The organism is Jiangella ureilytica (assembly GCF_004348545.1).
Lineage (GTDB): Bacteria > Actinomycetota > Actinomycetes > Jiangellales > Jiangellaceae > Jiangella > Jiangella ureilytica.
The window spans coordinates 1-57671 of sequence record NZ_SMKL01000032.1 but is presented as its reverse complement, the minus strand read 5'-3'; the positions used below and the strand labels follow the sequence as shown (position 1 = coordinate 57671).

General features: G+C 72.4%; 45 protein-coding genes and 1 pseudogene (1 of these 46 running past the window's edge). 30 read left to right on the top strand and 16 right to left on the bottom strand.

Features of this window, described 5'->3' with window-relative positions; translation table 11 throughout:
- The 6 genes in view from E1212_RS15585 to E1212_RS15560 are tightly spaced (each overlapping or abutting the next) and all read left to right on the top strand, a layout consistent with a single transcriptional unit that may run on beyond the window.
- On the top strand, positions 1-13 hold the end of the coding sequence (locus tag E1212_RS15585) for an ABC transporter ATP-binding protein (RefSeq protein ID WP_131984030.1). 1001 nt of this gene lie to the left of the window's left edge; only the last 13 of its 1014 coding nucleotides appear in the window; its start codon lies off the left edge, out of view; the stop codon is at positions 11-13.
- Complete coding sequence (locus E1212_RS15580) at positions 10-1122, top strand: ATP-binding cassette domain-containing protein (RefSeq protein WP_131984028.1); 1113 nt, start codon at positions 10-12, stop codon at positions 1120-1122. The genes E1212_RS15585 and E1212_RS15580 overlap by 4 nt, the downstream gene beginning before the upstream one ends.
- Positions 1119-2018 (top strand): NAD(P)-dependent oxidoreductase, encoded by a 900-nt coding sequence (locus E1212_RS15575; protein WP_131984026.1) that lies wholly within the window; start codon positions 1119-1121, stop codon positions 2016-2018. Before E1212_RS15580 ends, E1212_RS15575 begins: the two co-directional genes overlap by 4 nt.
- Entirely contained in the window at positions 2015-2746 is a 732-nt protein-coding gene (locus E1212_RS15570; RefSeq protein WP_131984024.1) for a cysteine hydrolase family protein, read from the top strand. The genes E1212_RS15575 and E1212_RS15570 overlap by 4 nt, the downstream gene beginning before the upstream one ends.
- The gene (locus tag E1212_RS15565) at positions 2746-3537 is read left to right on the top strand and encodes an amidohydrolase family protein (protein ID WP_238992358.1); all 792 of its coding nucleotides are present in this window, start codon (positions 2746-2748) and stop codon (positions 3535-3537) included. The genes E1212_RS15570 and E1212_RS15565 overlap by 1 nt, the downstream gene beginning before the upstream one ends.
- On the top strand, positions 3534-4499 hold the full coding sequence (locus E1212_RS15560; protein WP_131984020.1) for a Gfo/Idh/MocA family protein: 966 nt from the start codon (positions 3534-3536) through the stop codon (positions 4497-4499). Before E1212_RS15565 ends, E1212_RS15560 begins: the two co-directional genes overlap by 4 nt.
- Before the next feature lie 87 nt (positions 4500-4586).
- On the opposite strand, the gene E1212_RS15555 is transcribed toward E1212_RS15560, so the two are convergent.
- The 4 genes from E1212_RS15555 to E1212_RS15540 all read right to left on the bottom strand — a co-directional run bounded on the left by E1212_RS15555 (position 4587) and on the right by E1212_RS15540 (position 12377).
- Positions 4587-7394: an FG-GAP-like repeat-containing protein gene (locus tag E1212_RS15555; RefSeq protein ID WP_131984018.1), complete on the bottom strand. Its 2808-nt coding sequence runs from the start codon at positions 7392-7394 to the stop codon at positions 4587-4589.
- Positions 7395-7430: 36 nt separating this feature from the next.
- A complete protein-coding gene (locus tag E1212_RS15550; RefSeq protein ID WP_131984016.1) occupies positions 7431-8990 on the bottom strand; it encodes a hypothetical protein in 1560 nt (519 codons plus the stop codon).
- Between the two features lie 155 nt (positions 8991-9145).
- Positions 9146-11605: an outer membrane protein assembly factor BamB family protein gene (locus tag E1212_RS15545; protein ID WP_131984015.1), complete on the bottom strand. Its 2460-nt coding sequence runs from the start codon at positions 11603-11605 to the stop codon at positions 9146-9148.
- The gene (locus tag E1212_RS15540) at positions 11592-12377 is read right to left on the bottom strand and encodes a FadR/GntR family transcriptional regulator (protein WP_131984013.1); all 786 of its coding nucleotides are present in this window, start codon (positions 12375-12377) and stop codon (positions 11592-11594) included. The genes E1212_RS15545 and E1212_RS15540 overlap by 14 nt, the downstream gene beginning before the upstream one ends.
- 106 nt (positions 12378-12483) lie before the next feature.
- Here E1212_RS15540 and E1212_RS15535 point away from each other — a divergent pair, with 106 nt between their 5' ends.
- A complete protein-coding gene (locus tag E1212_RS15535; RefSeq protein ID WP_131984011.1) occupies positions 12484-13659 on the top strand; it encodes a mandelate racemase/muconate lactonizing enzyme family protein in 1176 nt (391 codons plus the stop codon).
- Positions 13656-15374 (top strand): N-acyl-D-amino-acid deacylase family protein, encoded by a 1719-nt coding sequence (locus tag E1212_RS15530; RefSeq protein WP_162605491.1) that lies wholly within the window; start codon positions 13656-13658, stop codon positions 15372-15374. The genes E1212_RS15535 and E1212_RS15530 overlap by 4 nt, the downstream gene beginning before the upstream one ends.
- A 5-nt stretch (positions 15375-15379) precedes the next feature.
- Here the strand turns inward: E1212_RS15530 and E1212_RS15525 are convergent, their stop codons facing one another.
- Together E1212_RS15525 and E1212_RS15520 are read right to left on the bottom strand one after the other, a co-directional pair.
- Positions 15380-15685 (bottom strand): YciI family protein, encoded by a 306-nt coding sequence (locus E1212_RS15525; RefSeq protein WP_131984007.1) that lies wholly within the window; start codon positions 15683-15685, stop codon positions 15380-15382.
- Positions 15686-15698: 13 nt separating this feature from the next.
- Entirely contained in the window at positions 15699-16163 is a 465-nt protein-coding gene (locus E1212_RS15520) for a hypothetical protein (protein ID WP_131984005.1), read from the bottom strand.
- A gap of 79 nt (positions 16164-16242) precedes the next feature.
- Here E1212_RS15520 and E1212_RS15515 point away from each other — a divergent pair, with 79 nt between their 5' ends.
- Entirely contained in the window at positions 16243-16926 is a 684-nt protein-coding gene (locus tag E1212_RS15515) for a TetR/AcrR family transcriptional regulator C-terminal domain-containing protein (RefSeq protein ID WP_131984003.1), read from the top strand.
- A gap of 77 nt (positions 16927-17003) precedes the next feature.
- Entirely contained in the window at positions 17004-17330 is a 327-nt protein-coding gene (locus E1212_RS15510) for an STAS domain-containing protein (protein WP_162605490.1), read from the top strand.
- Positions 17331-17464: 134 nt separating this feature from the next.
- On the opposite strand, the gene E1212_RS15505 is transcribed toward E1212_RS15510, so the two are convergent.
- Positions 17465-18154 (bottom strand): PepSY domain-containing protein, encoded by a 690-nt coding sequence (locus E1212_RS15505; protein WP_131983999.1) that lies wholly within the window; start codon positions 18152-18154, stop codon positions 17465-17467.
- A gap of 159 nt (positions 18155-18313) precedes the next feature.
- Here E1212_RS15505 and E1212_RS15500 point away from each other — a divergent pair, with 159 nt between their 5' ends.
- Both E1212_RS15500 and E1212_RS15495 read left to right on the top strand, forming a co-directional pair.
- Complete coding sequence (locus E1212_RS15500) at positions 18314-18985, top strand: response regulator transcription factor (RefSeq protein ID WP_131983997.1); 672 nt, start codon at positions 18314-18316, stop codon at positions 18983-18985.
- Positions 18982-20358 carry a sensor histidine kinase gene (locus E1212_RS15495; RefSeq protein ID WP_131983995.1) on the top strand — a complete coding sequence of 459 codons (1377 nt, stop codon included), beginning with the start codon at positions 18982-18984 and terminating at the stop codon, positions 20356-20358. The genes E1212_RS15500 and E1212_RS15495 overlap by 4 nt, the downstream gene beginning before the upstream one ends.
- Here the strand turns inward: E1212_RS15495 and E1212_RS15490 are convergent.
- Entirely contained in the window at positions 20333-21538 is a 1206-nt protein-coding gene (locus E1212_RS15490) for an epoxide hydrolase family protein (RefSeq protein WP_131983993.1), read from the bottom strand. The genes E1212_RS15495 and E1212_RS15490 overlap by 26 nt on opposite strands.
- Before the next feature lie 163 nt (positions 21539-21701).
- Here E1212_RS15490 and E1212_RS15485 point away from each other — a divergent pair, with 163 nt between their 5' ends.
- The 3 genes from E1212_RS15485 (at position 21702) to E1212_RS15475 (ending at position 27852) form a co-directional block, all read left to right on the top strand.
- Entirely contained in the window at positions 21702-22208 is a 507-nt protein-coding gene (locus E1212_RS15485; RefSeq protein ID WP_162605489.1) for an enoyl-CoA hydratase-related protein, read from the top strand.
- A gap of 72 nt (positions 22209-22280) precedes the next feature.
- Positions 22281-25049: an AAA family ATPase gene (locus tag E1212_RS30780; RefSeq protein ID WP_275296176.1), complete on the top strand. Its 2769-nt coding sequence runs from the start codon at positions 22281-22283 to the stop codon at positions 25047-25049.
- A 13-nt stretch (positions 25050-25062) separates the two neighbouring features.
- The gene (locus E1212_RS15475; RefSeq protein WP_131983989.1) at positions 25063-27852 is read left to right on the top strand and encodes an AAA family ATPase; all 2790 of its coding nucleotides are present in this window, start codon (positions 25063-25065) and stop codon (positions 27850-27852) included.
- Here the strand turns inward: E1212_RS15475 and E1212_RS15470 are convergent.
- From E1212_RS15470 to E1212_RS15460, 3 genes are all read right to left on the bottom strand, one after another.
- Complete coding sequence (locus tag E1212_RS15470) at positions 27836-28750, bottom strand: NADP-dependent oxidoreductase (RefSeq protein ID WP_131983987.1); 915 nt, start codon at positions 28748-28750, stop codon at positions 27836-27838. The genes E1212_RS15475 and E1212_RS15470 overlap by 17 nt on opposite strands.
- Before the next feature lie 11 nt (positions 28751-28761).
- Positions 28762-29475 (bottom strand): DJ-1/PfpI family protein, encoded by a 714-nt coding sequence (locus E1212_RS15465; RefSeq protein ID WP_131983985.1) that lies wholly within the window; start codon positions 29473-29475, stop codon positions 28762-28764.
- Between the two features lie 106 nt (positions 29476-29581).
- Positions 29582-32314, bottom strand: coding sequence for a helix-turn-helix transcriptional regulator (locus E1212_RS15460; RefSeq protein WP_131983983.1), 2733 nt, complete (start codon positions 32312-32314; stop codon positions 29582-29584).
- A 197-nt stretch (positions 32315-32511) separates the two neighbouring features.
- Here E1212_RS15460 and E1212_RS15455 point away from each other — a divergent pair, with 197 nt between their 5' ends.
- The 4 genes from E1212_RS15455 to E1212_RS15440 all read left to right on the top strand — a co-directional run bounded on the left by E1212_RS15455 (position 32512) and on the right by E1212_RS15440 (position 37559).
- Positions 32512-34014, top strand: coding sequence for a hypothetical protein (locus E1212_RS15455; protein WP_131983981.1), 1503 nt, complete (start codon positions 32512-32514; stop codon positions 34012-34014).
- Positions 34015-34118: 104 nt separating this feature from the next.
- Positions 34119-35294, top strand: coding sequence for a VOC family protein (locus E1212_RS15450; RefSeq protein ID WP_131983979.1), 1176 nt, complete (start codon positions 34119-34121; stop codon positions 35292-35294).
- A 40-nt stretch (positions 35295-35334) separates the two neighbouring features.
- On the top strand, positions 35335-36108 hold the full coding sequence (locus E1212_RS15445) for a DinB family protein (RefSeq protein ID WP_131983977.1): 774 nt from the start codon (positions 35335-35337) through the stop codon (positions 36106-36108).
- 197 nt (positions 36109-36305) lie between these two features.
- Positions 36306-37559: an MFS transporter gene (locus E1212_RS15440; RefSeq protein ID WP_131983975.1), complete on the top strand. Its 1254-nt coding sequence runs from the start codon at positions 36306-36308 to the stop codon at positions 37557-37559.
- Here E1212_RS15440 and E1212_RS15435 read toward each other — a convergent pair.
- The 3 genes and pseudogenes from E1212_RS15435 to E1212_RS15425 form a co-directional block, all read right to left on the bottom strand.
- A pseudogene (locus E1212_RS15435) lies at positions 37546-37821 on the bottom strand (hypothetical protein); the annotation flags it as partial. The gene E1212_RS15440 and the pseudogene E1212_RS15435 sit on opposite strands and share 14 nt — an antisense overlap.
- A gap of 147 nt (positions 37822-37968) precedes the next feature.
- A complete protein-coding gene (locus E1212_RS15430) occupies positions 37969-39870 on the bottom strand; it encodes a CheR family methyltransferase (RefSeq protein WP_131983971.1) in 1902 nt (633 codons plus the stop codon).
- Between the two features lie 17 nt (positions 39871-39887).
- A complete protein-coding gene (locus E1212_RS15425; RefSeq protein ID WP_131983969.1) occupies positions 39888-40916 on the bottom strand; it encodes a chemotaxis protein CheB in 1029 nt (342 codons plus the stop codon).
- Between E1212_RS15425 and E1212_RS15420 the strand changes: the two genes are divergently transcribed.
- On the top strand, positions 40800-42335 hold the full coding sequence (locus E1212_RS15420) for an ANTAR domain-containing protein (protein ID WP_238992356.1): 1536 nt from the start codon (positions 40800-40802) through the stop codon (positions 42333-42335). The genes E1212_RS15425 and E1212_RS15420 overlap by 117 nt on opposite strands.
- Before the next feature lie 65 nt (positions 42336-42400).
- Positions 42401-42886 carry a deaminase gene (locus E1212_RS15415; protein ID WP_162605488.1) on the top strand — a complete coding sequence of 162 codons (486 nt, stop codon included), beginning with the start codon at positions 42401-42403 and terminating at the stop codon, positions 42884-42886.
- Positions 42887-42903: 17 nt separating this feature from the next.
- On the opposite strand, the gene E1212_RS15410 is transcribed toward E1212_RS15415, so the two are convergent.
- Positions 42904-43179: a hypothetical protein gene (locus E1212_RS15410; protein ID WP_131983963.1), complete on the bottom strand. Its 276-nt coding sequence runs from the start codon at positions 43177-43179 to the stop codon at positions 42904-42906.
- Between the two features lie 275 nt (positions 43180-43454).
- Here E1212_RS15410 and E1212_RS15405 point away from each other — a divergent pair, with 275 nt between their 5' ends.
- Both E1212_RS15405 and E1212_RS15400 read left to right on the top strand, forming a co-directional pair.
- Positions 43455-43838, top strand: coding sequence for a DUF6766 family protein (locus tag E1212_RS15405; RefSeq protein ID WP_420814384.1), 384 nt, complete (start codon positions 43455-43457; stop codon positions 43836-43838).
- Positions 43839-43884: 46 nt separating this feature from the next.
- Positions 43885-44280 carry a low affinity iron permease family protein gene (locus E1212_RS15400; protein WP_162605487.1) on the top strand — a complete coding sequence of 132 codons (396 nt, stop codon included), beginning with the start codon at positions 43885-43887 and terminating at the stop codon, positions 44278-44280.
- A 39-nt stretch (positions 44281-44319) separates the two neighbouring features.
- On the opposite strand, the gene E1212_RS15395 is transcribed toward E1212_RS15400, so the two are convergent.
- Positions 44320-45033 carry a FadR/GntR family transcriptional regulator gene (locus tag E1212_RS15395; protein WP_203416890.1) on the bottom strand — a complete coding sequence of 238 codons (714 nt, stop codon included), beginning with the start codon at positions 45031-45033 and terminating at the stop codon, positions 44320-44322.
- A gap of 163 nt (positions 45034-45196) precedes the next feature.
- On the opposite strand from E1212_RS15395, the gene E1212_RS15390 reads away from it, so the two are divergent.
- The 7 genes from E1212_RS15390 to E1212_RS15360 form a co-directional block, all read left to right on the top strand.
- Positions 45197-46468, top strand: coding sequence for an ABC transporter substrate-binding protein (locus tag E1212_RS15390; RefSeq protein WP_131983959.1), 1272 nt, complete (start codon positions 45197-45199; stop codon positions 46466-46468).
- Entirely contained in the window at positions 46465-47421 is a 957-nt protein-coding gene (locus E1212_RS15385) for a carbohydrate ABC transporter permease (RefSeq protein ID WP_131983957.1), read from the top strand. The genes E1212_RS15390 and E1212_RS15385 overlap by 4 nt, the downstream gene beginning before the upstream one ends.
- Positions 47418-48272, top strand: a complete 855-nt coding sequence (locus tag E1212_RS15380) for a carbohydrate ABC transporter permease (RefSeq protein WP_131983955.1) — start codon at positions 47418-47420, stop codon at positions 48270-48272. The genes E1212_RS15385 and E1212_RS15380 overlap by 4 nt, the downstream gene beginning before the upstream one ends.
- A 139-nt stretch (positions 48273-48411) precedes the next feature.
- Positions 48412-49314, top strand: a complete 903-nt coding sequence (locus tag E1212_RS15375; RefSeq protein ID WP_203416889.1) for a dihydrodipicolinate synthase family protein — start codon at positions 48412-48414, stop codon at positions 49312-49314.
- Positions 49311-50810 (top strand): sulfatase-like hydrolase/transferase, encoded by a 1500-nt coding sequence (locus tag E1212_RS15370; protein WP_131983951.1) that lies wholly within the window; start codon positions 49311-49313, stop codon positions 50808-50810. The genes E1212_RS15375 and E1212_RS15370 overlap by 4 nt, the downstream gene beginning before the upstream one ends.
- Before the next feature lie 34 nt (positions 50811-50844).
- Entirely contained in the window at positions 50845-52782 is a 1938-nt protein-coding gene (locus tag E1212_RS15365) for a sialidase family protein (RefSeq protein ID WP_203416888.1), read from the top strand.
- 1261 nt (positions 52783-54043) lie between these two features.
- Positions 54044-57671: DUF7927 domain-containing protein (locus E1212_RS15360; protein ID WP_162605486.1), on the top strand; the 3628-nt coding region annotated here is incomplete at its 3' end.

Below are 57671 nucleotides of genomic sequence, written 5' to 3'. Positions count from 1 at the left end.
GGCGGGGCGATGAGCGAGCCGCTGCTGTCGATCGAGTCGGTGTCGCACGAGTTCGGCGCCCGCCGCGCGCTGCTGCCCGGCCGCCGCAGCCACCTCGCCGTCGATGACGTGTCGCTGACCATCGCCGCGGGCGAATCGGTGGCGCTGGTGGGCGAGAGCGGCTCCGGGAAGACGACGCTCGGCCGGGTGGTGGCGAAGCTGCTGACGCCCACGGCCGGCACGGTGCGGGTGGAGGGCCGCGACATCGGCGCCCTGCGTGGCCGCGACCAGCTCGCGTATCGGCGCACCGTCCAGATGATCTTCCAGAACACCCAGCACGCGTTCAACCCGCGGCGCAGGATTCGCGACATCCTGTCCGACCCGTACGAGATCCACGGGCTGCCGACGCCGGGCGGCCGCGACGCCGCGCTCGGCGAGCTGCTCGAGCGGGTCGGCCTGCACCCGTCGATGCTGGGACGCTACCCGCACCAGTTCAGCGGCGGGCAGCGCCAGCGCATCGGCATCGCCCGGGCTCTGAGCCTGTCGCCCCGGCTGATCGTCGCCGACGAGCCGGTCTCGGCGCTGGACGTGTCGGTGCAGGCGCAGGTGCTGAACCTGTTCGCCCGGCTGCGCCGCGAGCTGGGGCTGTCGCTGCTGTTCATCAGCCACGACCTGCGCGCGGTCTACTTCCTGTGCGAGCGCATCGCGGTGCTCTACCAGGGACGGCTGGTCGAGGTCGCGCCGCGCGAGCGGCTGCTCGAGAGCCCGCTGCACCCGTACTCGCGCAGGCTCATCGCGGCGGTGCCCGGCCTGGGCGAGCGCGACAGCGCCGCGACCGGCCTGGCCGAGGCGACCGGCGACGCGCCGGAGGCTGCACCCGACCGCGGGGAGTCGACGGCGGCAGCGGTGGCGGGCGCGGAGCCGTCGCCTGCGCTGGCCACCGGGTGCCATTACGCTGCCCGCTGCCCGCTGCACGTGCGGCTGGGCCGGCCGGAGCGGTGCCTGACGGAGCGGCCCGTGCTGCGGACTGCGGCCGGAGGGTCGGCCGTCGCCTGTCACTTCGCGGAGGCGGCCGAGGGCACGGCCGGAACGCCGTCGCCGCCGGGCTCGCACGTGTCGGTCGTCTCGGAGGAGGTCGGGTGAGGATCGCAGTCGTCGGGATCGGCCTCATGGGCCGGCCCGTGGCCCAGCGGCTGGTCGACGCGGGGCACGAGGTCGCGGTGCACTCGCGGCGCAAGGAGAGCGCCGAGGCGGTGCTGGCGGCCGGCGCATCGTGGGCGGATTCCGCGGCGGCGGCGGGCGACGGCGCCGACCTCGCCATCACGGTGCTGCCGGACCCGGACACCGTCGAGGCTGCGGTCCTGGGCCCGTCCGGGCTGCTCGCCGCGGCCGCGCCGCCCGCCGTCGTCGCCGACATGTCCACCAGCCCGCCGCAGCTGGCCCGCCGGCTCGCCGCCGCGGGCTCGGAACGCGGTGTGGCCGCGCTGGACGCCCCGGTCTCCGGCGGTCCCATGGGCGCGGCGGCCGGCACCCTGACGATCATGGCCGGCGGCTCGCCCGAGGCGTTCGCGCGTGCCCGGCCGGCGTTCGAGGTGCTGGGAACTCCGGTGCTGATCGGCGGGCCCGGCACCGGGCAGAGCGTGAAGCTGGTGAACCAGCTGCTCATCGGCGGGATCGCCGGGGGCATCGCCGACGCTTGGGCCCTGGGCGAGGCGCTGGGGCTGGACCCCGAGGTCGTCGCCGGCGTCGTGGGACGCGGCCTGGGCACCGGCCCGCTGCTGGAGTTCATGTGGCCGCGGCTGATCCGGGGCGATCTCGCGCCCGGCTTCAAGGTCGACCACATGATCAAGGACCTCGCCCTGGCGCTGGCCGAGGGCGACGAGCACGGGCTCGACCTCGCCGCCGGCCGGTCCGCCCGCGAGCGCTACCGCTGGCTGTCCGGCGCCGGCGGCGGCGACCTGGGCACCCAGGCGCTGTACCGGCACGCCGTCCGCGACCGGGCGGACGCCCCCACCGTCGAGGAGGACGACCGACCATGACGCTGCGCCTGCCCGGCCGCTACTACCGGCTGTACCCGACCATCGACTCGCCGCTCGGGCACGCCGAGGACGAGCTGGAGCTGGGGCTCGACGACACCGCGCTGCTCATCGTCGACGTCTACGGCGCCGGCTTCGACGACGAGGTGCCCGAGGGGCTCGACGGCATCTACGAGGTCGACGAGGCGACCCGCGACATCGTCCGGAACAAGATCCGGCCGGTGAAGGACGCGGCGCGCGCGGTCGGGCTGCCCACCGTCTACCTGACGAACTACCTGTCGCCCGGCATCGACGAGGGCAACGAGTGGCGCAACATGTCGCAGCGGGTCTGCGACGTCGACGTGCTGACCGCGTGGAAGGCGCCGACGCCGATCCTCGAGCACTCGAAGGTCATCGCCCCGGACGACGACGACGTGCTCATCCGCAAGCAGTACTACAGCGGGTTCCACGAGACCGGGCTCGACAGCGCGCTGCGCAACCGCGGCGTCCGCAACCTGGTCGTCGTCGGGTTCGACAGCCGGGTCTGTCTCGGCACCACCGTCACCGACGCGCTGTACCGCAACTACCGCGTCGTCGTGCTGCGCGACTGCGTGTCGACGTTCGAGTTCCCCGAGACCCGCGAGGGCGGCTGGGCCAACTTCCTGGCGATCCGGCACATCGAGTGCAACGTCGGCTACACCGCGACGGCGGAGGACTTCCGGGCCGCCTGCGCCACGGTGGACGTCGCGTGATGCGCCCGCCCGTCGTCGACGCGCACGTCCACACCGGGCCGCCGAAGTACGCCCCCATCGAGGACTACCGGGCGGCCATGGCGGCGTCGGACATCGCCGGGGCCGTGCTCGTCCAGCACCTCGGCACCACCGACAACCGGTACCTGCTCGACGCGGTCCGGTCCGAGCCGGCGCGGTTCGCCGGTGTCGCGATCGCCGAGACCGCCGAGCACGCCGCGGCGCTGCTCTCCGCCGGGTTCGCCGGCCTGCGGGTGGCGCCGTCGGGCCTCCCGGACGGCAGCGGCGACGCCGTGTTCGACGTGCTCGACGACGCCGGCGCCGTCGTCAGCCTCACCGGTCCGTTCGCCGACGTCGTGTCGTCGCGGTTGCGTTCCGTGGTGGCCGAGCGGCGACGGCTGCACGTGCGGCTCGAGCACCTGGGCTGGTTCCGGTACGGTCCCGGCTCGCCGGACGTCGAGGCGTTCCCGCGGCTGCTGGAGCTGGCCGAGCTGCCGAACGTCAGCGTCATGTGGTCCGGCTTCTTCGCCAACGCCGGCACGGCGTACCCGTATCCCGACGCGCGGCCGTACCTGGACCGCCTGCTGGCCGCGTTCGGGCCGGAGCGGATCATGTGGAGCGGCGACTGGAACCGGGCCGGCCTCGCCGCGGGGGAGTACGACGCCGCCGTCGAGCTGGCGCTCTCGCACTGGGGCCTGGACGCCGAGCAGGCGGCCGGCGTGCTCGGCGGCACGGCGGCTCGGGTGTTCGGGCTGCCGGCCACCGTGTCGTCGGCGACGGAGGGAGCGCGATGAGCTTCTCGGGCGGGGTGGCGATCGTCGGCCCCGGAGCGATCGGTGACGTGCACGCGCAGGCGCTGGCCCGGCTCGGCGTCACGCCGGTCGCCGTCGCCGGGCCGAAGCCGGACGAGCTGGCGGAGTTCGCGGCGGCGCACGGGGTCCGGCGCACCTACGAGGCGCTGGACGACCTGCTCGCCGACGACGACGTCGACGCCGTCATCATCGCGACCCCGAGCCACCTGCACGCGGCGCAGTCGGTGGCGGTGCTGGAGGCCGGCCGGCCCGTGCTCTGCGAGATCCCGGCCGGCCTGTCCGCCGACGAGGCGTCGGCTGTCGCGGCGGCCGCCGCACGCGCGGGCCGCGTCGCCGCCGTCGGGCACACGCTGCGCTACTGGGAGCCGCACCGCCGGCTGCAGGACCGGCTAGAGTCGACCGGCACCCTGCCCTCGCTCGTGGTGGTGCGCCAGCTCATGCTGCGCCAGACCGACATGGGCTGGACCGGCAAGCCGCGCGACTGGACCGACAGCGCCGTCTGGCACCACGGCGGCCACGCCGTCGACGCGGCGCTCTGGCACCTGCGCCCGCCCACGCCGGTGACGGTCACCGGGACGGCCGGCCCGGCCTGGCCCGGCAGCGGCGCGCCCATGGACGTGGCCGGCGCCTTCGTGACCGACGACGGCCGGCTGGCGTCGGTGGCGATCTCGTACCACTCGCGCGAGGCGGTCAGCGACTTCCTGGTCATCGCGCCCGAGCGGACGCTGCTGGTCGACGGCCCCGTGCTGCGCGAGAACGGCGAGGTCGTCTTCGACGGCGGCGACGTCGCGACCGTGCAGTTCGACGCCGTCACCGCCCAGGACCGCGCCTTCCTCGACGCCGTCGCCGGTGGCCCGCCGCCGGCGGTGCAGGCGGCCGACGTGCTGCCGGCCGCCCGCGTCCTCGCCGCCCTCGAGTCCGGCGCCCTCCCTCCGCACTCCTGACCCACGTCGATCGTGGAGTGACCGCGGAATCGATCGGACCCTTCCGGACCGGAACCCTGCAGCCACTCCACGATCAACGAGGTGGGGTCAGGCGATCACGTAGAGGTAGCCGTCGTCGGCGGTGACGAGCAGCTCGCTGCGGCCGTCGCCGTCGACGTCGGCCGCGACCACGTCGCCGAGCTTGTGACCGAGCTCGACCGTCCACACGATCCGCGCCCGCCCGCCGTCCGAGGTGAGGCAGACGACCCGGCCGTCGACGGTGCCGACGACGAACTCGGGGTTGCCGTCGCGGTCGGCGTCGACGGTGGTGACGGCGCTGCCGGCGGCGCCCAGGTCGTGTGTCCACAGCAGCGCGCCGGTCGCGGCGTTGCGGCACTCGAAGGTCCCGTCGTTCAGCAGGACCCCGAGCTCGACCACGCCGTCGCCGTCGACGTCGGCGATGCCGGGCTGGCGGCCGAGGTGGGCGCCGGGGACGGTGGCGACCCGCCAGAGCGTGCTGCCGGACGGCGACGACGCGAACGTGACGACGTCGAGGTAGTCGAACCCGGCCGCCAGGACGACCTCCAGGGCGCCGTCGCCGTCGACGTCGACCAGGATCGGGGTGTGGTAGAGCCCGACGTGGCCCTGGACGATCCCCGGGTCAGCGACGTCGGTCCCGTTCACGTCGTAGAGCAGGTCGGCGGCCAGGAAGAACGCGTTGTCGACGCCGTCGCCGTCGGTGTCCGCGGCGGCCGGCGGGCCGACCCACGGGCCGAACTGCCCGCCCGCGTGACCGGGTCCGTCGTTGTCGCGGCCGGCCAGCAGCGTGCCGTCGCGGCCGTCGAGGAACCGCGAGACCTCGGTGTTGTAGCCGGCCTTGTTCGCCCCGACGTAGACGTCCAGGTGTCCGTCGCCGGTGAAGTCGCCGAACGTCCACAGGTACACGCCGTTGGGGCCCACGAAGGTCGGCGCGGGCAGGTCGTCGAAGACGTGGCTCCACACCTCGTGGCCGGCGCCGTCGAGCACGCGCAGCCGCGACCGGGGCCCGGCGGCGTCGACGAACACCACCTCGGCGCGGCCGTCGCCGTCGAGGTCCGCGGCCGTCGCCGACTGCAGCCCGCCCAGGTAGACGTACTCGCCGCGGCCGGGCACCCGCCAGCGCTCCCTGAACGTCTTGCCGCGCAGATCGAGTACGCGAATCTCGTCGAACGCGCTGACGATGACGCTGCTGCGGCCGCGCCCGTCGAGGTCGGCGACGATCGGGTCGCAGACCAGCGCGCCGAGCCGGGTGCTGCCGAGCACCGTGCCGGCGGCGTCCTCCGCCTGCAGCTCGCCCGACGGCAGCTGGTAGAGCACCGTCGCCGTGCCGCTGCCGTCGAGATCGCCGGCCCGGTGCAGCACGCCGCCGTCGTCGGTCCGGGTCCAGGTCTGCGTGACGGCGCCACCGGCGAACGTGAAGCCGCGCAGCTCGCCGCCGGCGCGCACGACGAACGAGCCCAGCGGGCCGGGCCGCAGCACCTCGGAGCGGCCGGTGCGCGAGTGCGGGCTGAGCGTCGCCGGGACCGGCGAGTGCGGGTCCATGACGTACTGCGCGTCGGCGAGCGACCACGTGCGGGCCCACGCGCCGGCGTCGTCGAGCGCGTACAGCTCGAGCTCGGCGACGGCGGGCGGGGTCTGGTCGGTCGTGACGGCGACCAGCAGCTCGCTGCGGCCGTCGCCGTCGAGGTCCTGGACGCCCCACAGATAGCGGTCGACGAGGTCGGCCTTGACCGGGCCGGCGAATCCCTGCAGCGCGTCGATGACGACGACGTGCCAGCGGCCGTCGCCGGTGTGGTTGAACAGCGACACCGCGATCTCGACCCGGCCGTCGCCGTCGTGGTCGCCGACGCCGTTGACGGTGGTGCGCAGCGACTTGCCGCTCTCGGGATACTCGACGAACTCGTCCCACAGCAGCGAGAGCCCGGTGGCGTCGCTGTCGACGACCGCGGCGTGCAGCGTGACGCCGTCGCACACCTCGACCAGTTCCAGCCGTCCGTCGCCGTCGAGCTCGATGAGCTGCACCTGGCCGTAGTTGCGGCCGTCGACGTTCGGTCCGGTGATCCAGTCGGCGCGGCCGCGCCAGCCGCTGCCGGTGTCGCGCAGCGCGCCCGTGGCGCCGTCGTACGCCAGGATCTGGCCGTAGCCGGCGATGACCAGCTCGGTGCGGCCGTCGCCGTCGGCGTCGCCGATGACCAGCTCGGGCGCGTAGGCGGGCTGCACGTAGTCCGGCGACGTCCGCCACAGCTCGTAGCCGCCGGCGACGCCGCGGTCGAAGGCGAACGCGATGCCGACGGGACTCAGGTACGGCCAGACGACGATCTGCTGCCCGGCGACGCCGGCGGCGACCGGCCCGATGCTCATCCAGTCGAACGCGACGACGGCGCCGAAGTCGTGCGACCACAGCAGCTCGCCGGTCGCGGCGTCGAGCGCCGCGACCGTCGTCGTGCCGATGACGACCACCTGGCGGCCGCCGTCGCCGGCGAGGTCGTAGACGCCGGCGATGTCGGCGGGGGACAGGCCGGGTGCGGACCAGCGCGGTTCCAGCCGCGGGCCGGTCGCGACGACCGAGCCCGCAGTCAGGAACAGCAGCGACGTCGACCCGTCACTGTCCAGGTCGGCCGCCATGACCCACGGCGTCGACCCGCCCAGGTAGGCGCTGGCCACCACCTTCGGTTGCCGGCGCAGGCCGCCGGGGAGCGGCTGGTGGCCGGTGTTGCGGGCGTCGGCGCGGGGGAGTGACCACTGGCCGGGGGTGATCTGGCCGCCGCCGGTGACCGCCGTGGCGGTCGCGGACAGGCCGGGGATCGCGGGGAGGCCGGCCAGGGCGGCGGTGCCGGCGGTGCCGGCGATGAACGTTCGGCGACGTACGGGGGGCATCTCGGGTCTCCGATCGTTGCGTGGGTCGCGTGCGGGTCAGAGGGTGCGGCGCTCCACGGCTCCGGCGCTGGTGCGCACCAGGAACTCGAGCCCGCCGGAGTCGGCGACGATCGGCACGCTCGCCAGGGAGCCGTCGCTGCTCGTGGTGTTCGCCGTCGTGAACGACTTCTGCAGATGCGGGATGACGCCGGGGAAGGAGGCGATGCTGGTGAGGGTCAGCGCCGTCTCGTCCCAGTGGTAGGCGCCGGTCTGCCACTTCGGGAAGTAGTAGGCCGGGCCCAGCGGGTCGGTGCCGTAACGGGTCGGGCTGATCAGCCACTCCGGCGTGCCGTCGCCGTCGAGGTCGGCGATGTCCCACAGGAAGACGTCGTCGAGCTCGTACAGCGAGGTCGTGGAGCCGGCCTGGCTGACGTGCAGGCGCCAGCGGCCGTCGCGGAACACGTTGTAGGCCAGCCGCGAGGCGCCCGCGCGCCGGACGAACGGGTGCGCGGGGTAGGAGACGCGGTTCTGGTAGCGGTGCCCGTCGTTGTTGTCGTGGGCGTAGCTGAAGAACCGGTCCTGGACGGTGTTCGCGGCGGCGTTGTAGATCGACACGTGCCGCTCGATGCCGCCCCAGACGTCGTAGGACTGGGTGCCGGTGATCGCGTCCTGGTAGAGCGAGTAGTTGCTCGTGCCGGCCAGCAGGACGATCGAGTTCGGGCTGCCGGGGTCGACGGCGACCAGACCGTAGTTGCGCCCGGCGATGTCGGTGCGCCCGCCGGTCAGGTACGGCCGGTCGGCGACCAGCTGACTGCTGCTCAGCGCGCCGATCGCGTACTGCAGCACGCGGCCGCTGGTCCAGAAGACGGCCCGGTTCTGTCCGGATACGGAGGTCACGAGGCCGTTCGCGACGTGCGCGTACTGGATGTAGTCGGTACCGGTGGGGTAGGTGTTGGGTTGTGCGTTCGTGTACGTGGCGTCGTACGACGACGTCGACGGGTAGTAGAGCGCGCCGGCCGTGGTGAACGACCCGCTCGCGAACCCGAGGTACCACGACGTCGTCGCGTAGTAGGGCGACGTGAACAGCGTGCTGGTCTCGTCACCCCACAGCGGTGCGAGCTCCGACCACTGGTGCGTCGGGTACGGGGTCGTGCCCGGGAACGACCAGCAGATGTCGCTCAGCGGGCTCAGCGGCGTGTGCTGGGTGCCGGTGGCGCCCTGGTAGAAGTGCAGCGTCGTGGTGGTGAGGGGCGAGACGCCGCAGGTACTGCCGGCGCTGGCCGAGATCACGACGGCGACGTCCGGCCAGCCGTCGGCGTCGAAGTCGTAGCCGCCGGACAACTGCGTGCCGGTGGTGGAACGCGCCCACAGCTGGACGCCGTCCTGGTCGTAGGCGCGCAACTGCCCACCGCTGACTCGGTAGCCGACGGCCTCGACGGGGGAGTGCCCGGTGACGGGCACGATCGGCAGGTAGCTTCCGTCGGAGAGCTGGATGACGGTGCCGTCCTCGGGGTCGACGGCATGGGCCGGGACGGCGGTGAGGCCGAGCCCGGCGGCGGTGGTCGCAAGGGTGCCGACCGCGGCGATGACGTTCCGGAACAGGTGACGACGTGGCATGGCGGGCTCCTTACCACAGGACCTAGGACCTTAGTTACATGACCTAGGTCCTATCATGAGGCGATTTGCGCCGTCCATACCCGTTCCACGCCCGGGCGAGGGTGTCCCCGGCCAGCGGCCCGGCGGAACCCGACCGAGGCCGGGACCGGAATGCGTCAGAACGCGATCGCGTGGACGACGCCGTCGGCGGTCCCGGCCAGCAGGCGAGGCCCGCCGAAGTCACCGACGGCGAGGGTCTCGACGGCGACGCGGAGCTCCACGGACCATTCGAGCCGCTGCCCGCTCACCGCGTCGATGGCGACCAGCGTGCCCCGGGCGGTCCCGGCCACGAAGCTCCAGCCACCCCCGAGCGTCACCGCGACCAGCGGCGCCCGATGTGCGACCGCCCCCAGCTCGACGCTCCACACCACCCGTCCGTCGCCGACTGCGAAGGCGTCCAACCGGCCGTCGCGCGTCACACACCCGAGCACGGAACCCGCGAGCGCCGCCTCGCCGGGGTGGTACGTCCACAGGGGTGCACCCCGCCGCCAGCGAACGACACCGGCCTCGTCCACCGCGTCGACGCCGTGGATCCCGCCCACCCGCAGCCAGCCGGCGGGATCATCCACCCGCACGGGTGTCGTGTAGGCGGCCGTCCAGTCGTCCTTCGCGAGCACCTCGCCCGTCAGAGCGTCGCGGACAGTGAGCTGGCCGTGATCGTCGTACGCGACCAGCCGGCGGCCGTCGGCATCCCGCGCGACGGCGGGGAGGTTCGGGTGCGGGCCCTGGTCGGGATCGGTCCAGAGTGGCTCGCCGTCCAGGCGGTGGACGCCGATGGTCGCGGTATGCACGCCGGTCCGGGCGGCCACCAGCAGCAGCCGCGCCTCGTCGAACAGCACCGCATGAGTCGGCCGGCCGGCAGTGCGGACCGCACCCGCCACGGCACCGTCGCCGAGACGGTGACAGCTCACGCCGTCGTCCTCGAGACAGGCGACGACGGCGGCACCGGACGGCTCGCGCGCGGCCGCCACGACCCGGCCCGGCAAGGCGCGCGCAACCCCGTCCAGCTCGATCGCCCTACTGGAGCGCTCGCCGTCGAGCACCAGTACCGGCCGGTCGTGGTCGGTGACGACGAGCGCCTGCGCCCGGCGCCCGGCCGGCCGCACCACGCCACCCGGAGACAGATCGGGCCTGACCCGATGCAACGCACCGTCGCCCGTCACCAGCACGACGGCGCCGCCGGCACTCGGATGAGCCGCGACCGTGTCGCCCACGGGCAGGGTCACCGTCGCGCCGGAAGCCGGCGACCACAGGGCCGCCGCACCGTCCGGACGCCGCGTCATCAGCCCGCCGGCGAGGCCGACCACGGACCGCCGCTCGGCGTGGAACGACACGTCGGCCGGCAGCTCATCCGTGCCGCACACCACCGGGTGACCGTCGTGCGACCGCACGACTCCCCAGTCGTCCAGCCGCACCGCCAGCGTCGGCTCCCGCCCGGTCAGCGTCCGCGTGGTCGCCGGGGAGACGATCGCGAGCCGGCCGCCGTCGTGCGTGCCCCAGAAGTAGTGGCCGGGCAGCGACCGCACGCGCGCGCCGGTGACGGCGTCGTCGACGACGGTGCTCCAGGTGACGCCGTCGTGGTGGCCGGTGACCAGCCACGGGTTCGCGCCCGGCCGCTCGACGAGGGAGGTGAGTTGTGGTCGGAGTTCCTGGGCGTCGTGCGGCCAGTCCTTCTCGACGAACCGCCCCCACGCCCGCGACAGCTCGCCGCCGCCGACCCGGGTGACGGCGTAGTACTCCTCGACCTGGCAGCTCACCATGACCACGACGCGCCCGCCCGGCCCAGACGCCGTTGTGAGCAGGCCGTACGGGCGGGCGCACGGGTAGTCGCCGGGGTCGGGACGGTAGGCGACCTCGGTCACCGTCGCGCCGGTCGAGATGTCGAGCACGACCTGCAGCAGCCGGCCGTCCTCGCGGCCGAGCACCAGTCGCTCGCTGCTGACGTCGTCGTCTCCGGTGCCGTAGTCCGAGCCGGTGCGGGTCGACAGCAGCAGCTGCGGCACGCCGCCGCCGAGCACGTCGGCGACCACCATGACCGGGCCGAAGCCGGTGTCGTAGTGGCCGCCGAAGTCGCGCACCCACAGTGTGTCGACAGTGCCGTCGGGCAGCAGCTCGCGGCACGTGACGGCGGTCGCGTAGGTGGGCGCGGTGAACCAGAGCGTCCGCCCGCCCACACGGGCCAGTTTCGACGACCCCGGCCCGGACAGGTTCGTCCCGTCCGGGGCCGCGTCGCGCCAGGTTTCGGCGCCGGTCGACGATGCGATCCGCCGCACCAGCCGCTCGCCCGACAACACGAGAGCGGTCCCGTCGCGCACGTGCAGGACCCGCGTCACCGCGGACGTCCCGTCCGACCACATCAGCGCCCCGTCCCACGTCCACGCCTGCAGCGTCGCGCCGGCCAGCACCAGGACACACGGCGCCCCGTCCGGCCCGGTGAACTCCGCGACCTGGCGGACGTCGGCGCCGGTGGACCACGACGCGGCGGCGCGCGGCGGCGCGCCCGTCCCGGTCAGCGGACTGGAACCGCGGTTCGCGACGGCCCGCGGCGTCAGCCAGGAGCCGTCAGGACCCGTCATGGCGGGCGGCCGCGGACCAGTAGCCCAGCGCCCGCTGGACGATCTCGACCGCGCGCCGTTCGGCGGCGTCGCCGTCGCGGGCGGCGATGGCCTCGACCAGCGCGACGTGCTGCTGGTTGGTCTCGTCGTGCCCGATGCCCTTCGACCGCGTGATCTGCGCGCCTCGTCGTCGTTCCTCGGCCAGCGTCTCGGACAGCACCTGCAGCATGCTGTCGACCAGCCGGTTGCCGCAGGACTGCGAGATCAGCTCGTGCAGGCGCAGGTCGGCCGGGACTCGCGCCTCGAGGTCGTCGCCGGTCTCGAGCACCCGGTTCAGGGCGCGCTTCATCTCGGCGATGTCGTCGTCGGAGGCGCGCTCGGCGGCCAGCCGGGCGGCGTGCCCCTCGAGCAGGGCGCGGAAGTCCATCAGCTCGTCGATGGCCGCGGGGTCGGTGTCGACGAGGAAGCGGATGTAGTTGCCCATGGCGGCCGGGCGGAGGCTGCCGACGACGGCGCGCTTGCCCTGCCGGGTCGAGATGATGCCCTCGTTGTTGAGGGTGCGCAGCGCGTCGCGGACCACGCGCTGGCTGACGTCGAAGCGCTCGCCGTACTCGGACTCCGACGGCAGCTCGTCACCGGGCTGCAGGCCGCCCTTGGAGATGTCGGCGCGGATGCGCTCGGCCACCTGGACCCCGAGGGGGACGCGGCGGCCGTGGTCGGACAGCCGACGGGTGAGGCGGTCGTCGCGCGCGGCGGGCGCGGGCCCGTCCACCTCTGTGCCGGATCGCGCCACTGTCGCGTCACATCCTCTCCACCACTACGGGGCAGGTCAGCCACGAGCATAGTGCAGTACTTGCTAAGTAAACACCTAAGTCCTAGGTTCTAGGAAGGAGGTGCCCATGAGGATCGATCGAATTCGCTCGTGGCCGGTGGACTTCGGCTTCTACAACGCCGTGTACGTCAGGGTCGAGACCGACGACGGCGCGGTCGGGGAGGCCGAGGTCGCCATGCGGCGGCGGACGCGGTCGATCGTGGCGCTGCTCGAGGAGCTCGGCGACGAGCTGCGCGGTCAGGACCCGACTCGGATCGAGCAGCTCAGCGAGCGGATGTACCGCGACGCGTTCCTCGGGGGGACGCTGCTGACCATCGGCATCAGCGCCATCGACATGGCGCTGTGGGACCTCAACGCGCGGGTGCTGGGCGTGCCCGTGCACCGACTGCTCGGCGGCGCGTTCCGCGACGAGGTGCTGGTCTACACCCACGCCAGGGCCGGCGAGTCGCCGGACGCGCTGGCGGCGACGGTGCGCGCCCGGGTCGACGCGGGGTTCCGGGCCGTCAAGACGACGCTGCCCGGGTTCTACGAGAAGGTGACCAGCGTCCACCACGAGCACGGCCAACTGGTCCCGGCCCGCCAGACCGAGACCGAGCTGCTGCCGCCATGGATCTTCGGCTACATCGCCGAGTTCTTCGAGGCCGCCCGCGAGGCCGCCGGCCCCGACGTCCACCTCATGGTCGACTGCCACGGCCGGCTGAACGTCGCGAACTCGATCCGGCTGGCCGAGGCGCTGGCACCGTACGACCTCACGTTCATCGAGGAGCCGGTGCCCTACGAGCGCCCGGACTGGCTGCGCGAGGTGTCGAGCCGGGTCAGCACGCCCATCGCGGCGGGGGAGCGCTGGGGCAACCACCTCTCCAGCGCGCCCTTCATCGAACAGCACTCGGTCGCCGTCGCCCAGCCCGACGTCGGCATCTGCGGCGGGCTGACGGCGGCGAAGAAGATCGCCACGCTCGCCGAGACGCACGGCGTCTCCGTCGCCTTCCACAACCCGTTCGGGCCACTGCAGAGCGCGGCGACCTGGCAGCTGTCGGCCACCCTGCCGAACTTCCTCATGAGCGAGTCGATGATCACGCCCGAGCAGGCGCCGTACTGGGAGCGCTACGTCGAGAACCCGCCGCGGGTCGACGGCGGCGTCTGGCGGGTGGACCCGTCACCGGGCCTCGGCCCGCGGCTGCGGCTGGACGAGCTGGACCGCTCCGAGCCCCGCTTCGTCCTGGACCTGGGCGGCACCCGGTGAGCGCCCCCTTCGACGTGCTCATCGAGCACGGCACCGTCGTCGACGGCACCGGCAACCCGGCCTTCACGGCCGCCGTCGGCTTCCGGGACGGCAGGGTGACGCTGCTGCGCGGCTCGACGGAGCACGTGCCGGCCCGCGAGCGCGTCGACGCCACCGGCCGCCTCGTCGCGCCCGGCCTCATCGACCTGCACAGCCACTCCGACCTCGTGCTCCTCGGCGACCCCGACCTGGAGATGAAGATCCGCCAAGGCGTCACCACCGAGGTCATCGGCGTCGACGGCCTCTCCTACGCGCCGTACGACCGGCCGGCCGACCTGAGCGCGTTCGCGGAGCAGAACGCCGGCATCGCCGGGCTCCCCGCCGAGCCGCTGGGCTGGCGCTCCATCGCCGACCAGCTCGCCACCTACGACCGCGCCGTCGCCGTCAACGTCGCGACGATGGTCGGCAACACGGCGCTGCGGGTCAACGCGCTGGGCTGGGAGCCGGGCGTCGCCGACGGCGCCGCACTCGACCGCATGCGGGCCCAGGTCCGCGAGGCGATGTACGACGGCGCCTTCGGGCTGTCGACCGGCCTGGACTACCCGCCCGGCGCGCACGCCACGACCGACGAGCTGGTCGCGCTGGCGGCCGAGGCGGCCGAGCTGGGCGGGATGTACCACACCCACGTCCGCTACGGCCTGGGCGACACCTACCTCGACCCGTTCCGCGAGGCGGTCGACATCGCCCGCCGGTCGGGCGCTCCGCTGCAGGTCACGCACTTCTCTCGGTCCGCCCGCGCGTCGTACGCCGGCGGGGCGCAGCGCATGCTCGACCTGCTGCAGGACGAGCGCGACGCCGGCCTCGACGTCACCTTCGACACCTACACCTACGAGTGGGGCGGCACCCGGCTGAGCCGGCTGCTGCCGCTCTGGGCGCAGGAGGGCGGCCCCGACAGGCTCCGCGAACGGCTCGCCGACGGCGGGACCCGTGACCGCATCGCCGCCGAGATCGAAGCCAGCGGTGCGGCCCGGCAGTACGTCGCCAGCGCTCCGTTCTCCGACCTACGGCTGGGCTACCTGACCAGCCCCGAGTGGGACCGCTTCGAGGGCTGGTACCTGAGCGAGGTCGTCAGCACGCTGGGCAGCTCGCTCGGCGCTGCCGTCTGCGGCCTCGTGGCGGCCAACCCGGGCGCCACGTTCACGCGGCCCAGCCCGCACGCGATGACGCTGTGGAAGTTCGTCTGCCACCCGCTCGGCATGATCGCCAGCGACTCCGTCTTCATCGGCCTGGCCCCGAGCCCGCGCGCCTACGGCTGCTTCACCCGGGTCCTGGCCGACTTCGTTCGCGAGGAGCGGCTGCTCAGCCTGCCCGAGGCGATCCGCAAGATGTCGTCGTTCCCCGCCCAGCGCCTCGGCCTGCCCGATCGCGGAGTCCTGCGCGACGGCGCGGTGGCCGACGTCATCGTCTTCTCGCTCGAGCGCAGCCTCGCCCCGGCCACCTTCGAGCGCCCTCGTCAGTTCGCCGAGGGTGTCGACGACGTCTTCGTGTCGGGGACGGCGGTGCTGCGCGACGGCGCCCTCACCGGCGCGCGGCCCGGCCGCGCCCTGTACGGCCCGGCGAAGGACCGCGGACCGGCGGCGGCGGTCGTGACGGCGACGGCGTCAGCTGCGGCCACGGCAGGGGCGACGGCGTCGGCCGGGGCTCGCGCGCGGGTGGAGCCCGCAGCCGAGGGCTGAGGCCGTCAGGCCGACGACGTGCGGCGGTGGTCGACCCGCAGGATCCACTCCTGCACCGAGGTGGTGCGCAGGTGGCTGTCGTTCCACGGGTCGGCGCCGACGATCGCGCGGACGGCGTCCTCGGACTCGGCCTCGACGACCTGCAGGATGAGCCGGCCGCCGGCCAGCGGCCCCGCGAGCAGCATGACGCCCCGCTCGGCGAGCCCGGTCACGAAGTCGAGGTGCGCCGCCCAGTCCGTCTGCTCCTCCAATGGCGTGCCGGGGTCCCACTGCGGGCCGGTCAGCGCCTGCGTGACCAGATAGGTCGGCATCCTTGGTCTCCTTTCAGCGGCGGTCGCCCGCCTCGCGGAACACGGCTACGACAGCCGCGACGCCGGGCACGGCGAGCAGGAGCAGCGTGGTGGTGCCCAGCCAGAGCGGCACGTACCGGTCGTAGGGCTCGCCGCCCATCGCGGCGACGGAGAGCAGCGTCACCATGCCGAGCGCGAAGAGCGTCGTCACTGTAGCGCGCAGGCCCGTGTTCCGCCGGGTCGCCCAGAGCGCGCCGGCCCAGCCTGGCAGGCCGAGGACGCCGACCACGGCCAGGGTGATCGCGATCGCGTTGCGGTCGACGGCGACGTCGTCGGGCCCCCACTCGGGGTAGGCGGCCTCGACGTGCCGCTCGATCGTGCCGAAGATCCAGAGGTCGAGGAGCGGCAGCAGGAGGCAGACCACCTGGAGGACCACGCCCGCCTGCAGGGCGCGCGTGGTGCGCGGCCGGGTCGTGCGAGTTCCGGTTTGCACTGTCACGGCGGGCTCCCATCTCTTACGGTGTATGTCATGCCGTCGATGATAGTCTTACGTCGTAAGTGATGCAAGGAGGTCTCGCGTGGGCAAGGCGCGGGTGCAGGGCAGGCATGCGGGGCTCACCCGCGGCCATGTGCTCGAGGCGGCGGTCCGGCTGGCCGACCGCGACGGCGTCGCGTCGCTGTCGATGCGCAAGCTGGCCGCCGAGCTGGGCGTCGAGGCGATGACGCTCTATCACCACGTCCGGAACAAGCAGGGGCTCGAGGACGCCATCGTCGAGCACGTCCTCGCCGAGTCGCTGCGGCCGCCGCGCGCGGGCGCGTCCTGGCAGGAGGTCGTCGCCGCCCATGCCGACGAGCTGCACCGCGGCCTGAACCGGCACCCCGGCGCCGTCATCCTCTTCGCGACCCGGCCGGCCGTCACCCCGGCGACCCTGGTCGTCCTCGAGAGCCTGCTCCGCGTCCTGCGCGACGCCGGATTCGCGCCCCGGACGGCGTTGCACCTGATCTACGCCGTGGCCTCGGCCGTCGTCGGCCAGCACCTCGCCGCCGACGGCGCCGCGGCGACGCCGCCCGACGCCGTCCTCATCGCCGCCGACGGGCTCCCGGTCGTCGCCGCGGCGCTCGCCGACGGACCGGTGACCGTCGAGAGCCGCATCGAGGTCACGGTGACGGCGCTGATCGCGGGCTTCGAGACCATCCTGGCCCGCGACGAGAACCGACCCCGCGGCATGGATCCGCCGGCGCGGGGAACAGGTCTGGAGTGACAGTCTCCCCACCTGTCGACCCGTCCCAGGCCGGGCCGTCCGCCGGATCCGTCTCCACGCAGCGGCTCGGCGGCTGCGTGATCGTGCGCCTCAGCGGCACCTTCGAGGCCGCCGACCTGGCGGCGTTCGCGCCCGCCCTTGCCGGCCTGGTGGCCGCCGACCATGTCGTCGTCGAGCTGTCGCGGGCGCGGCTCCCGGCGCCGGCGGTGCTGCGCGCGCTGACCGCCGCCCACGCCGAGGCCGAACGGCACGGGACGAGCGTCCACGTCACCGGCGCCGGCCGCGCGCTGCGGCGGCTCCTGCGCAGGCAGGCCGAGGACCGGCCGGCCTACCACGAGCACCTCGCCGACGCCGTCGAGGCGGCACTCACCGCCCGCGACGCGCGAGCGGGGCGCCGCTCCTGACCGGCAGGGGCCGGACCAGGCGCGCCGCAGCGCGGCTGCCGTGACGAAGAGCGCGAGCTGCGCCGGAACACCGGCCTCACCGCCCGCGATCGGGTGACCGTCGCCGGGAACGGGAGGGCGGTCCGCCGGCGTGGTCAGCCGCCGGGGTGCATGTCGACGACGGCGCCGGTGGCGTCGAGGAAGACGTCGAACTCGGCGCCGTCGCGGCTGACGACGTCGACCTCCCAGCCGCCCCAGCCGTCCTCGGTGTTCCACTCGACCTCGACGACGCGGGCGCCCTCACCCACGGCGAGGGCGGCCGTGGTGGAGATCGTCACGTGGTCGACCAGCGACTGGATGTCGGTCTGCCAGGGCGTGTCCCCGGTGGCGTCGCGGTAGGTGACGCCGTTGACGGTGAACACGTCGGCGTCGTCGCGCTCGTCGTCGGGCTCGTAGCGGACCCCGAGCGTCACCTCGGTGCCGTCGAGGTCGTGCAGCTCGGTCAGGACCGGCTCGGTCCGGCCGTCGCGGTCGAAGTCGTCGACGGCGGGGCCGGAGAACAGCCAGGCCTCAGGCCCGAAGTCGACCTCGACGCCGGCGACGTACCAGTCGTCCGCCTCGTCGCCGGGACGCAGCTCGCCCACCAGCTGCTCCAGGCCCTGGACCGCCTGCGACCCCGGCACCTCGGCCGGCGGCGTGGCCGTCGTCCCGCTGACGGACACGCCCACCCGGATGGGCTCGAACGTCCGGTCGGGGTCGTCCATGAGAAGCCCGCCCACCATGCCGGCACCGCCGAGTCCGGCGGCGCCGAGCCCGGTGGCGACGAGCAGCGATCGAACGCGCATTGTGGTCCCATGCTGGAAACTGGTTGGCGTATCGACCATCCACCGGCACCATGATGCGGACATGAGGACGACCTGAGAGCCGTCTTCAGGTTGTCCTCATCGAGCCTTCAGCCAGGGTCGCGACGCTGGACGCCACTGCGGACGAAAGATGAGGCGAGGTTGGCCATTCTGCTGGTCGAGGACGCGGCGGGCATCGTCGCGTTCGTCCGCCGCGGCCTCGAGAGCGCCGGCTACCAGGTCATCGTCGCCGACGACGGCATCGACGGCCTGGTCATGGCGCTGTCCTCCGAGGTCGAGATCGTCGTACTCGACCTCGGGCTGCCGGGGATCCCGGGCGAGGAGGTGCTGCGCCGCCTGCGCCTGCGCCGCCCGTCGGTGCCGGTCATCGTGCTCACCGCTCGCGACTCCGTGAGCGACCGCGTGGCCAACCTCGACGCCGGTGCCGACGACTACATGGTCAAGCCGTTCAGCATGAGCGAGCTGCTGGCCCGCATCCGGGCCCGCCTGCGCTCTGGCGACCAGGGGCGCGGCGACGTGCTGGCGGTCGGGCCGCTGATGCTGCACCTCGGCGCGCACACCGCGTCGGTCGACGGCCGCACGATCACGCTGACCGCCCGCGAGTTCGCCCTCCTCGAGGTGCTCATCCGCCACCCGGGACAGGTGTTCTCGCAGACGCAACTGCTGGACCGGGTGTGGGGCTACGACTTCGAGGGCGCGTCGAACGTCGTCGAGGTCTACATCAGCCAGCTGCGCCGCAAGCTCGGCGGCGACCTCATCCAGACGATCCGCGGCGCCGGCTACCGGCTCGGGACGGGAACCGAGCTCGAGTGAGCCTCACCGGCCGTGTCGTCGTCCGGTCGCTGGCGGTGATGGCGCTGGTGATCGGCGGGGTGGCGGCGCTGACCTATGAGATGGTGCGGGTGTCCGGCCGCACCGACATCGACGCCCTGCTGCAGGACGAGGCGACGCAACTCGGCTCGGCGCTGGACGACCAGCTCTCCTCCGCGGCCGGGCCCGGCGGCACTGTGTCCGGGCCGGAGGCCGAAAGGGCCGCCCGGCAGGCGCTGGCACTGCGTCCCAGCGGCGCCCGCCACGTGTCGCTGGTGACGGTGAACGGCGCTCGGTTGCAGAGCACCGGCGGGCCGTCCCGGGTGGCCACCCTCATGTACGGCCGCGATGCGCCGCCCACCGAGCCGGGGACCATCCGCTCGCTCGACACGGCGGCCGGCCCGCTGCGGGTCCTCGACGCGACCGTCCTCGACGAGGCCGGAACCGGCGCCGCCACCGTCACCGTCGCCGCACCACTCGCGCCCGCCACCGACACCGCCGCCACGGTGTTGCGCGGGGCGGCGGTGGCGGGAGCCGTCGCCCTCACCGGCGGTGGACTGGTCCTCTGGCTGGTCGTGCGCCGCACGCTGCGCCCGGTCCGCGACGTCTCCGCGGCGGCGAAGGCCATCTCGCCCGCCGACCTCACCAGCCGCGTCCCGGTGCCGGCCACCGAGGACGAGATCGCCGAGCTGGCCACCGAGCTGAACCAGATGCTCGCCCGGATCGAGCAGGGCGACATCAGCCGGCGTCGCTACCTGGCCGCGATCTCGCACGAGGTACGCACGCCGCTGGCGGTGGCCGAGGGCCACCTCGAGCTGCTCGGCACCGCCGACGCGGCGATCGTGCGGCACGAGCTCGACCGGCTGCGCCGCGTGCTCGAGGACCTCACCGCCATCGTCCGCGGCCGCGACGAGATCGACGTGCGGCGCGAGCTGGTGTTCCTGCCCGACCTGTTCAGCGCCGTGCAGGCCCGCTCGGACGCCCTGCCGCACGCCGCCGCCGTCACCGTCGAGCCGCCGCCGCCCGACGTGCTCCTCGGCGACCAGATCCGGCTCGAGCAGTGCCTCGCCAACCTCATCGCGAACGCCGTCGAGCACAACCCGCCCGGCACCCGCGCGCGAGTCAGCGCCCGCGGCGGCGACGACGACACGATCGTCCTCACCGTGGCCGACGACGGTCCCGGCATCGACCCGGAGGTGCTCGCGGACCTGTTCGAGCCGTTCGCCACCACCCGCGCCACCGGGTCCAGCCGCACGTCAGGCCTGGGGCTGGCGGTCGTGCGTGCCCTCGTCGACGCCCAGCACGGTCAGGTCCGCATCGACAGCGGCCCCACGGGGACGACGGCGACGATCACCCTGCCGCGCGCGACGCCCTGAACGCCGCCCGCACCTCGTCGACGAAGACCTCCGGCTCCTCCCAGGCGGCGAAGTGGCCGCCCCGGTCGGCCTCGTGGAAGTACGCGATGCCCGGGTAGGCGGTCTCGGCCCAGCTGCGCGGCGCGTTCCACAACTCGCCCGGGAACGCCGTGAATCCCACCGGCACCTGGACCGGCGGCGGCGCCTGGCCGGCCGTGGCCGCCAGGAACCGGCCGAACTCCCAGTACCACCGGGCCGCCGAGGCGCCGGTGGCGGTCAGCCAGTACAGCGTGATGTTGTCGAGGACGGTGTCGCGGGTGAGGTGGCCGGCCGGCTCCTTGTCCACGAAGGCGCGGGAGATCTTGTAGTAGCTGTCGGTGTCGTGGTCGAGCATCCAGGCCGCCAGGCCGATGGGGCTGTCCAGCAGCGAGTACCCGATCGTCTGCGGCCGGGTGGTCTGCTCCAGGAAGTAGCCGAACCCGTCCGTGGTGAAGGTGGCCAGGGCGGCGTGCGCGGCGCGCTCCGGCTCGGTCTCCGCCGGCAGCACGTCCTTGAGTGCGATGGCCAGGGCGAGCAGGTTGATGTGGATCCCGAGTAGTCCCGCGGGCGCCTGGCGACCCATCGCGTCGGTGACGGCGGCGCCCACGTCGCCGCCCTGGGCGACGTAGCGGCTGTAGCCGAGCCGCTCCATCAGGGTCGCCCACGCGGCGGCGATCCGGCCGTTCTCCCAGCCGCGGTCGGTGGGCTCGCCCGAGAAGCCGTAGCCGGGCAGCGACGGCAGCACGAGGTGGAAGGCGTCCTCGGCCCGGCCTCCGTGCGCGGTCGGGTCGGTCAGCGGTCCGACGGTCTCCAGCAGCTCGACGACCGAGCCGGGCCAGCCGTGAGTCATGATCAGTGGCATCGCGTCCTCGTGCGGCGACCGCACGTGGACGAAGTGGATGTCGACGCCGTCGATCTCGGTCGTGAACTGCGGCAGCGCGTTCAGCCGCTGCTCGAGCCGGCCGAGGTCGTACTCGTTCGCCCAATAGCGGGCCAGCTCCTGCAGGGTCGAGAGCTGCACGCCCTGCGACCGGTCGGCGACGAGCTCGCCGGTGGGCCAGCGCGTCGCCGCGATGCGCCGGCGCAGGTCGTCGATCTGCTCCTCGGGGATCTCGATCCGGAACGGCCGGATGTCGGACGGGTTGTCGGCGATGGTGCTCATGACGCCTCCTGAGCGCAGGTCACGGGAATCGGGACACCCACACCCTGCTCGTCCGCCCCGCACGTCGCCCCTGTGGAGGACCCTGGCCCGGCCCCTGGTCCCCCGGGTGCGGCCAGGGCATTCCACGGGCGCGACGGCGGGCGCCCGCGGCCACGCTGTGGTGGTGAGCGTGCTCCGCGGTGACCCGTCCCCGAACGGCCGGCATCCGCCGTCGTCGTGGACCAGCCTGCGGGTCGAGCGGCCCAGCACCGGCTGCTGCCGGGTGACGTTCGACCATCCACCGTCGAACACGGTGACCGCGAGCATGATCGCCGAGCTGGCCGAGCTGGCCGTCCTGATCGAGGCCGACCCGGACCTGAACGTGGTCGTCTTCGACAGCGCCGACCCCCGCGTCTACCTGGCCGGCCCGGCCGGGTGGCCGGCCTGGCTCGCCGTGCTGGCACGGATCGCGCGGGCGCCCGCCGTCAGCATCGCCTCGGTCCGGGGCCGGGCCGACGGTGCGGGGCGTGAGTTCGTGCACGCCTGCGACCTGCGCTTCACCGCGCACGAGACCGCGGCGGTCGAGGACGTCGCCGCCCGGCTCGCGGGAGCCGACCGCGAGGTGCTCCGGCGGGTGAAGGCGTGCGCGCGCCGGGCAGCATGGCGCCGCGACTTCTTCGCGGACTCGTGAGCCGAACCCCTCGGGGGCATTGTGTGGGCGCGATCCCCGGTGGGACCGTGTACACAGTCTCGTGGAGGGATCGTGTCCTGGGGTCCGCAGGGTCGAGCGCCCAGCCTGCGCGGACGGCGGCAGGAGCGCGAGGTCCTGGAGGGCCTGGTGCACGCCGCCCGTGCGGGACGAAGCGCTGCGCTCGTCGTGCACGGCGAGCCCGGCATCGGCAAGTCGGCGCTCCTGGGTGTGCTGGCCGACGCCCCGGGCTGCCGGGTGGTCCGGGCGGCCGGCGTCGAGTCGCAGATGGAGCTCGCCTTCGCCGGCCTGCACGAGCTGTGCCGGCCGCTGCTCGACGGGCTCGACCGGCTGCCCGAGCCGCAGGCGCACGCCCTGGGCACCGCGTTCGGGCTGCGTTCCGGCGGGCCGCCGGACCGCTTCCTCATCGGGCTCGCGGCGCTGTCGCTGCTCGCCGACGCTGCCCGGGAGCAGCCCCTGGTCTGCCTGGTCGACGACGCCCAATGGCTGGACCAGGCCTCGGTCCAGGCCCTCACCTTCGTGGCCCGGCGGCTGGCGGCGGAGTCCGTCGCGCTCGTCGTCGCCGTCCGGACGGGGACGGCCGAGCGGCCCTGGGCCGGCCTGCCGCGGCTGGCCGTCCGGGGACTGCCCGACGGCGAGGCCGGTGAGCTGCTGGCCTTCGCCGTGACTGGCGCGCTGGACCCGAGGGTGCGGCACCGGATCCTGGCCGAGACGCACGGCAACCCGCTCGCGCTGCTGGAGCTGCCGCGGCTGTACTCGGCGGCGGAACTGGCGTTCGGTCCGCAGCCGGGCGATGTCGCGACGCTGATCGGGCGCATGGAGGAGGGCTTCCGGCGCCGGCTCGGGCTGCTGCCGGATCCGTGCCGGCTGCTGCTGGCCGTCGCCGCCGCGGAGCCGCTGGGCGACGTCGCGCTGCTGTGGCGAGCGGCGGAGTCGCTCGGCGTGGGACCCGGCGCCGCCGGCCCGGCCCAGGAGGCGGGGCTGATGGAGCTGCGCGACACGGTGCGGTTCCGGCATCCGCTGGTGCGCTCGGTGGCGTATCGGTCGGCGACGGCGTCCGCGCGGCGGGCGGCGCACCGGGCGCTCGCCGACGCCACGGACCCGGAGCAGGACCCGGACCGGCGGGCCTGGCACCGTGCCCAGGCGGCCACCGGTCCCGACGAGGCGGTGGCCGCGGAGCTGGAGCGCTGCGCGGGTGACGCGCTGGCCCACGGCGGGCTGGCCGCCGCGGCGGCGTTCCTGGAGCGGGCGGCGGTGTTGACGCCGGACGCCGCGGTCCGGGTCCGGCGCGAGCTGGACGCGGCCCGGGCGCTGATGAACGCGGGCAGCTTCGACGCCGCACGGGACCTGCTGACGGTGACCGCGTACGAGCCGCCGACGGCACTGCAGCGGGCCCGCCTCGACGTCCTGCGGGCCCAGCTCGAGTTCGCCTCCGAGCGGGGCAACGAGGCACTGCCGCTCCTGGTGGCCGCCGCGCGCCGGCTGGAGCCGCTCGATCTCGAGCTCGCGCTCGACTGCCACCTGGACGCGTTGACCGCCGCGCTGTTCGCCGGCCGGCTCGCGCCCGGCGGGGGAGCGGCCGAGGTGGCGCGGGCCGCGCGACGCGCGCGGATGCCGGCCCGGCCGCGTCCCGGCGACCTGCTGCTGCAGGCCATGGCGGCGCTGTACGCCGACGGGTACGTGGCCGCCGTGCCGTCGCTCGCGCGCGCCGCGGCCGCGTTCGACGACAGCGACCTCTCGCTGGAGGAGGGAGTGCGGTTCCTGTGGCTCGCCGCCGTCGTGGGCAACGACCTGTGGGACGAGCGCGCCTGGGACCGCATGACCGACCGCCACCTGCGGCTCGTCCGCGAGGCCGGAGCGCTCAGCGCGCTGCCGCTGGCGCTGAACACGCGGGTCTTCGTGGACCTGTTCGCCGGCGACCTCGCCGCCGCCGCGGCGCTGGTCGAGGAGATCGGCGCCGTCACCGAGGCGGTCGAGGCACCGCTGCCGCCGTACGGCGCCGTCGGCCTCGCCGCGTTCCGCGGCCGCGAGGAGGAGGCGGCCCCGCTGCTGGCCGCGGCGCTGAAGGAATCGACCGCCCGCGGCGCCGGCATCGGCGTCTCCCTGGTGCACTGGGCCCAGGCGATGCTCTGCAACGGACTGGGCCGCTACCGCGAGGCCTGCCAGGACGGCCGGCTGGCCGCCGCCCACCCCGAGGAGATGGCGGTGGGGACCTGGGGGCTGGCCGAGCTGATCGAGGCCGCCGTCCGGGCCGGGGAGCGCGAGACCGCGGCCGCCGCCGTCGGGCAGCTCACCGAGATGACCCGCGCCAGCGGCACCGACTGGGCGCTGGGCGTGGCGGCGCGATCCGAGGCGCAGCTGCTGGACGGTGGTGCGGCCGAGGACCGGTACCGCGAGGCGATCGACCGGCTCGGGCGCACCGCCGTTCGTACGGAGCTGGCCCGGGCGCAGCTGCTCTACGGCGAGTGGCTGCGGCGCGCGGGCCGCCGGCTCGAGGCACGCGACCAGCTGCGCACCGCGTACGACGCGCTGACGGCGATGGGAGTCGAGGCGTTCGCCGGGCGTGCCCACCGTGAGCTCTCGGCCACCGGCGAGACCGTCCGCAAGCGCAGCGACGACACCAGGCACGACCTCACCGCGCAGGAGTTGCACATCGCCCGGCTCGCGGCCGAAGGGCTGACCAACCCGGAGATCGGGGCGGAGCTGTTCATCAGCCCGCGCACCGTGGAGTGGCACCTGCGCAAGGTGTTCGCGAAGCTCGGGATCTCCGCGCGCCGGGAGCTGCGCGACGTCCGCGGGCCGACGCTCTCGTCGCCGAGCTAGGACAGGAGACCGCATGTCCTCTCAGCGAGCATTGATCGGACGCGACCGTGAGCGCGAGGTCCTGAGCGCCCTCGTCACCGACGTCAAGGCGGGGCGCGGCCAGGTTCTGGTCCTGCGCGGCGAGGCCGGCATCGGCAAGACCGCCCTGCTCGATCAGCTGACCGACCAGGCCGACGGGTGCCGGCTGGGGCAGGCGGCCGGAGTCGAGTCGGAGTTCGAGCTGGCCTTCGCGGGCCTGCACCAGCTCTGCCGCCCCTTCCTGTCCGGGCTCGACAGGCTGCCGGCGCCGCAGCGGGCGGCCCTGGGCACGACGTTCGCGCTGCGGCCCGGCCCGCCGCCGGATCGGTTCGTGGTCGGGCTCGCGGTGCTGAGCCTGCTCTCGGAGGCCGCCGAGGAACAGCCGCTGATCTGCGTCGTCGACGACGCCCACTGGCTGGACCAGGCGTCGGCGCAGACCCTGGAGTTCGTCGCCCGCCGGCTGCATGCGGAGCGAGTGGCGCTCGTCTTCGCGACCCGCGACACCGTCGGGTCGCCGGCCACGTTCGCGGGGCTGCCGGACCTGGTGCTGGGCGGGCTCAGCGGCCGCGATGCGGCGGCGCTCCTCGAGACGACGGTGGCCGGCCGGCTCGACGTGCGGGTGCGCGACCGCGTCCTGGCCGAGGCGCACGGAAATCCGCTGGCCCTGATCGAGCTGCCGCTCCAGGTGTCGTCGGCCGCGCTGTCCTTCGGGCCCGATGCCGTTCCGGCTCTCGACCCGACCCTGACGGGCCGCCTCGAGCAGGGGTTCCTGCGCCGGCTGGAGGCGCTGCCGGCCGAGTCGAGGCAGCTGGTGGTGCTGGCCGCCGCCGAGCCGGTCGGCGACGTCCGGCTGCTATGGCAGGCGGCGGAGCGGCTGGGCCTCGGGGAGGGGGCACTTGCGGAGACCGGCGGGCTGCTCGACCTGCAGCACCGGGTGGTGTTCCGGCACCCCCTCGTCCGCTCGGCCGTGTACCGGGCCGCGTCTCCGCTGTCGCGGCGGGCCGCGCACGGCGCGCTCGCCGAGGTCACCGACCCGGCCGAGGACCCGGACCGGCGGGCGTGGCACCGGGCCCGTGCGGCCGAGGGTCCGCACGAGGCGGTCGCGGCGGAGCTGGAGGAGTCGGCTGATCGGGCGCTCGGCCGCGGTGGCGCCGCGGCGGCCGCGGCGTTCCTGGAGGCGGCCGCGACACTGACGCCCGATCCGGCACGCGCGGCCCGCCGGTCGCTGGCGGCGGCCCGGGCGAAGGTGACCGCCGGCGCCTTCGGCGAGGCGCAGACGCTGCTGGCCGCGGCGCAGGCCGGGCCGTTGCGGGAGCCCGAGCAGGCGCAGGTCCAGTTGCTGGCCGCGCAGATCTCCGCCTACTCCGAGCACGGGAACACCGCGCTCCCGCTGCTGCTCGCCGCCGCCGCGCGGCTGGAGGCGTCCGACCCGTCGCTCGCACGCGAGACCTACCTCGACGCGTTCGCCGCGGCCATGTTCGCCGGCCGGCTGGCCGCCGGGAGCGACTCCGGGGCCGGCTTCGGGATGGGCCAGGTGGCGGCCGCGATGCGCGGGCTGACGCTGCCGCCGTCGCCGGCCAGGCCGGATCGTCTTCTCCAGGGCATCGCCGTGCTGTTCACCGACGGCCATGCCGTCGCGGCGCCGGGCCTGCTGGCGACCGTGGGCGCCTTCGGCGCCGACGAGCTGACGATGGACGAGGCGGTCCGCTTCGCCTGGCTGGCGGCCTGCGTGGCCTGTGACCTCTGGGACGACGGCAACTGGGACGTCCTGACCCGGCGGCATCTCGAGGCCACCCGCGACATCGGGGCGCTGAGCGTGCTGCCGGTCGCGCTCACCAGCCGGGTGATCTACGACCTGTACAGCGGCGACCTGGATGAGGCCGCGGCCCTGGTGGCGGAGAGCCACTGGATGGCCGACGTGACCGGCGGGCAGAACACGATGCTTCCGTACGGCGCCGTCTGCCTCGACGCGATGCGCGGGCACACCGCGGCGGCGGAGCGCGGCTTCGGCCGGCTGCTGAGCGACATCGCGGCACGCGGCGAGGGGGTCGGGCTCAACATGGTCGGCTGGTTCCAGGCGGTGAGCGCGAACGCCCTCGGCCGCTACGACGACGCGCAGCGCGCCGCCCGCCTCGCGTCCGGCTCGCCGCTGGAGCTGGGCCCGCCCAAGTTCGCCCTCGCCGAGCTGGTCGAGGCCGCCGTCGGAGCCGGCGACACCGACACCGCTCATAGCGCGTTCGAGCAGCTCACGTCCTTCACCCGGGCCAGCGGCACCGAGGCGGCCCTCGCCGTCGAAGCCGGCCGGCGCGCCCTCCTGCTCGCTGGGGCCGACGCCGAGGACGCCTTCCGCGAGTCGATCGAGCGGCTGGCCCGTACCACCCTCCGCGTCGAGCACGCCCGGGCCCGGCTCCGTTACGGCGAGTGGCTGCGCCGCGCCGGCGTCGACCGGCGCGCCGAAGCGCGCACGCAGCTCCGGTCCGCCCACGACGCCCTGTCGTCGATGGGGGTGGGCGTCTTCACCGAGCGGGCCCGGCGCGAGCTGGCGGCCACCGGTGAGATGCTCCGGCCGCGGCCGGTGGACACGACGCCCGCGGACCTCACGCACCAACAGGCCCATATCGCGCGCCTCGCCGCCGACGGCCTGACCAATCCCGAGATCGGCGCCGCGCTGTTCCTCAGCCCGCGGACGGTGGAGTGGCACCTGCGCAAGGTCTTCGCCAAGGTGGGCGTCAGCACCCGGCGCGAGCTGCGGCAGTCGCTCCTCGCCGCTAGGCGACGCGGATGATCGTCTTGCCGGGAGTCCGGCTGCCGGGATCGAAGGCCGACGGCGCCTCGGCGAGGGTGTGCACGGCGCCGACGATCGGGGCGAGCCGGCCGTCGCGAACGCGCCGGGCGAGGCCGGCGAGCTGACGGCGATCCGGCTCGACGACGAAGAAGACGGCCCGGCCGTCGCCGGGCCGCACCCGGGGCGGCTCGGCGATGGTGACGAGGGTGCCGCCCGCACGCACCAGCGCGGCGGAGCGGTCGAGGATCTCGCCGCCGATGACGTCGAACACGAGGTCGACCTCGCCGGCGTCCTCCAGCCGATCGGACTGCAGATCCAGGAACGTGTCCGCGCCCAGACCGAGGGCGGTGTCGCGGTCGCGGACCCGGCCGGTACCGATGACCCGGGCGCCCGCGTCGCGGGCGAGTTGCACCGCGATCGACCCCACCCCGCCCGCGGCGCCGTGGACGAGCACGCTCTGCCCGGCCTCGAGCCGGCCATGGCGGAACAGGGCCTGCCACGCCGTCAGTCCGGAGATCGGCAGTGCGGCGGCCACGGTGTGGTCGATGTCGGCGGACAGCGGGGCGAGGTTGCGGGCCTCGACCGCGGTGTACTCCGCCAGTGCGCCGTCGCGGGCCCAGTCGGTCAGGCCGAACACCCGCTGACCGACGGTGAGACCGGTGGTTCCGTACCCGAGTTCCGCGACGACGCCCGAGAGCTCGTGTCCCGGAACGCTCGGCGTCCGGTCGTGGCCGTTGCGGTCGGTCCAGGTGGCGGGCCACTCCAGCTCTCCGGGCGTGAACCCGGCGGCGTGGACGCGCACGACGACGTCGTTCTCGGCGGCATGCGGATAGGGCAGGTCCGTCAGCGCGAGCCCGCCGATCCCGGCGGCGCGATCATGAACGGTGACGGCCTTCATGACGGGATGCCTCAGCGCTCCTCGTCGCGGCGATCGGGAAGGGCGGTGAACGCCCCGAGGTCGAGGGTCTCGATGTCGCCGAAGGCGCGGTCGAGCGAAGTCGGCTGCGGCGGTGCGGGCTCGCGGCCCCGGAGCGCGCCGGTCAGCCGGGCCCAGAGGTTCCGGTGCGGCGGCCGGACCCGTTCCGTGCGTGCGGCCACTGCGGTCGCGCCGATGCGGGCGACGAGGTCGGTGCCGCCGTAGGTCCGGGCGACGATCAGCGCGGCCTGGAACGCGGCCGGGCCGCCGGAGCAGGTGATGACGGGCCCGTCGATGACCAGCCGCTCGTGCGACGCGTGCGCGCCGTAGCGCTCGAGGAGCGGGCCGGCCAGCCAGTGCGTGGCCGCGGTGGCGTCGTCGAGCAGGCCGGCCGACGCCAGCAGAGTGGACCCCGTCGAGCTGGCGAGCAGCCATCGCGGTGACACGCGGCGCAGCCAGGCGGCGATCTCGGGGTGGTTGTCGGCTCCGACGCCCCCGGGGACGGCGACGATCTCCGGGTCGCCGACCTCGTCGAACGTGGCATCGACGGTCTGGACGCCGCCCGGGCCCGGTACCTGGCCGAGCGCGGAGCCGACGGTGACGGTGCGGACGTCGGGGATCTGGGACAGCACGAACCGGAAGATCTCGGCCTCGTCGGCCGAGACACCGCGGTAGGCGACGATCGCGCACGTCGAGCCGGCATCCATGACAACCCCTCGTCACCAGTCAGCATAGGCCCGGCCGGCCCGCTCCGGTCGAGCCGGCGGGCCACGCCGTTGTTCTCGTGCTGACCGGCGGCCGCCTTCTCGCAGGTCAGCCGCGTGCTCGGGCGCTGGCCAGGGACGCCAGCTCGGTTCGGTTGGCCACCTCGAGCTTGCTGAAGACATGCGCCAGGTGGGTCTTGACCGTGCCCCGGCCCATCAGCAGCCGGGCGGCGATCTCGGGATTGCTGAAGCCCTCGGCCACCAGTGCGACGACCTCCAGCTCCGTGGGGGTGAGGCTGGCCCAGCCGCTCGCCGGCCGGCCGCGCGGGCCACGAGCGCGGCGGGCGAAGCCGACCGCCTCGTCGAGGCCGAGCCCAGCTCCCTCGCGCCAGGCCGTGTCGGCGGCGTCCGCGCCGAGCGTCGCCCGGAGCCCGGCCAGAGTGGCGACGAACAGCCGCTGCTGACCCGGGGGCCGCGGCAGGCCGAGGGCCGAGCGGGCCGCGTCGGCGGCGCCGAGCACGCGGACGTCGTCGGGCGTGGACCGGATCGCCGACCCGTGCCGGGCCAGGGCCTCCAACGCGTCGGGCAGGCCGGCCCGCAGGCCGTGTCCGGCCTGGTGGGTCAGGGCGTCGTGGGCCAGCTCGACGGCCTGCGACGCGCCGTCGGTGGTCGCCGCGGCGAGCTCGGCCTGAGCCAGGCGGGCGACCGACCGGACCCGCGGCATGCCGAGCCGGGACGCGGTGGCCACCGCACGCTCCAGCGCGACGGTCGCATCCGCCGCGTCCCCGGCCGCCGCCAGGACGGCGCCGAGCTCGGCGAGCGACTGCGCCGCGATCCAGGAGTCCACCCCTCGATCGGAGGCGGCCGCGCCCCGGCGGAACCAGCCGGCCGCGGCGGCCGGGTCGTCACGGCGGACGGCGAGCAGGCCGAGGGCGTACGGCAGGCCCGGGACGAACACGTCGTCGTCTCCGGCCAGTCGCAGCAGCGGTTCGAGCACCTCCTCGGCGGCGTCCGGATCGCCCGCCCGGATGTGCACGACGGCCTGGACCGCGCGGGCCATCCCGACCCGCAGGATGTCGCCGAGCGGCAGGGCGACGCGCAGCCCTTCGGCGGCCAGCATCCGGGCCCGATCGACGTCACCGGTGGCCAGCGCGCCGGTGGCCTGGAAGCCGAGCATCGTGGCGGCGATGCCACGATGCTGACGGACCAGCGCCGGGACGATGTCGTCGAGGACGGAGTCCGCCTCGGCGTGCCGGTCGCGGTGATGCAGGACCAGCGCCTGCACCGCACGGCTGCTCAGCGCCGCCAGCCCGTCGGCGGCCGGGGCCGCGGCGGCGGCCTGTTCGGCCAGCTCCCAGGCCTGGTCGAAGTCGGTGTAACAGGCCCCGACGGCGGCCAGGTCGAGGCACAGCGCGCGAAGGTCGTCGTCACCGAGCTCCGTCGCCAGCTCCAGGGCGCGGGTCGCCGCGTCGTACTCCAGGTCGAGCGGGGCCGCGGTGTCCAGGACGAGGGCCAGCCCGGTGAGCAGCCGCGCCTGCACGATCGTGCGCTCGTCCGGAGCGAGCCCGATGGCCCGGCGAAGGTAGGCGACGCCCTCGGTGCCGCGCCGGTCCAGGTGCCACAGCCACGCCATCGATGCCGCCAGGCGCCGCCCCGTGTCCGGGTCACCGCCGTCCAGCGCCCAGCCCAGTGCCGCGCGCAAATCGGCGTACTCCCGCTGGAGCGTCGCCTGCCACCGGTCGGGCTCGGCCTCGCGCCAGGCGTCCGCGGCCTCGACGAGGCCCGCGTAGTACCGCAGGTGCCGGCCATGGACGACGGTGTCCTCGTCCGTCTCCCCGAGCCGGGCGCCGGCGAACGCCCGGATCGTCTCGAGCAGCCGGTAGCGCACTTCTCCGGCGTGCTCCTCGGTCATCACGAGCGACGCGTCGACCAGCCGTGCGAGCGACGCCAGCTCATCACCGGCCGGGACCGGCGGGCCGTTGCCGACCGCCGTCGCCGCGTCCAGGGGGAACGGCCCCGCGAACACCGACAGCCTCCGCAGCAGCGCCCGGTCGACCTCGTCGAGCAGCGCATGGCTCCAGCCGATCGAGGCGGCGAGCGTCTGCTGCCGGCGTTGCGCGTTGCGCGGACCCCTGACGAGCAGCCGGAACCGGTCGTCCAGGCCCGCGAGGATCTGCTCGGCGGACAGCGTGCCCAGCCAGGCGGCCGCCAGCTCGAGCGCCAGCGGGATCCCGTCGAGGTGCCGGACGATCGCGCGGATCGCCGCGGCGCCGGCCGGATCCGGGCGGTACGACGGGCGGACCAGCGCTCCCCGCTCGAGGAACAGCGTCACCGCCTCCTCGTCGCCGAGCGGAGGCACTCGCCAGACCTGCTCGCCGCCCAGCCGCAACGGCTCGCGGCTGGTGACCAGGACGGCCGGGCCGGCCTGCACGACGGCATCGGCCACCGAGGCGACCTCGTGGCCGAGGTGCTCGGCGTTGTCCAGGCACAGCAGCGCACGCCGGCCGGCCAGGTGCGCCGCGAGGGAGGCGAGCGGACCGCGCCCGGGATCGACCAGCGCACCGGTGACCTCTGCCGCGGCGCCGGCCACCGCCGAGCCGTCGGACAGGCCGGCCAGCTCGACCCACCAGACGCCGTCCGGGAACGCGGGAGTCAGCTCGCGGGCCACCTCGATCGCCAGCCGCGTCTTGCCGGCACCGCCGGGGCCGGCCAGCGTTACGAGGCGATCGCGCGCGACCAGGCCGGTCACGACCCGCACGTCGTCGGCGCGCCCGACGAACGACGTCGCCGGCCGCGGGAGGCCGCGTCCCGCCGAGGGGCGCGTCGTTGGCTGCTCGGTCATCGGGGCCTCATCCTGCCAGGCCCGGCCGCCTGCCGGCCACGTCGGCCACCGGGCGGCGAGGTTCGGCTCCCTGCCGGCGAGGTCGGCCACCTGCCGTCGGGGTTCGGCCACCTGGCAGATGTTCCGGGTCGCTGTCACGCCGAGGCTGATCGCACCGACCTCGAGCGTCCGTCTCGAGCCCGACCCGAGGAGCATCGATGATCTCCGACACCTCGATCGGCCCCGGCCCGCTGGTCGTGTCCGCCCGCAACCCGCGCTACTTCGCGCACCGCGACGACGACACCGGCCGGGCCGTCTACCTGACCGGATCGCACATCTGGAACAACCTGCAGGACGGCATGGGTCCCGGCGCCGAGGCCCCCGACGTGCCGGAGCGGATCGACTTCGACGCCTACCTGCGCTTCCTCACCGACCGCGGCCACAACCTGATCCGGCTGTGGCGCTGGGAGCAGTTCCGGTCGCAGGCGGCCGGCGGCAACTACCACCTCGACATGTCTCCGCAGCCATGGGCCCGCACCGGGCCGGGCACCGCCAAGGACGGCAGACCGCGGTTCGATCTCGAGCGATTCGACGAGGCGTTCTTCGACCGGCTGCGTCAGCGGGTCGTGCGGGCGGGCGAGGCCGGCGTCTACGTCGACGTGCTTCTGTTCGACGGGTGGGCCCTGCACCTGAGCCCGCCGCCGGACCACATCGAGGGGCATCCGTTCCACGCCCTCAACAACGTCAACGGGGTGTCCGCGGAGTCGATCGACGACCTGCAGGTGCTGCCGCTCGACCCGCGCGTCGAGGCGATTCAGCGGGCGTTCGTCACCGAGGTCGTCGACACGCTGCACGACCTGCCGAACGTGCTGTGGGAGGTGGCCAACGAGTCCACCGGCGACGGTGCGGTGAGCCAGGAGTTCGCCGAGTACCTGGGGATGAAGGAGGTTCCGTCGTGGGGTGACTCGACCGCCTGGCAGTACTGGGTGATCGACGTCGTCCGGCAGCACGAGCGCGACCGCGGCTACGACCCGCACCCGATCGGCATGACGATGCAGTTCCCGGTCCGGGACCAGACCAGGGTCAACGAACCGCTCCTCGCCAGCCGGGCCGACTGGATCTCCCCGGGCTACGACGACGACCGGTTCACCGACGGCCGCCACCCGATGGACCCGGGCGCGGAGCCCTCGCGCTGGTTCGCCGATCCGCCGGTCGCCGACGGCCGCAAGGTGGTGATCAGCGACACCGACCACTACGCCCCCGGAAGCGCCGACGCGCTGTGGGCGTGGAAGTCGTTCCTGCGCGGCCACCATCCGATCCTCATGGACTTCGGGCTGATCGGCGGCCTCGAGCCGACCGGCACCGCTGACCCGGAGGCCGGCGTCCCGCCCTTCGAGTACTACGAGGCGGCCCGGTACGCGATGGGCGACACCCGTCGCTACGCCGAGCGGCTGTCACTGGCCGACACCCAGCCGCGCACCGACACCGCGTCGACCGGATACGCGCTGGTCGCTCCCGGCCGCGAGGTCCTCGCGCTCGAACCGTCCGGTGGCACGCCGTTCACCGTCGACCTCGCACCCGGCCGGTGGCGGGCGGAGTGGTTCGACGTGAGCCGGCGTGTCGCGGCGGACGCCGACGCCGTCGAGGTCGCCGTGCCCGGGCCCGTCACGTTCACCGCGCCGTTCGACGGACCCGCGGTGCTGTACCTGCGGGCGGCGTGACGGCGCGCGAACAGTGGCCTCGTGGAGCCCGGCAACCCTCGAACCCCACCACCGCGCGGGGCACCGTCGACCGATCGTCCGCAATCGGCTCTACAGTGCCGGGCATGACGGAGCTCGGAACGGATTGGCGGGTGGTCGACGGCGTTGCGGCGGCATGGTTCGACGTGCCTTCTCTGATCGAGGGGGCTGCGCTGGCCGGGCGCATCGCGGAGCTGTCGGCCGAGATCGTGGTCGACCTGCGCGCGACAGGCATGCGGGTGCGCCTCGACTCGGACGAGCACGCCGAGGCGGTGTCGGGGGCCGCACGGGACCTCGGACTTGCCGCGAACCCTGCCGTGCTGCAGCACCTGAGCGTCGTGTTCGAATCCGCGAACCCGTCTGGGGTGAGGCGGTTCTGGCAGCGCGCGCTCGACTACGCCCCTGGGGACGACGGCGGATTGACGGACCCGTTGCGGCGCGACCCCGCGATCCGGATCCGGCAGTCGACCGAGCCGCGGCCGTTGCGCAACCGCATCCACCTCGACGTGGTGCGGCCGGCCGCGGCGGTCGAGCAGGCGGGTCTCGGTGAGGCATCGGGACCGTTCGGGGTCTGTCACACCGACCCCGACGGCAACGAGGTCGACCTGGTGCCCGGCGCGGCGCTCGGCGAGAGCATCGGCACGGCCGACTGGCAGGCAGTGTTCAGCGCGATGGCGTGCTACCGCGTCACCTCGCCGGCGCAGCAGCGTGACCTGGCCGCCGCGGCAGCGGCGCTGGCCGACGCCACCGGCTTCCCGTTGCTGGTCGACCTGCGCCCCGGGCTCGTGATCATCGACAGTGGCAAGGACCAGTGGGTGGACGACGCCCACGGCCTCGAGCTCGACTTCACCGATCTCGCCGCGGACCTCCAGACCGCTGCCCGCGAGCTCGGGGCCACTGCGGATCCATGGCTGCCGCGCTTCACTCAGCTCTTCCTCGACGCCGCCGACGTCGCCGCCGTCCGCGCGTTCTGGGCCGCCGCACTCGGCTACACCGACGACCGGCGAGCCTGGGTCAACGACATCCACGATCCGCGGCGACTGAACCCGGAGCTGGTGTTCCAGGAGATCGATGCGTCGGAGACGGCGCGGCGCCGGCAGCGCAACCGCATCCACGTCGAGCTCGCGGTGCCTTCGGACCTCGCGCAGACGCGCCTCGCCACGACCGTCGCAGCCGGTGGCCGGCTCCTCGACGCGTCGGAGGATCGCTGGCGGGTCGCCGACCCCGAGGGCAACGACCTGGTGATCGTCGCTGGGGCATGACCTCGCGTTCGGCTGAGTTCCACCTGCGAGGATTCCTGCCATGACGGCATCGACCCGGTCCGGTGACCTGCGAGGGACGGAGTTCGTCGATGCGAACCTGAGCGGGTCGCGTTTCGTCCGGACCGATCTCTCCGGTGTGGTGATGCGCGCCGTCGAGCTGGATGGGGCCGATATCGACGCGCCATGGCTGCTGTCCGGCGAGATCTCCCTGCTCGTCAACGGCGTGGACGTGGCGCCGTTCGTCGAGGCCGAGCTCAACCGCCGCTTTCCCGGCCGCGCCGACAGGCGCGCCGAGGATCCGGATGGCCTGCGTGCCGCCTGGGCCATGATCGAACGCGCCTGGACGGCGGCACTCGATCGCGTCGCGACCATGCCCGCGGGCACTGCCGATGTGTCGGTTGCGGGGGAGTGGTCGTTCGCGCAGACGCTGCGCCACCTCGTCATGGCCACGGACACGTGGCTGCGACGGGCGATCCTGGACATCGAGCAGCCGTTCCATCCCATCGGCCGGCCGAACGCCGAGTACGAAGCCGACGGGAACGACATGTCGGTCTTCACGACGACCGCGCCGTCGTTCGCGGAGGTCCTCGAGGTCCGAGCGGGACGCGTCGCGATGGTGCGCGACTTCCTCGCCGCCGTCACAGCGGACGACCTGACCGCGGCGCGGCGGAATCCGTGGGCGCCCGAATACCCCGAGACCACGCTCTCGTGCCTGCACACCATCCTCGAAGAGGAGTGGGAGCACCACCGCTACGCCGTCCGAGACCTCGACGCGATCGAGGCCGGGAACGGCGTGCCGGCTGACGACGCCTGAGAGTCGCCGCCATTCCCTTGTCGAGGCCGCTCCTCCGCCGCGCGGATGACCGCGTCGGCCGGCTCGGCGACGTGGTTCTCCCGCAAGGTGGCGACCGAACGCGCGCTGAGGCGTGCCGACGGACCCCGGTCGCGGCCGGTTCTGCTGGCAGCAGAGCGCCGCCGGGGCGTGCGCGGTCCGACCCGTAGGCTCCCGCTGTGGGCAAGCGGCAGCCGCTCGGGCGGGCGTTGAGGAACGTGGTGGCGGCGAACGTCAGCTCGAGCCTGGGCGACGGCATCGCGAGGGTCGCGGCTCCGTTGCTGGCGGCGCGGCTGACCGACGATCCGCTGCTGGTCGCCGGCATCGCCGCGGTGGCGATGCTGCCGTGGCTGATCTTCGCCATCCCGGCCGGGATCCTGCTGGATCGCATCGACCGGCGACGTGCCATGACCCTGGCGAACGGGGCGCGGGCGCTTCTCTCGGTGCTCCTGCTGGTGCTGTTCGCCACCGACGGGCTGACGATCTGGTGGCTCTACGTCGTCGTGTTCGTCTACGGGGTGTTCGAGACGATCTACGACGGCGCGATCCGGGCGGTCCTGCCCTCGATCGTCGCCACGCCGGACCTGCCACGGGCGAACTCCCGGGTCGAGGCGGGGGAGATCGTCGTCGAGCGCTTCCTGTCCGGCCCGCTGACCTCGGCGCTGTTCGCGGTCTCCGTGGTGATACCGCTGGGGATCAACGCCCTGACGTACGCGGTCGCCGGCATCCTGGCCGTGTTCCTCCCCGTCGCGGCCGCGGGCGCTCACCGCACGGACCCGACCGGCGAACCACACATCGCCTGGTACCGGCAGTTCAGCGACGGGTTCCGCTACCTCATGGGCAACCCGATGCTGCGCAAGCTCTGGATGATCAGCGTGGTGATCGCCCTGTTGTTCTCGGCCGCCACGGCGACGATGGTGCTCTACGTGCTGAACCGGCTCGGGCTGCCGGAGGCGTGGTACGGCGGGTTCATCCTGGCCGGCGCGGTGGGCTCCCTCGGCGCCGCCGCGCTCGCCAACCGGCTGAAGGAGCGGTACCGGGCCGGGCCGGTGATGGCCGTGGCGCAGACCGTGGCGCTGGCGGCGCTGGTCCTGATGGGCGCAGTCCCGGTGCTCGGCGTGGTCGCGTTCGGCTATCTCCTCTCCGCAGGCGGCACGACGGTGTGGAACATCCTGGTCATGTCGCTGCGCCAGGCCGCGATCCCGAGCCGCCTGCTGGGCCGTGTGCACGGCACCTGGCGCACGTTGCTCTGGGGCACCATGCCCCTCGGATCGCTGGTGGGCGGGGTCCTGGGCCGGATCGATCTGCGTGCCCCGTTCCTGATCGCCGGCGGTGCGGCGACGCTGGTCACGCTCGCATCGTTCCGGTTCCTCTCCGGCCTGCCGAACCCGGAGGATCTCACCGACGCGGACGCCGGTGTCAGGACGCGGTGAGGTGCGCCTCGGCGGTGGCGACCGCCGCCGGGCCGGCGATCCGGCCGTAGGTCTCGAGGAGTCTCGGCCAGATCTCGCTGACGGCGGGGTACGCGGGCCCCGCGTGCCAGAGCCGGTCGATCGTGACCTCGCCGACGATCGCGAGGGTCGCCGCGTGCAGGAGCTCGGCGACGTCCTGGCCGACGACGGTCGCACCGACGACGACGCCACGGTCTTCGTCGGCCACGAGCTCGGCGCGACCGGTGTAGCCATCGGCGTGCACGTGGCGCCGGGCTTGGGTGAGCCGCGCCCCAGGTAGTGCGGCTCACCCAAGGTGGAGCGACGAACCCGGCACGTGGTTTGAACGCGGGTCAGTCCGGGCGCCCATACCCGCGAAGGGCCTGGGGCACGCCGCGGAATCGACGCCATCTCATGAGTTGCCGAAACCATCGACCAGCGGGCTGTCGGACTCCGCCGGCGGCTGGCCGCCGGGGGGCTCGATCACGTCCATCACCAGAATGGCGCCTGGAGTGTCGTCCGGTTCCAGCCGCATCGGGGTCGCGGTGACGTGGACGGCGACCGGCCGGCCGCGGCGATTCACCGCGTCGATCGTGATGGTCTCGTGGTCGCCGTCGTTCACCAGTTGCCGCTTGAGCATCGGTACGAGCTGTTCCAGCGGCAACCCGATGTCCAGCGCGAACAGCGGCACGCCGACGGCCTCATCGGTCCGGACTCCCCAGAGGTCCGCAGCCTTGCTGTTCCATGCGAGCACCGTGAGGGCGCCGTCGACGACCACGACGCCGTTGTCGATGCTGCTGAGCACCGACGTCATGAAGAAGTTGAGCCGGGTGACCTGATCCTGCTGCTCGCGTAGGGCGTCATTGGTGACGCGGAGCTCGTCGTTCATCGACTGCAGCTCCTCGTTCATCGTCTCCAGCTCTTCGTTCGTGGACTGGAGTTCCTCGTTGGTGGTCTCCAGCTCTTCGACCGTCGACTGGAGCTCCTCATTGGTGGTCTCGAGTTCCTCGTTCGTGGACTGCAGTTCCTCGTATGCCGTCTCGAGCCGCCGGGTCGAGGCGGACAGCTCGTCCTGCAGCTGGCGGTGGTGGGTGACGTCGTGGAAGATGACGGTGGTGCCGATGGCGGTGCCCGACTCGTCGTGCAGCGGTACCACCTGCAACTCCATGAAGAGCGCATCGCCGCCGGGACGGTGCCAGGTGATGTCGCGGACCCACACGTGGCGTTGCCGGCTGGCTGCCTCGTCCAGATGGCTGCGCAGTTCGATGGGGCGATAGGAGATCTCGAGGTCCTGGATCGGCCGTCCGGCGTCGCGTGACGTGAGGCCGAACAGGTTGCCGGCGCGATTGTTGGCCATCGCCAGCCTGCCCTCGGGATCGAGGACCAGCTGCGCGGCGGCCGACGACATGAAGCCGGCGTCGCGCAGAGCGCCGAGCTGCGCCGACTCGCCGTTCCTGGCCCGTGGGTGCGCCGCCGCCGCGACGAAGCGCCGGTCGGGGTTCTCCGTGATGGTCTTGCGGAAGAACCGCTGACGCAGGTCGACGGCTCGGAACAGGTCGGCGTGGCTGAGCAGCATCTCGGCCTTGCCGAGGAAGAGCACGCCGTCGGGTCGCAGCGCGAAGTGCATGCGCTGCAACATGCCGGCCTGGGCGTCGGCGGTGAAGTACATGAGCGCGTTGCGGCACACCAGCACGTCGACGTGCGAGATCGGCGCGTCCTGGACGAGGTCGTTGCGGCCGAAGATCACCGAGCGGCGCAGCTCCTTGCGGAACAAGTAGCGCTGGCCATGCTGCTCGAAGTACCGCTGGCGCAGTTTCTCGGGAACGTTCTGGACGTCGCGCTCGGAGTAGGCGGCCGCCCGGGCGACGGACAGCGCTTCCTCGTCCACGTCTGTGGCGTAGATCTTGACTCGCTCCCGGAACGCCTCGACGCCCAGCACCTCGGCGAAGACCATGGCCAGCGTGTAGGCCTCCTCGCCGGAGGCACAGCCCGCGCTCCACGCCCGCAGTGGTTGCTCGTCGCGGCGGGCCAGCAGATCCGGCAGGACGCGCTCTCGCAGGTGGTCCCAGGCGTCGGCGTCGCGGAAGAAGCTGGTGACGTTGATGAGAATGGTGTTGAAGAGTGCGGTGAACTCCTCGGGATGCACCGTCAGATGGTCGTGGTACTCCTCGTAGTCGTCGATGCCCACCGACTCCATCCGCCGGCGCACGCGGCGCATCAGGCTTGCGCGTTTGTAGCCGGTGAAGTCGAAGCCGCGTTCGTCGCGCAGGAAACCGAGGAGCGCTTCGAACGCCGGGTCAGTCTCTGCGGGCACGGCCGCATCCTTCCGGATCAGGTGGCCTGCTCGGCCGCGTCCAGGGCATCGTAGGCGCTGCCCACATCCAAGGTGGCGATGAGGTCTCTCACGATCGCGGCGGCGCGTTGCACGTCGCCGGCGTCGTCCTCGAACCGTCCGGCCGTGAGTTCGCGACCCTGATCGCGGGCGCGCCGGCTGGAAGCGAGCGTGAACGCTGCCTTCTCCTCCAACGCGCGCAGCGCCATCCAGAGTGCGCCCTCGAGGGAGGCGGACTGTTCCGCGGCCAGGCTCTGCGGAGACCAGGCATGACCGACCCGGCACCGGAAGCGGCGCAGGCCGCCCTCCTCGATCTCGAACAGCGATCCGGCGCAGTCCGGGCAGGAGTACCCCGAGGCCCGACCCGGCCGCTCCGGGTCGTTCAGCGCTTTCATATCGATCTTGGCCATGGCGCTCTCCGCTTCCATGAGTGGCGAGGCCGGCGGCTCGGCAGCCACCGGCCGGTCGGCGAAGTGCGCCACGAGGTGGGCCGGGATCTTTCCCACCGGAAGGCTCAGGCATCCGGGAGCAGCCTCGAGGGCGGCCAGCGCCATGCTCGAGTGCAGGGCTTCGTCGGGATCCTGGACGACGCCGTGACCGCCGCGCAGGGTGACGGCGACCATGCCGGCCGCACCGTCGTCGAGTGACCCGGAGAGCACGACGCCCGCCACCCTCGACCCGAGCACACGGGCCGCGGTACGGAACAGCACGTCGACGGCGGGCCGGTGTCCGTTCTCCTTCGGTCCCCGCGAGAGGGTGACCGCGTGGTCGTACACCACCAGGTGGTGATCGGGCGGGGCGACGAGAATCGTTCCGGATTCGAGCGTGTCGCCGTTGCGCGCGTGCCTGGCGGGCAACGGCCCGGCGCGATCGAGGATCTGCGGCAGAACGCTCGTTCCGGTGGCAGGCACGTGCAGTACCACGAGGACCGCCGCCGGAAAGTCGGCGGGGAGCGACGAGGCGAATTCCTTGAGCGCCTCGACCCCACCCGCGGACGCGCCGACCACGACGACATCGCTGGTGATCATCGGAATTCGCCTCGACTCCGTAGGCTCCGTTGGCCACACCGTACCCTCGTTTGGCCGGACCATGGCCTGGGTACCCACTCGGCCATGAGTGGGGAGGACACGGCACAGCCGACGCTGGCGACGGGGCCGCCGACGTTCTTCGAACGCGAGCTTGCCAGCCTGCGCGCGCAGATCGACCGGCTGGGAGGCGACGGAGCTGCCGTCGAGGGGCAGCCCGACCTGCGTCTGCAGTACCTGGCCGACCTGCAAACGGCCCACGAGGAGCTCCGGGTCGCCGACGAAGAGGTGCGCGCCCAGCAAGAGGAGCTGGAGCGGCTGGTCAGCACGCAGCAAAGCACCCGCTGGCAGTACGAGCGGTTGATCGCCCTGCTACCGGTGGCCGCAGTGGTCACCGATGGTCAGGGCCTCATCACCGTGGTGAACGCCGTGGCGGCCGGCCTGCTGGGCGTCCGGATCGACCGCTTGCTGCGCAAGCCCCTGCAGGTATTGATCGAGCCGCAGTCCCGGTCGCAGGTCCGTCGGGCGCTCAACGACGAGCTCGTGCCAGGTCAGCTCATCCAGGAGTCGGTGCGGATCCGAACCCGCCGAGGTGAGCTGATCGCCGTCGAGCTGCTCGGGACGGTGACCGCGAGTGGAACGGCCGGCGAGACCGAGGTCACCTGGCTGGTACTCGACGGCGAGGCGGGGATGCTGCCTCGTCACGAGGAGTCCACCACTCGCCTCGCGACGGGGCTGGTGCAACTCACGCAGCTCCCGCTGCATGCCGGCCGCGTCCGCGACATCCTGCACTCGGCCGCGCATATCTGCGCAGTGGCGCTCGGGGACGATACAGCGGTCAGCGTGACCCTCGGCCCACCGGCCGAACCGGATGCGGTGGCGACGACGACCAAGCTGGCCCAGAGCCTCGACGGCGCTCAGACGATGGCCGCGCAGGGACCGAGCCAGTCGGCCTGGGACGAGCTGCGCACGGTCACAGCTGCCGACCTGGCCAGTGACCCGCGCTGGCCGATCTTGAGCCGGCTCGCCACGGACCTGGAGGCTCGTGCGCTCGTCGCCACGCCGCTCACGGTCGGCGGGGTCCCTTTCGGCACGCTGAACGTCTACGCGCCCGCGGCGATGTCCGACCACGAGTTCGCGACCCGTGTGGAGACACTCGGCGCCGCCATGGCGGCTGTCCTTCACGAGCTCGAGCTCAGGCACGAGCTGCAGGTCAACGCGCTCCACCTGCAGCGGGCGCTGCAGAGCAGGCCGACCATCGACATCGCCAAGGGCATGATCATGACTGCTCGCCGCTGTAGCCCGGACGAGGCGTTCGAGGCGATGGTCCGCATGAGCAAACGCACCAACACGAAGGTCCGCGATGTCGCCGCGCGTATCGTCGCCGACGTCACCCTCGGGCGTCAGCTGAAACTGGAGTGACGTCAGCAGACCGGCGCGCCGCGCACCCCCGGATGTTTCGACGCTTCAGACGGCGGGGAGGCCGAATGTCTGACGGCGACAGCGACGGTGCCGCTGCGGCCAGGGGACCGGAATCCCACGTACGGGAGGCGATGCGGCTCGCCGAAGAGGCCGCTGCTGCGGGCAACCGGCCCTTCGGCGCCGTCGTCGTCGATGCCCACGGCGTGGTCGTCGTGCGTGAACGCAACCGGGTGGCCGAATGGAGGGATCCGCTCGCCCACGCAGAGATCAATGCCATCAGGGCGGCCTGTCGCGCTGCCGGCACGGTCACGTTGACAGGGTTCCGCCTGTACACGAACGCGGCTCCGTGCGCGATGTGCCTCTCGGCCATGGTCATCGCCGGCATCGCCGTCGTGGGCTACGGAGCGCCGCGCGAACCGGGGACCGTTCCAGCGGTCGGGGTCGCCGAACTCGCGAGCAGATCCGGTCCGAACCGCATCGAGATCCAGTCGGACCTGGTGCGAGCCGAGGCCGTTGCGCAACTGAAACGGCTCACCGGCACGGCCACATGAGGCGCGGGCCTTGTGGCTCAGGCGGGATCGGTCGGTGCCCGGCGGTCCTGCCGCGGTACCGGCGGGGGCTCGGCCAGCACGCGATGCACGGCAGCACCGAGCGGAACGAGCAGTTCGGTGGCCACCGTCAGCGGCCACTGGAGCGCGTCCGCATCGTGGTCTTCGGCGCAGGAGTCGACGGATTCGACCATCCATCGAGTGAGGAACGGGAGGGCCGCTCGCAGGATGGCGCGGCGTTCCGTGGGCGTGGCCGCGTAGAGCAGCCGGTTCAGCTCCGCGACCGGATCGGACATGATCGACAACACCCCCCACCGTGACGACAGGGCCTCTGTACCCCCGAGTGATCGACGTATCCGTGCTCGGCCGGCTGCGCTGCTGATCGCTCCCAGACGTGAGTGCGTGCACGATGCGCGGACGGGCGCATGACTCCTGGCCGGTTGGGTCCGTGCGCTCGCCGGTGTCGCCGGTGACCGGTGCTGGTCGCTGCGGCGGCACCCGCTCCGCCGGCCGGGCATGGGCTCTGACGCGACGGGGTACGTACCGCTGCGGTCGAGTGGAGGAGGATCTGATGCGGAATCTGCGTCGGTGGGGTGCGGTGTATGTGCTGATCCTGTTGTTCCTGGGTTCGTGGCTGGGGCAGTTCTTCACGCAGTTGTCGGAGTTCCGCAGCGAGCAGCAGGTGCACGGCGAGCCGTTCAGCTGGTCGGAGTATCTGACGTCGTTCTTCGCCTCGACGTTCGAGAACTGGCAGAGCGAGTGGCTGCAGCTGGTGTTCCAGGCGGTGCTGTTGCTGGCGGCGAAGCATCTGTTGTTCCAGGCTGACGCGGAGGATCTGGAGCGGATCGAGCGCAAGATCGACAACATCCATGAGCGGGTGGGCGCCGGCGAGGTGGGTCCGGAGGAGGGTGACGAGGCGGCGATCGATCCTGAGCCCCACGCCTCGGGCAGGTGATCCTCGACGCATTCCACATCGGCCAAGGACCGAGCGGTGCGGGGACATGACGGCCCGCGATGAGGACCGCCCGGCTCTGTCGGGGCTGGCGGAGTCCTGGCGGGGCCACCTGTCAGCGGCCGCCCGATCGGTGGTCGACCTCGCCGGCGGCGCCGCCGCCGCCGTTCTCGCGGCGGGTTTCGTGGTGGTCTGGCTGGTCGTCGCGCTCGTCAACGGCTTCACGCAGGCCTGGCTGAACGTCTTGTTCGGTGTGACCGGAGCCGTCACGTTCGTCATGGTGTTCTTCATCCAGCACGCCAGCGCGCGGGAGCTGCGGGCGGTGATGCTGAAGCTCGACGAGCTCGTGCTGGCGACGGACGGTGCTCGCGACGACGTCGTCGACGCCGAGCACCGCTCGCTCGACGAGCAGGAGCGGCTCGAGAAGCGCCGCCGAGGCTCTTGATCCCCATGGCGCCGGCCTGGGACGGGCCCCGTGAGTGGCTCACGGCGCGCTGTCGCTCACTCGTTCCTCGATGCCGACGTAGTGCTGTCGGACTGCTTCGCGGGCTCGTTCGGCGTCGCCGCTGAGCACGGCCTCGATGATCTCGGCGTGCAGGCGGTGGATCTGTCGAGGATCGCGGCCGTGAACCGGGGGAGCGGCGCGGTGGTATGCCTGCCAGAACAGGTCGAAGAGCTGCAGCAGCATCTCGTTGCCGAGGTCGGCGAAGAGCAGGCGATGGAACTCGCGGTCCTGGTCGGCGAAGTCCTCGCCGCGGTCGGCTCGTTCGCCCATGACGGCCAGGACGTCGCGTAGTCCGGCGATGCGCTGGGGTGTGATCGCCTGCATGGCGTCGGCGATCATGCCGGCCTCGAGCGCCTTGCGCAGCGCGACCAGTTCGCCGAGCGCGCGACGGCCCTGCATCAGGCCGTACGGGAGATTGTCCAGCAGCGGCGTGAAAGAGAAGTCCTTGATGTACACGCCGCTGCCACGCCTCGTTTCGAGGACGCCCGTGGACTCCAGCGCCTTGACCGCCTCGCGGACGGAGTTGCGGCTCACGCCGAACAGCCGGGCCAGTTCGGCCTCGGGCTTGAGTGGGTCACCCGGGCGCAGGTCCTGCTTGATGATGTAGTGCCGGATCTCCTCCTGCACGGTCTTGTGCAGCGGGGGAAGCGGCTCCAGGCGCCGGAACGCCGGCTCCTGCTCTGTTTCGCTCAAGTTACGTCCGCCCTCTTGACAGTGCCGTCAGCCACATCCTACGGTCACCAACCTGTAGGATGTCTAGCAGGCTGACGACCGCGGCGGCCGACGCGATGCGTGGGCGTCCACGACCGAGACCGGCGCTGCCGACAGCGCCCATGCATCAGGGAAGGACGACTCCATGCGCATCACTCCCTCTGCGCGAACCCGTTTCATCACGGTCTCGCTCGTCGCCGGACTCGCGGCGTCGCTGACCGCGTGCGGCAGCCTCGGCGGTGGAGGTGACGACTCCGGCGACGACGACGCGACGGCGGAAGGCGACGGCGTCATCTCGTTCATGCACTACTACGGCGAGCCGCACAACGTGCCGCTCGAAGCCGCGCTCGACGAGTTCGCGGCTGCCAACGACGTCGAGATCGACGTCCGCCACGTCCCGTTCCCGGACTTCAACCGCACCCTGCAGCAGGCGGCAGCAGCCGACGAGCTGCCCGACATCGCGTTGATCAACGCGTTCGACACCCAGCAGATGGCCGAGGCCGAGATCATCCAGGATCTCTCCGATCGGGTCGAGGAGTGGGGCGAGCAGGACGCGTACTACCCGACGAGCTGGCAGACCACCCAGGTGGACGGCGCGACCTACGGCATCCCGCACGTCGCCGACGACTACGCCGTGTACTACAACGCCGACCTGCTGGCCGCCGCGGGCGTCGAACCGCCGCAGACGTGGGAGGACATGGAGGAGGCCGCGGCCGCGCTCTCCCAGAACGGCGCGAAGTACGGCCTCGCGGTGTCGGGCCGGGAAGGTGCTGAGGGCGCGACCGGCATCCTGCTGCGGGCCCTGGCCGCCGGAGGGGACCTGGAGACGTTCGGGGACGAGGCCGGTGTCGAGGCCCTGGAGTCGTTCGGGCGGATGGTCGAGAACGGCGGTCTTTCCGAGGGCTTCCTGACCTGGAGCGAGGACGACGCCAAGAACCACTTCGCCACCGGGCAGGCCGCGATGATGATCAACTCGGCGACGTACGTCAACATCCTGCGCGAGGAGGTGCCCGACCTCAACTGGGACGTGGCGCCGATTCCCACCGACCAGACGAGCAGGACGTTCCTGTCCGCCGAGAACCTGACCATCACCGAGGGCAGCGGCGACGAGGATCTCGCCTGGGACCTCATCACCTACCTGCAGCAGCCGGACGTCCTCGAGACCTACCTTCCCGCGCGCAACAAGCTCCCTGCGCGCAACGACGTCCCGGGGGCCGTCGAGGACCCGATCCGGAAGAAGTTCGCCGACCAGCTCGAGAACGCCTGGGCGCCCGAGGGCCAGGTCGCCACGAACTCCGAGGAGATGCTGGTCCTGGTGCAGGAAGCGCTGCAGGCCACCATCAGCGGTTCGGCCAGCGCAGCGGACGCCGCCGCGACGGCGCAGGTCCGTATCGACGAAGCCCTCGCGGGTTCGTGAGCACCGTCGTGACACGTATCGCCGAAGAGCGGACGGGGACGGCGGCCGTCACGCCGCCGCCCCGGCTGCCCCGGCGTCGCCGGAACTGGCGTGGGCTCCTGTTCGTCGCACCCGCCGCGATATACGTCGCCGCGACCGTCGTCTACCCGCTGCTCTACAACATCACCCAGAGCTTCTTCGACGTCGGTATGCGCGAAGTGACCCAGGGCGGCGCCGCGTTCGTGGGGCTGGACAACTACGCCGACCAGTTCGGCCGCCCGGAGTTCTGGCACTCGTTGCGGGTGTCGCTCGTCTACGCGTTCGGCACCGTGGCGGTGACGTTCCTGCTCGGCCTCGGCCTCGCCCTCATCTTCCGACGGTTCTATCGAGGCCGGAACATCCTCCGCGCGGTGGTCCTGATCGCCTGGGTGCTGCCCACCGTCGTGAGCGCCAACGTCTGGCGATGGCTGCTCGACGGAAGCTACGGCCTGCTCAACGCCGTTCTGAACACGCTCGGGCTGGTCGAGGGGGACGTGTTCTGGCTGGGCCGGCCCACCACGGCGGTGATCGCGGTGATCCTGGCGACGGCGTGGAGCTTCGGGCCGCTGGCGATGATCCTGCTCTCGGCCGGCATGGAAGGCATCTCACCGACGCTGTACGAGGCGGCGAGGATCGACGGGGCGTCGCCGTGGCAGCAGTTCCGCCGGCTCACGCTGCCGCTGCTGCGCCCGGTCAGCCTGACCGTGATCCTGCTGATCTTCATCTTCACGTTCAAGACGTTCGACACGATCTTCCTGATGACCGGCGGCGGGCCGGGCGGCGCCACGGAGACCCTTCCGGTGTACGCGTACAACGAGGCCTTCGCATTCTCGCGGTTCGACACCGCCGCGGTGGCGACCGTCGTGCTGATGGTCGTGCCGATCGTGCTGTCGTTCGTGTACTTCCGCGCCATTCGATCGGAGGAGCGGGCATGAGCGCCGTCGCCGTCGTACCGGCGCGGATACGACGCCAGCGCCGCTGGCTGGCCGTCAGCGGACTGGTCGTCACGATCGTGTACCTGATCCCCGTCTACTGGATGCTCAACACCTCGTTCAAGGAGGCCGGCGACATCTTCGCGGTGCCGCCGGATCTGGTACCGCTGCCGCCGACCGTCGCGTCGTACGTGGACGCGGTGTTCTCCGACGCCGACATCGCTCGCGGTCTCGTCAACAGCGGGATCATCGCGATCGGGACCACCTTGGTCACCTTGCTGATCGCGCTGCCGGCGGCGTACGGGCTCGCCCGGCTGCAGATCCCGCTACTGCCGGTCATCCTGATGCTGTTCTTGATCGTGCAGATGGTGCCGTCGGTGAACCTGGCCCTGCCCATGTTCGTCCTGTTCAGCAGCGCCGGCCTGGTGAACTCCTACGTCGGGCTGATCATCGCGAACTGTGCACTGGCCATCCCGCTCGCGGTCACGATCCTCCGGCCGTACTACCTGAGCGTGCCGACGGAGGTGGTCGAGGCCGCCAAGATCGACGGCTGCAACGAGTTCACCGCGTTCTGGCGGGTCGCCCTGCCGATGAGCCGGCCGGGCATGGTCACCGTGACCGTGATCAGCTTCCTGGGCGCCTGGGGAGAGTTCGTGTTCGGCCTGGCTCTGGCCACCGATGACGCCATCCAGCCGATCACGGTCGTGCTGTCGGAGATCACCAACGCCTACGGCGTGCGGTGGAACGATCTGATGGCGGTGTCGGCGGTCATCGCGTTGCCGGTCATCGCGACGTTCATCTTCCTGCAGAGGTACGTCGTGGCGGGACTGACCGAAGGAGCCACGAAGACGTGACCGCCGAGGTCACCGGCGTGGCCGGCGACCGTGCGACTTCCTGGTGCTCGACGACCTCCACGCCTGAGCTCCACCCCGTCCGTTCCGCGAGAGAGGCTCCTCCTTGACCACCGTGAACCATGCCGCCGGCAGTTCGGCGATGACCCTGCTGACGGCCGTCTTCACCCCGTTCCGCCCGGACGGCAGCCTGGCCCTGGACGTCGTCGGCGACCAGGCCGACGCCCTCGCGCAGTGGGGCTGCCGTGGTGTGTACGTGGGTGGCACGGCCGGTGAGGGGGCGTCGATGACGACGGCCGAGCGGATGGGCCTGCTGGAGCGGTGGTGCGAGGTCGCGGCCGGCCGGTTCGACGTCATCGCGCACGTCGGGCACACCAGCCTGGCCGACGCGCGCGACCTGGCCGCCCACGCCCAGCAGGCCGGTGCGCAGGCGATCTCGGCCGTGCCGCCGTACTTCCACCGGCCGGCGGACGCTGCCGCCGTCGTCGACTTCGTCGCGCGGCTCACGCAGGCCGCTCCGGACGTCCCGTTCATCTACTACCACATCCCCGGTGTCACCGGCGTGACAGTGCCGGCGAGCGAGGTGCTGGCGGGCGCGCGGGACCGCGTCCCCACCTTCGCCGGGATCAAGTTCGCCCACGACGACCTCGCGGACTTGCAGCGATGCCTGCACCTGGCGGGGGACAGCTACGAGCTGTACGTCGGGAGTGCCCGGCTGCTCCTAGCGACGATGGGCATCGGCGCGCGGGTCGCCATCGGCTCGGCCTACAACTTCGCCGCACCCGTCTTCCTGCGCATGATAGAGCACGTCGAGCGCGGCGAGCTGAGCGAAGCACGATCCTGCCAGTTCCTCGCTCAGTCGGCAATCGACACGGCCAGCGCCTTCGGCGGCGAGCTCGCCGGGTTCAAGGCCGCCGCGAACCTGGTCGGCCCGGACTGCGGGCCGTGCCGGCCACCACTGGCCTCGCCAAGCCCGGTAGAGGTCGCCGAACTGCGCGACCGCCTCGACGCGATCGGGCTTCTCACCCCCGCGCCGAGCCGATGACAGGCCGGCCGAACGTCCTGGTGATCCAGGCCGACCAGTTTCGCTGGGACTGTTTCGGCGCGGCCGGGAACCCCGACGTCGAGACGCCGGCCCTGGACTCGCTGGCGGCGGACGGCGTGCTGTACACCGAGGCGTTCTGCCCGCTGCCGGTGTGCACGCCGTCGAGATACTCCTTGCTGTCCGGCCGCACCGTGCACCAGCACGGCGGCTGGACCAACCGCAGCACGCTGGCGCCGGGCATCGACACCTTCCCCCGCGCGTTGCGGAGGGCCGGATACCGGACGTCGGCGGTGGGCAAGATGCACTTCACGCCGACGTATCTCGACGTCGGCTACGACTGCATGGTGCTGGCGGAGCAGCACGGCCCCGGCCGGTACGACGACGACTACCACCGCGACCTGCGCGCGGCCGGCCTGGCGCCCGTGGTGGACCTGCTCGACCAGGAGGAGCACCTGCGCGGTTCGGCGGCGCCCGCCTACTGGACGACGTACGGCACCGGCCGGTCGGACCTGCCGGAGGCGTGGCACTCGACCACCTGGATCGGCGAGCGGGCCCGGCACGAACTCGACGCATGGACCGACGACGGCGGGCAGCTGCTGCACGTGTCCTTCATCAAGCCGCATCACCCGTTCGACCCGCCCGCGCCGTGGGACGAGCGCTACGACCCCGACGCGCTGACCGTTCTGCCCGGCTGGACCGAGGCGATACCGGACCAGGACCAGCGGTACGGGAACGAGTACTTCGGCTACGAGGGTCTCACCGAGGCGGCACTGCGCACGGCGATGGCCCACTACTACGCCACCATCGGGCAGCTCGATCACCAGGTCGGACTGCTGCTCGACCGGCTTCGGGACCGCGGGTTGTACGACGACACGCTCGTGGTGTTCACGTCCGACCACGGCGAGTACCTGGGGTTCCACCACCTGCTGCTGAAGAACGGGCCGATGTACGACCCGCTGGCAAAGGTGCCGCTGGTGGTGAAGTTCCCCGGTACCCGCGCCTCGCGCCGCGATACGTCGCTCGTGTCGCTGATCGACGTGGCACCGACGGTGCTGGCCGCGGCCGGCCTGGTGCCGGCCGACCCACTCCCAGGACGGGACCTGGCCGATCCGTCGCAGTCACGGGCGTGTGTGTTCGCGGAGAACCGCCACGGTCCCGCCGCGTTCATGGCGCGCACCGCGACCCACAAGCTGCTCGCCTACGACGACCCGGCGCTCGACGCGTTCTACGACCTGGCTGCCGATCCCTGCGAGCTGGACAACCGCATCGCCGACCCGGCGTGCGAGGAGCTGATCGGCGAGCTGCGCGACGCGCTGGCGAACTGGGTGCTCTTCGACACGCCACCACCGGTCCATCTCGACGAACGCGCACCGACCATCGACGCACCCAACGTCCCGCCCCGGGACCCGGCTCGGCATGCCGAGCACCGCCACTGGTTCGCCGCCCGGGCGACCGAGTCGGCAGCACATCCGGACTTCGCTCCCTGGCGCGGCTGAGCCACTGCCGAACCCATCGAGAGGAAGGAGCACGATGTCGACGACGACACGTCGCACCACCCGTCTGCTCGCGGCGACCGGTCTGGCCGGTCTGGCCGGTCTCGCCATGGCGGCCGTGCCCGGACCGGCCGGCGCCGGCTGGTCGCCGGCGCTGGCCGACGCCCCACCCGCGCGGGCGGTCGAGCAGACCACCGTCTTCGCCCGGGGCCAGGACGGCTACCACACCTTCCGCATTCCCGCCGTCGTCCAGGCCGCCGACGGGACGCTGCTCGCCTTCGCCGAAGGCCGCCTCGACAGCCCGGGCGACGACGGCGACATCGACCTCGTCCTCAAACGCTCCAGTGACGGCGGCCGGACCTGGGGACCGTTGCAGGTGGTCGTCGACGACGGTCCGAACAAGTTCGGCAACCCTGTCCCGATCCTCGACGAGCGGACCGGACGCATCGTCCTGAACGTCACCCGGACCGGCGGCGACGTGTCGGGCGACGACATCCGCTGCGGCCGCGCGGACGCCGAGCAGACCCGCCGGTCGTTCGTTCTGTACAGCGACGACCACGGCGCCGGCTGGTCCGACCCGGTGGAGATCACCGCCGACGTCAAGCCGGCCGACTGGCGGCACTTCGTCGGCGGCCCCGGGCACGGGATCCAGATCACCCAGGGCGAGCACGCCGGCCGGCTCGTCGTCCCGGGCAACCACTCGGCCGCGCCGCCGCCGGACTCCGGCATCTCGTGCACCGACGACCGGCTGTTGGGCGCTCACTCGCTGTACAGCGACGACGGCGGCACGACCTGGCACCTCGGCGGCGTCGACACCACACCGGAGGGCGTGGTGAACCCGAACGAGAACACCGTCGTGGAACTGAGCGACGGCATGCTGTACTTCAACGCGCGCGACCAGAACGGGACCAGCGTCGGCGCCCGGGCCGGCACCACCAGCAGCGACGGCGGGGCGACGTTCGACGCGCCGTACCAGGAGATTCCGGATCTCGTCGCGCCGGTCGTCCAGGGCTCGATCCTCGGCCTGTCGCGCGACGCCCACCGGTGGGAGCGGCTCGTGTTCGCCGCGCCCGGGCACCCGACGGCGCGCGAGAACCTGACCCTCTGGTCCAGCTTCGACGACGCAGGCGGGTGGGTGCGTGGCCCGGTCGTCCACGAAGGCCCGGCGGGCTACTCCGACCTGGTCCAGATCGACGACCACGGGAACGCACGCAGGCTCGGCGTGCTCTACGAGAACGGCGACCGGCTGGACGAAGGCCCGACGCTGACCTACCACCAGCGGATCAGCTTCGCCCGGGTGATCGTGCCGGCGCTGGACGCTCCTTCGCCGCCGCCCAGGACCACGCCCGATGTGTCCGGCAACGGGCTCGACGCCGTGGTCAGCGGAGCGCCCGGGCGAGTCGGCGGCATGGTGGGTTCCGCCCTGGAGTTGGCCGGCGACTACGTCGAGACCCCAGCCGATGCAGCCGTCGAGTTCGGCGACGGCCCGTTCACCGCCGCGGCTTGGTTCCGCAGCGACGGCACCGGACAGCAGGCGATCATGTGGGCGTACTCCAACGTGGCCAGCGACCCGAAATGGTGGATCAGGCTGGAGCCGGACCTCGGCCGGATCCGGGGTCACGTCAACACGGGCGCTGAGAACAGGTTCGTGGCCGCGGCGGGCGACTACGCCGACGGCGCCTGGCACCATGTCGCGCTCACCCGCGGCGACGACGCGGTCACGATCTACGTCGACGGAGAGCCGCGTGGAACGGCCGCACCGCCGGCGGGCTCGGTGTCGTCCGGCGCACTCACCGGCATCAGGGTCGGCGCTCGGGTCGACGGCATCAACAACCCGCTGGACGGCGCGGTCGACGACGTGTGGATGTTCGACCAGGCGTTGAGTGCCGCCCAGATCGAGGCCCTCGCCGCCGGCACCCCGCCGTCCGGCGCCGGACCCGTGCTGCACCTCCCGCTGGACCGCGTCCATCGCTGATCGCAGCCGATGTGGCGGTCCTCCCTCCGCACTGGGCCGGGACAGAAGCCCGGCGCGGAGGATGTTTCAGAAGAGCGTCCGGAAGCGAGTCGTCCACCTTCCCTCCCCAGGCGGTGCTCGGCTTGCACACCTGACGCGCCGGACGCCGTCCATGTGATGTGGGGTCGACCCTGTCGACCGCTCGACTCGGCGAGCGTCGACCAGCGACTCGTCGGCATGCCCGAGGTCGCTGTCGAGCAGGTTGAACCACAGTCGGTGTCGATCTCTGTCTGGAGCGGGATCGACGTGCTCGAGCGTTGCAGCTGAACGGCGAGCGCAGCCGTCGTCCGTCCCGAGCGGCAGCGATGAGCCCGTCCGCGCCGAGGGTGGCGACGACGAGGGGGACGAGCACGAGGAGGCTTGCGATCCCCGACTCGAGGTCGCGGGCGCCGCTGACCTCCATGACCTCAGCTCGGTTCGCGACGAGCGGGGTGCCGCCGCGCACATCGAGGGCGCCACGGCGCGCAAGTGGCAGCCGTCGGGGCAGATGCTGCTGACCCCGCGACCCCTGCTGGAGACGCGAATCGACCTCATGATCAGTGGCGTCGTGCTCACCAAGGGCCCTATGGACGGCGAGGCCGCGTGACGGTCGCCGCTGCCAGGTGCTCGCATCGGAAGCCCAAATGCTGCCCGATCGGCGACCTGGAGCGAGACGGCAGCGGGAGCACATTGATCGTGCATGGTGGGCGAGAAGGATCATGGAGCGCAATGGGTCACAAGCCGGAATGATCGTGTTTCCGGCATCGACACAGCACCATTGCCGTCCCACTGGATGGAGGCGCTACATATGCCGGTCGATACATGTCGTGCAACCCCCTGGCGGTCGCCACTATCGCGTGGTGACTCGAGGCACAGGTGACGGTCGTTTTCGGCGGAAGATCCCGATGACCTCGGCGGACTCATGATCTCGATCTGCGGCGGAGTGCTGTCCCGGGCCAGGTGATCGACCCGGTGGTTCTGGGCGCCTTGCGGCGATTGTAGGTGTGATCTGCGTCACAGTTCTGGCGATTACGTGCTGAGTAGTGCCCGTCGGAGCCCTTGGATATAGCGGGACCATCCCGTGATCACGTCATGGATCCGATAGCCAGACAAGTGCAACGCAAATGCAGGGTGGATTGGGGGAAGCCGGATGAGTGACGGACAGCTGTTGAAGCGTCGTCGATCAGCCCGTGCGACCGAAGTGGTACGCAAACCGTTGGCGATCAGTGTCGTATTGGCGTTGATGTCGAGCCTCTTCGTGTTGCTGAGCGGCGCGAGCGTGGCGCACGCAGTGACACCTGAGTACGAGATCACCGGGACGTGGGTGAACCCGCCGGCGACGATCGCCCGCGGCAATCCGGTGGTGGCGGAGTGGCGGGTGAACGTCAACGACGCGGACGAGCCGCCGAGCAACGAGCCGGTGGAGAACGTCACCGCCACGTTCACGGTGGAGAAGGCCGTCTTCGACGGGATCCCGGACATCTGCAAGACCGAGGGCGTCGACCCGCCGTCGAGCATCTCCGCGGATGGCACGGAGCTGACGTGCAACTTCGGCGCAGGCGACGACGCCGTGAACATGGGCACCGCGCTCGTCGTGCAGACTCCGGTGATCGCCAACGGCATCACCGGCGAGGAAGTGGTGCTGGACGGCACGAGCCCCGGTGGCGAGACGGTCGAGTTGCCTCCGGTCCCGATCCGGAACACCTTCGCGATGGACATCCACTTCATCGGGACCACGAACGGTTACATCTGGGATGACCTCGAGACCCCGACCTACGTCGACGTCGACCTCCAGTGGTCGCTGCGCCTGGGTAAGGGCTCTGACCCGGGCCCGGACGAGGTGACCTACCGGCTGAACCTCGCGTCGAGCACCGGCTCCGCCATCGACGTCGGAGAGCACTACACGTCGGGCGAACTCGGCTGCACGCCGTTCAACTACGGCCGGGCCGACGGGCACCCGTGGTCCGAGGACATCGCCAACCAGGACGCGTCGAAGGAGACGTCGTTCGTCGACGAGTGCATCCTGGAGGAGGTCGCCGGCCAGCCGAACGTCTTCGACCTGACGCTGCGCGGGATCAACTACGACCTGGCCAACGCGCCGAGCCATGACTCGAGCGCGGCGAACGGCGACCAGGGCAATCCGCTCCCGCCGGCCTGGGACTACATCGCCAGCGGTTCGCTGTTCTTCCGCGTGCACACGAGCGCGCCGGGATCGATCAGCCTGACCATCCCCAACCCGCCGACGTACACGTCGCCGACCGGGCTGTCGTCCCCCGACCTGCCGGGGAACAACACCAGCAACAAGGCCTACACCCTGCCAGGCTATTGGTCCGCATCGTGGTGGCGGCCATACACCGGGTCCGGGGGCACGCCCTGGGACGACTCGTATCGGGTCTCGGCGGGCACGAGGCTGCTGCCGCACGTCAACCACTTCGGCACCCGCATCCCCGGCGAGCCGGGAGACATCTACGGTGAGTGCCTGACCTTCGACGCTGAGTACGTCGACTACGTGCCGCCGCCGACCGACGGCTCGTTCCCGTACGCGCAGATCCGGGGCCTCATCTACGACCCCGACCCCCAGACGGAGGTCAGCGGCCTACCGCTCGACAACCCGCCCCCGCTGGAGTACTACGTCGGGAACGTCGGTGACCCGGACGCGTTCGACTGTGGCTCCGATCCGGGCAACTGGACGACGACCGAGCCGGCGGACCGGACGACGATTCAGGCCCTTCGGGTCGTCTACCCGCGGTCGCTTCTCGCCGACGAGGGAGTCGATGGCATCCAGCTCAACGCCCACGTGGTGATCGAGGACGACGTGGCGGTGGGCCAGGACGTCTGGATGTTCGGCTCCGTGCTCGATGGAGACGGCGACTGGAAGGGCCCCGGCGAGCCGTGGGACTCGGCGGTGCACACGCCGACGCCGGATGCTCGTTACCCGGCCACCAACGGACGTCAGGACATCGTGCGGATCGTGACGGCGGTGCCGTTCATCGAGAAGTCGACGCCTGAGTCGACGGTGACGCCCGGCGTTGCGGTGGACTTCACCCTGACCTACTCGGCGAACGGCTCCGGGATCATCCCGGAGACAGTGGACGGATACGAGATCGTCGACACCCTGCCGGTGGGCATGACGTACGAGCCCGGGTCGGCCGATCCGGAGCCCGTGGTCACGATGAGCGGAGGGCAGCAGGTACTGACCTGGACCCTGGACGGCGTGGCGACGAACGAGGAACACGAGCTGGCCTACCAGGCGGTGGCCGACACCGGCATCGCGCCGGGGACCCAGCTCACGAACACAGTGACGTCGAGCTACGGAGGTGTCACCACGCCTCCGGCCACGGAGACGGTGACGACCTCCACCAACGGCTACACGACGATCCTGAAGACGGGGGACCCGGAGTACATCCCGCACGTCAACGAGGAGGGCATCGGGACCGGTTCGTGGACGGTGACCATCGAGTCGCGCGACCCGCAGCCGCAGGCGTACACCGACACGATCGACATCCTGCCGTACATCGGTGACCAGCGCGGTACGGACTACAGCGGGACGTACACCTTGTCCGACGTGGTGCTGCAGAACGGCGGGACGGTGTACTACACCGACGCCGATCCGGCGACACTGAGCGACGACCCGGCGCATCCGGACAACGGCGCTCCGAACGCTCCGTCGGCGATGTGGACCACGACGAAGCCGGAGAACCCGACGGCGATCCGCGTGATCGGCGGCGAACTGCTCTCGGGCGGGTCGTTCGGGTTCCAGGTGGTCATCGAGACCAACGGGGCCGAGCCGCAGGATGTCTACGTCAACCGCGCCCAGGCACGCGCGGAGCACACCGAACTGGTGATGCGCACCTCGGCGCCGCTGTACGTGTCGGACTACGCGGTGGCGAAGACGTCGGACCCGGCTCCGGGGTCGACGGTGCGCCCGGGTGACACGATCACCTACAGCATCACGGTCACCCAGGAGGGTCCGGTGGCGGCGGCCGGCTCGTTCACCGACACGCTGGAGGACGTGCTGGACGACGCGGTCTACAACGAGGACGCGACCGCGGACATCGGCACCGTCAGCTATGCCGACGGGGTGCTCTCGTGGGAGGGCGTGGTCCCGGTCGGGGAGGTCGCGACCATCACCTACACGGTGACGGTCAAGGACATCGCGGGCCTTGAGGCCGACGGCGACACCATCGTCGACAACAACGTCTGGTCGGTGGGCTGCCCCGAACTGGTCGAGGGCGAGGAGAACTCGTGTCAGCCGCCGCCCATCTACGTCGGCTGGTACGAGTACTCGAAGACGGCGGACCCGGTGCCGGGCTCGTCGGTCAAGGTCGGCGAGGTCGTCACCTACAGCGTGCTCATCGAGCAGCACGGCGAGGGTGCTGTGACCGGAGCCTTCGTCGAGGACGACATGACGGAGGTCCTGGACGATGCGACCTACAATGACGACGCCGCCGCGACCGCCGGGCCGGTGTCCTACAGCGAGCCGACGCTGCGCTGGGACGGCGATCTGGCCGTCGGCGACGTGGTCACACTGACCTATTCGGTCACGACGACGGCGATCGGTGAGGGCGACGACCAGTTGCACAACGTCGTCACGTCGGTCTGCCCCGAGGATGATCCGGACTGCTTCGAAGGCGTGTGTGTGCCGGCGCCGGACGAGAACCCGAACTGCGAGACCACCCACATCATGGGTGACTACCAGGTCTCGAAGACCTCCGACCCGGTCACGGGCTCCGAGGTCGAGGTCGGTGACACGATCACCTACACGGTGACGGTCCGGCAGTACGGGCCCGGTGCGGTGGAGCAGGCCGGGTTCAAGGACGACCTGACCCAGGTGCTGGACGACGCCACGTACAACGACGACGCGGCCGCCT

Coding starts and splice junctions, on each gene's coding strand:
- E1212_RS15475 (WP_131983989.1), top strand. CDS start 25,063: ATGTCCTCTCAGCGAGCATTGATCGGACGCGACCGTGAGCGCGAGGTC.
- E1212_RS15470 (WP_131983987.1), bottom strand. CDS start 28,750: ATGAAGGCCGTCACCGTTCATGATCGCGCCGCCGGGATCGGCGGGCTC.
- E1212_RS15365 (WP_203416888.1), top strand. CDS start 50,845: ATGTCGACGACGACACGTCGCACCACCCGTCTGCTCGCGGCGACCGGT.
- E1212_RS15490 (WP_131983993.1), bottom strand. CDS start 21,538: ATGAGCACCATCGCCGACAACCCGTCCGACATCCGGCCGTTCCGGATC.
- E1212_RS15450 (WP_131983979.1), top strand. CDS start 34,119: ATGACGGAGCTCGGAACGGATTGGCGGGTGGTCGACGGCGTTGCGGCG.
- E1212_RS15375 (WP_203416889.1), top strand. CDS start 48,412: ATGACCCTGCTGACGGCCGTCTTCACCCCGTTCCGCCCGGACGGCAGC.
- E1212_RS15405 (WP_420814384.1), top strand. CDS start 43,455: ATGCGGAATCTGCGTCGGTGGGGTGCGGTGTATGTGCTGATCCTGTTG.
- E1212_RS15400 (WP_162605487.1), top strand. CDS start 43,885: ATGACGGCCCGCGATGAGGACCGCCCGGCTCTGTCGGGGCTGGCGGAG.
- E1212_RS15390 (WP_131983959.1), top strand. CDS start 45,197: ATGCGCATCACTCCCTCTGCGCGAACCCGTTTCATCACGGTCTCGCTC.
- E1212_RS15565 (WP_238992358.1), top strand. CDS start 2,746: ATGCGCCCGCCCGTCGTCGACGCGCACGTCCACACCGGGCCGCCGAAG.
- E1212_RS15545 (WP_131984015.1), bottom strand. CDS start 11,605: ATGACGGGTCCTGACGGCTCCTGGCTGACGCCGCGGGCCGTCGCGAAC.
- E1212_RS15380 (WP_131983955.1), top strand. CDS start 47,418: ATGAGCGCCGTCGCCGTCGTACCGGCGCGGATACGACGCCAGCGCCGC.
- E1212_RS15550 (WP_131984016.1), bottom strand. CDS start 8,990: ATGCCACGTCGTCACCTGTTCCGGAACGTCATCGCCGCGGTCGGCACC.
- E1212_RS15555 (WP_131984018.1), bottom strand. CDS start 7,394: ATGCCCCCCGTACGTCGCCGAACGTTCATCGCCGGCACCGCCGGCACC.
- E1212_RS15580 (WP_131984028.1), top strand. CDS start 10: ATGAGCGAGCCGCTGCTGTCGATCGAGTCGGTGTCGCACGAGTTCGGC.
- E1212_RS15455 (WP_131983981.1), top strand. CDS start 32,512: ATGATCTCCGACACCTCGATCGGCCCCGGCCCGCTGGTCGTGTCCGCC.
- E1212_RS15410 (WP_131983963.1), bottom strand. CDS start 43,179: ATGTCCGATCCGGTCGCGGAGCTGAACCGGCTGCTCTACGCGGCCACG.
- E1212_RS15465 (WP_131983985.1), bottom strand. CDS start 29,475: ATGGATGCCGGCTCGACGTGCGCGATCGTCGCCTACCGCGGTGTCTCG.
- E1212_RS15425 (WP_131983969.1), bottom strand. CDS start 40,916: ATGATCACCAGCGATGTCGTCGTGGTCGGCGCGTCCGCGGGTGGGGTC.
- E1212_RS15535 (WP_131984011.1), top strand. CDS start 12,484: ATGAGGATCGATCGAATTCGCTCGTGGCCGGTGGACTTCGGCTTCTAC.
- E1212_RS15570 (WP_131984024.1), top strand. CDS start 2,015: ATGACGCTGCGCCTGCCCGGCCGCTACTACCGGCTGTACCCGACCATC.
- E1212_RS15525 (WP_131984007.1), bottom strand. CDS start 15,685: ATGCCGACCTATCTGGTCACGCAGGCGCTGACCGGCCCGCAGTGGGAC.
- E1212_RS15370 (WP_131983951.1), top strand. CDS start 49,311: ATGACAGGCCGGCCGAACGTCCTGGTGATCCAGGCCGACCAGTTTCGC.
- E1212_RS15460 (WP_131983983.1), bottom strand. CDS start 32,314: ATGACCGAGCAGCCAACGACGCGCCCCTCGGCGGGACGCGGCCTCCCG.
- E1212_RS15445 (WP_131983977.1), top strand. CDS start 35,335: ATGACGGCATCGACCCGGTCCGGTGACCTGCGAGGGACGGAGTTCGTC.
- E1212_RS15505 (WP_131983999.1), bottom strand. CDS start 18,154: ATGCGCGTTCGATCGCTGCTCGTCGCCACCGGGCTCGGCGCCGCCGGA.
- E1212_RS15415 (WP_162605488.1), top strand. CDS start 42,401: ATGTCTGACGGCGACAGCGACGGTGCCGCTGCGGCCAGGGGACCGGAA.
- E1212_RS15560 (WP_131984020.1), top strand. CDS start 3,534: ATGAGCTTCTCGGGCGGGGTGGCGATCGTCGGCCCCGGAGCGATCGGT.